At 71.6% G+C, this 40873-nt stretch carries 42 protein-coding genes, 1 tRNA gene and 1 pseudogene; 19 read left to right on the forward strand and 25 right to left on the reverse strand.

What is annotated here, in order from left to right; all coding sequences use genetic code 11:
• Positions 1–113: 113 nt before the first annotated feature.
• Both ACFWPT_RS33880 and ACFWPT_RS33885 read right to left on the reverse strand, forming a co-directional pair.
• A complete protein-coding gene (locus ACFWPT_RS33880; RefSeq protein WP_380486487.1) occupies positions 114–899 on the reverse strand; it encodes a helix-turn-helix domain-containing protein in 786 nt (261 codons plus the stop codon).
• 101 nt (positions 900–1000) lie between these two features.
• A tRNA-Leu gene (locus tag ACFWPT_RS33885) sits at positions 1001–1086 on the reverse strand.
• A gap of 92 nt (positions 1087–1178) precedes the next feature.
• On the opposite strand from ACFWPT_RS33885, the gene ACFWPT_RS33890 reads away from it, so the two are divergent.
• A complete protein-coding gene (locus ACFWPT_RS33890) occupies positions 1179–1835 on the forward strand; it encodes an ANTAR domain-containing response regulator (RefSeq protein WP_063347151.1) in 657 nt (218 codons plus the stop codon).
• A gap of 82 nt (positions 1836–1917) precedes the next feature.
• Here ACFWPT_RS33890 and ACFWPT_RS33895 read toward each other — a convergent pair whose 3' ends face one another.
• The 6 genes from ACFWPT_RS33895 to ACFWPT_RS33920 form a co-directional block, all read right to left on the reverse strand.
• Positions 1918–2634 (reverse strand): ABC transporter ATP-binding protein, encoded by a 717-nt coding sequence (locus tag ACFWPT_RS33895; protein WP_380378734.1) that lies wholly within the window; start codon positions 2632–2634, stop codon positions 1918–1920.
• Entirely contained in the window at positions 2631–3452 is an 822-nt protein-coding gene (locus ACFWPT_RS33900) for an ABC transporter ATP-binding protein (RefSeq protein WP_063351037.1), read from the reverse strand. The genes ACFWPT_RS33895 and ACFWPT_RS33900 overlap by 4 nt, the downstream gene beginning before the upstream one ends.
• 8 nt (positions 3453–3460) lie before the next feature.
• Positions 3461–5389 (reverse strand): branched-chain amino acid ABC transporter permease, encoded by a 1929-nt coding sequence (locus ACFWPT_RS33905; RefSeq protein ID WP_063351038.1) that lies wholly within the window; start codon positions 5387–5389, stop codon positions 3461–3463.
• A gap of 5 nt (positions 5390–5394) precedes the next feature.
• Positions 5395–6324, reverse strand: coding sequence for a branched-chain amino acid ABC transporter permease (locus tag ACFWPT_RS33910; protein ID WP_063347149.1), 930 nt, complete (start codon positions 6322–6324; stop codon positions 5395–5397).
• Positions 6325–6512: 188 nt separating this feature from the next.
• Positions 6513–7751 carry a branched-chain amino acid ABC transporter substrate-binding protein gene (locus tag ACFWPT_RS33915; protein ID WP_063347148.1) on the reverse strand — a complete coding sequence of 413 codons (1239 nt, stop codon included), beginning with the start codon at positions 7749–7751 and terminating at the stop codon, positions 6513–6515.
• A gap of 591 nt (positions 7752–8342) precedes the next feature.
• Entirely contained in the window at positions 8343–8807 is a 465-nt protein-coding gene (locus tag ACFWPT_RS33920; protein WP_363368771.1) for a hotdog fold thioesterase, read from the reverse strand.
• 309 nt (positions 8808–9116) lie between these two features.
• Here ACFWPT_RS33920 and polA point away from each other — a divergent pair, with 309 nt between their 5' ends.
• On the forward strand, positions 9117–11804 hold the full coding sequence (gene polA / locus ACFWPT_RS33925; RefSeq protein WP_380486534.1) for a DNA polymerase I: 2688 nt from the start codon (positions 9117–9119) through the stop codon (positions 11802–11804).
• A gap of 183 nt (positions 11805–11987) precedes the next feature.
• Positions 11988–12533, forward strand: coding sequence for a GNAT family N-acetyltransferase (locus ACFWPT_RS33930; protein WP_079136226.1), 546 nt, complete (start codon positions 11988–11990; stop codon positions 12531–12533).
• Between the two features lie 77 nt (positions 12534–12610).
• Here ACFWPT_RS33930 and ACFWPT_RS33935 read toward each other — a convergent pair whose 3' ends face one another.
• Positions 12611–13255: a TetR/AcrR family transcriptional regulator gene (locus ACFWPT_RS33935; RefSeq protein WP_380486490.1), complete on the reverse strand. Its 645-nt coding sequence runs from the start codon at positions 13253–13255 to the stop codon at positions 12611–12613.
• A gap of 70 nt (positions 13256–13325) precedes the next feature.
• On the opposite strand from ACFWPT_RS33935, the gene ACFWPT_RS33940 reads away from it, so the two are divergent.
• Complete coding sequence (locus ACFWPT_RS33940) at positions 13326–13988, forward strand: O-methyltransferase (RefSeq protein WP_380486492.1); 663 nt, start codon at positions 13326–13328, stop codon at positions 13986–13988.
• A gap of 305 nt (positions 13989–14293) precedes the next feature.
• Entirely contained in the window at positions 14294–14482 is a 189-nt protein-coding gene (locus tag ACFWPT_RS33945; protein WP_380486494.1) for a hypothetical protein, read from the forward strand.
• A 74-nt stretch (positions 14483–14556) separates the two neighbouring features.
• Here the strand turns inward: ACFWPT_RS33945 and ACFWPT_RS33950 are convergent, their stop codons facing one another.
• The gene (locus tag ACFWPT_RS33950) at positions 14557–15408 is read right to left on the reverse strand and encodes an alpha/beta fold hydrolase (RefSeq protein ID WP_380486496.1); all 852 of its coding nucleotides are present in this window, start codon (positions 15406–15408) and stop codon (positions 14557–14559) included.
• 275 nt (positions 15409–15683) lie between these two features.
• Here ACFWPT_RS33950 and ACFWPT_RS33955 point away from each other — a divergent pair, with 275 nt between their 5' ends.
• Positions 15684–16097: a GNAT family N-acetyltransferase gene (locus tag ACFWPT_RS33955; RefSeq protein ID WP_380486499.1), complete on the forward strand. Its 414-nt coding sequence runs from the start codon at positions 15684–15686 to the stop codon at positions 16095–16097.
• A gap of 75 nt (positions 16098–16172) precedes the next feature.
• On the opposite strand, the gene ACFWPT_RS33960 is transcribed toward ACFWPT_RS33955, so the two are convergent.
• From ACFWPT_RS33960 to ACFWPT_RS33985, 6 genes and pseudogenes are all read right to left on the reverse strand, one after another.
• Positions 16173–16724 carry a GNAT family N-acetyltransferase gene (locus ACFWPT_RS33960; RefSeq protein WP_380378722.1) on the reverse strand — a complete coding sequence of 184 codons (552 nt, stop codon included), beginning with the start codon at positions 16722–16724 and terminating at the stop codon, positions 16173–16175.
• On the reverse strand, positions 16724–17356 hold the full coding sequence (locus ACFWPT_RS33965; protein WP_380378721.1) for a lasso peptide biosynthesis B2 protein: 633 nt from the start codon (positions 17354–17356) through the stop codon (positions 16724–16726). Before ACFWPT_RS33965 ends, ACFWPT_RS33960 begins: the two co-directional genes overlap by 1 nt.
• Positions 17353–19053, reverse strand: coding sequence for an albusnodin/ikarugamycin family macrolactam cyclase (locus ACFWPT_RS33970; protein ID WP_380486501.1), 1701 nt, complete (start codon positions 19051–19053; stop codon positions 17353–17355). The genes ACFWPT_RS33965 and ACFWPT_RS33970 overlap by 4 nt, the downstream gene beginning before the upstream one ends.
• Before the next feature lie 71 nt (positions 19054–19124).
• Positions 19125–19256: an albusnodin family lasso peptide gene (locus ACFWPT_RS33975; protein ID WP_380378719.1), complete on the reverse strand. Its 132-nt coding sequence runs from the start codon at positions 19254–19256 to the stop codon at positions 19125–19127.
• Between the two features lie 167 nt (positions 19257–19423).
• Positions 19424–19618 (reverse strand): HAD family hydrolase, encoded by a 195-nt coding sequence (locus ACFWPT_RS33980; RefSeq protein WP_380424653.1) that lies wholly within the window; start codon positions 19616–19618, stop codon positions 19424–19426.
• 12 nt (positions 19619–19630) lie between these two features.
• Positions 19631–19897 (reverse strand): annotated as a pseudogene (locus tag ACFWPT_RS33985) (haloacid dehalogenase); the annotation flags it as partial.
• A 56-nt stretch (positions 19898–19953) separates the two neighbouring features.
• On the opposite strand from ACFWPT_RS33985, the gene ACFWPT_RS33990 reads away from it, so the two are divergent.
• The gene (locus ACFWPT_RS33990) at positions 19954–20724 is read left to right on the forward strand and encodes an XRE family transcriptional regulator (RefSeq protein WP_380378717.1); all 771 of its coding nucleotides are present in this window, start codon (positions 19954–19956) and stop codon (positions 20722–20724) included.
• The gene (locus ACFWPT_RS33995) at positions 20711–21178 is read left to right on the forward strand and encodes an NUDIX domain-containing protein (protein ID WP_363368600.1); all 468 of its coding nucleotides are present in this window, start codon (positions 20711–20713) and stop codon (positions 21176–21178) included. Before ACFWPT_RS33990 ends, ACFWPT_RS33995 begins: the two co-directional genes overlap by 14 nt.
• Here the strand turns inward: ACFWPT_RS33995 and ACFWPT_RS34000 are convergent.
• From ACFWPT_RS34000 to ACFWPT_RS34010, 3 genes are all read right to left on the reverse strand, one after another.
• Positions 21166–21729 (reverse strand): HD domain-containing protein, encoded by a 564-nt coding sequence (locus ACFWPT_RS34000; protein WP_380378715.1) that lies wholly within the window; start codon positions 21727–21729, stop codon positions 21166–21168. The two genes, ACFWPT_RS33995 and ACFWPT_RS34000, sit on opposite strands and share 13 nt — an antisense overlap.
• Positions 21730–21964: 235 nt before the next feature.
• Positions 21965–22543: a hypothetical protein gene (locus ACFWPT_RS34005; protein ID WP_380486503.1), complete on the reverse strand. Its 579-nt coding sequence runs from the start codon at positions 22541–22543 to the stop codon at positions 21965–21967.
• Positions 22544–22556: 13 nt separating this feature from the next.
• Positions 22557–23009: an ATP-binding protein gene (locus tag ACFWPT_RS34010; RefSeq protein ID WP_380486505.1), complete on the reverse strand. Its 453-nt coding sequence runs from the start codon at positions 23007–23009 to the stop codon at positions 22557–22559.
• Between the two features lie 162 nt (positions 23010–23171).
• On the opposite strand from ACFWPT_RS34010, the gene ACFWPT_RS34015 reads away from it, so the two are divergent.
• The 4 genes from ACFWPT_RS34015 (at position 23172) to ACFWPT_RS34030 (ending at position 25807) form a co-directional block, all read left to right on the forward strand.
• Positions 23172–24110, forward strand: coding sequence for a helix-turn-helix domain-containing protein (locus tag ACFWPT_RS34015; RefSeq protein ID WP_380486507.1), 939 nt, complete (start codon positions 23172–23174; stop codon positions 24108–24110).
• Entirely contained in the window at positions 24073–24204 is a 132-nt protein-coding gene (locus tag ACFWPT_RS34020; protein ID WP_380486509.1) for a DUF397 domain-containing protein, read from the forward strand. The genes ACFWPT_RS34015 and ACFWPT_RS34020 overlap by 38 nt, the downstream gene beginning before the upstream one ends.
• Before the next feature lie 19 nt (positions 24205–24223).
• The gene (locus tag ACFWPT_RS34025) at positions 24224–24418 is read left to right on the forward strand and encodes a DUF397 domain-containing protein (RefSeq protein WP_380486511.1); all 195 of its coding nucleotides are present in this window, start codon (positions 24224–24226) and stop codon (positions 24416–24418) included.
• A gap of 129 nt (positions 24419–24547) precedes the next feature.
• Positions 24548–25807, forward strand: coding sequence for a hypothetical protein (locus ACFWPT_RS34030; protein ID WP_380486513.1), 1260 nt, complete (start codon positions 24548–24550; stop codon positions 25805–25807).
• A 41-nt stretch (positions 25808–25848) separates the two neighbouring features.
• Here ACFWPT_RS34030 and hrpB read toward each other — a convergent pair whose 3' ends face one another.
• Entirely contained in the window at positions 25849–28395 is a 2547-nt protein-coding gene (gene hrpB, locus ACFWPT_RS34035; protein ID WP_380486515.1) for an ATP-dependent helicase HrpB, read from the reverse strand.
• Between the two features lie 4 nt (positions 28396–28399).
• Positions 28400–29254: a class I SAM-dependent methyltransferase gene (locus tag ACFWPT_RS34040; RefSeq protein WP_380486517.1), complete on the reverse strand. Its 855-nt coding sequence runs from the start codon at positions 29252–29254 to the stop codon at positions 28400–28402.
• A gap of 414 nt (positions 29255–29668) precedes the next feature.
• On the opposite strand from ACFWPT_RS34040, the gene rpsA reads away from it, so the two are divergent.
• Both rpsA and ACFWPT_RS34050 read left to right on the forward strand, forming a co-directional pair.
• Positions 29669–31159 (forward strand): 30S ribosomal protein S1, encoded by a 1491-nt coding sequence (gene rpsA / locus ACFWPT_RS34045; RefSeq protein WP_063347134.1) that lies wholly within the window; start codon positions 29669–29671, stop codon positions 31157–31159.
• 247 nt (positions 31160–31406) lie between these two features.
• Entirely contained in the window at positions 31407–33653 is a 2247-nt protein-coding gene (locus ACFWPT_RS34050) for an MMPL family transporter (protein ID WP_380486519.1), read from the forward strand.
• Here the strand turns inward: ACFWPT_RS34050 and ACFWPT_RS34055 are convergent.
• Positions 33633–34058: a MarR family winged helix-turn-helix transcriptional regulator gene (locus ACFWPT_RS34055; protein WP_380486521.1), complete on the reverse strand. Its 426-nt coding sequence runs from the start codon at positions 34056–34058 to the stop codon at positions 33633–33635. The two genes, ACFWPT_RS34050 and ACFWPT_RS34055, sit on opposite strands and share 21 nt — an antisense overlap.
• Before the next feature lie 62 nt (positions 34059–34120).
• Between ACFWPT_RS34055 and ACFWPT_RS34060 the strand changes: the two genes are divergently transcribed.
• Both ACFWPT_RS34060 and coaE read left to right on the forward strand, forming a co-directional pair.
• Positions 34121–34762, forward strand: a complete 642-nt coding sequence (locus ACFWPT_RS34060; RefSeq protein ID WP_380486523.1) for an MBL fold metallo-hydrolase — start codon at positions 34121–34123, stop codon at positions 34760–34762.
• Positions 34763–34832: 70 nt separating this feature from the next.
• Positions 34833–35435 carry a dephospho-CoA kinase gene (coaE, locus tag ACFWPT_RS34065; RefSeq protein ID WP_380372524.1) on the forward strand — a complete coding sequence of 201 codons (603 nt, stop codon included), beginning with the start codon at positions 34833–34835 and terminating at the stop codon, positions 35433–35435.
• 14 nt (positions 35436–35449) lie between these two features.
• Here coaE and ACFWPT_RS34070 read toward each other — a convergent pair whose 3' ends face one another.
• The gene (locus ACFWPT_RS34070) at positions 35450–36742 is read right to left on the reverse strand and encodes a sensor histidine kinase (protein ID WP_380486525.1); all 1293 of its coding nucleotides are present in this window, start codon (positions 36740–36742) and stop codon (positions 35450–35452) included.
• 101 nt (positions 36743–36843) lie between these two features.
• On the opposite strand from ACFWPT_RS34070, the gene ACFWPT_RS34075 reads away from it, so the two are divergent.
• Complete coding sequence (locus ACFWPT_RS34075; protein ID WP_380486528.1) at positions 36844–37383, forward strand: GNAT family N-acetyltransferase; 540 nt, start codon at positions 36844–36846, stop codon at positions 37381–37383.
• A 53-nt stretch (positions 37384–37436) separates the two neighbouring features.
• On the opposite strand, the gene ACFWPT_RS34080 is transcribed toward ACFWPT_RS34075, so the two are convergent.
• Together ACFWPT_RS34080 and ACFWPT_RS34085 are read right to left on the reverse strand one after the other, a co-directional pair.
• The gene (locus ACFWPT_RS34080; RefSeq protein ID WP_380337918.1) at positions 37437–38078 is read right to left on the reverse strand and encodes an HD domain-containing protein; all 642 of its coding nucleotides are present in this window, start codon (positions 38076–38078) and stop codon (positions 37437–37439) included.
• Positions 38075–38875: a hypothetical protein gene (locus ACFWPT_RS34085; RefSeq protein WP_380486530.1), complete on the reverse strand. Its 801-nt coding sequence runs from the start codon at positions 38873–38875 to the stop codon at positions 38075–38077. Before ACFWPT_RS34085 ends, ACFWPT_RS34080 begins: the two co-directional genes overlap by 4 nt.
• Before the next feature lie 79 nt (positions 38876–38954).
• On the opposite strand from ACFWPT_RS34085, the gene ACFWPT_RS34090 reads away from it, so the two are divergent.
• Entirely contained in the window at positions 38955–39842 is an 888-nt protein-coding gene (locus ACFWPT_RS34090; RefSeq protein WP_380486536.1) for a LysR family transcriptional regulator, read from the forward strand.
• A gap of 197 nt (positions 39843–40039) precedes the next feature.
• Positions 40040–40873: IS4 family transposase (locus tag ACFWPT_RS34095; protein WP_380486532.1), on the forward strand; the 834-nt coding region annotated here is incomplete at its 3' end.

Genomic DNA, 40873 nt, shown 5'->3' on the forward strand with positions numbered 1-40873 from the left:
GCCCCCCCCCGGGCCTCGCGGCCCCCCCCACCCACGGCCGCGCCCACCACGCGGGCCCCGGGTAAAACTGCCGGGCGCGGCGCGGCCCTTCGGGTGGGGCCGCGCCGCCACTGTCAGTACTTGGGGCCGATGTGGGCGTCCATGCGGGCGACGGAGTCCTTGCGGGCGACGGAGATGTTGGTGGCACCGGTCGGCCGGGCCGCGGCCTTCCACTGGACGCCGACGGCGTCGAGGGTGGCGGTGAACAGGCCGATGATGTCGGTCGAGGTGTTGGTGAAGAAGTAACGCGGGTACTCGTAGCGCTTCTTGACGCCGCCGACCGTTCGCGTCGTCCAGTTGGTGATGCGGCAGCCGTCGGAGTGGATCAGGCCGCGCAGGAACTCCCACGGATGGGCGTCGACGATCTCCTGCTGCCAGGGTTCCAGGGCTATGGTGCGTTCGTGCTTCTTGCCGGGACCGTGTTGGGGGAAGTGGCAGGTCAGGTGATTCGAGTAGAGCTTGACGTCGTGACAGCCGGTCCGTCGGACTCTGCAGGGCTTGTTCCTGGGAAAGACCAGGCGCATGGCGTTTTCGACGGAGTCGGTGATTCCCGGCCAGTGATCGTCACAGGTGATCTGAAGGCTCTGCGTCCTGCGGTACTCGTTGGGGAGCAGGATGTGGCCGTCGCCGAGGTAGAGGCCGAGCAGGTAGGAGTAGGCGCCGCGGTCCAGGTCGTCGCCGTAGCAGTGCATGCACGCGGAACGCTTGCGGCCGGGGAGCTGATGGCGTTTGGCGAGGTCTTGATGCTTCCACCAGGAGACCGTGCCAGGAGAGACCCGGAGTCGTCGGGCGACATCGGCATTGCGTACACCTCGACGGAGGAGGTGTACGGCTTGTTCGCGCACAGAGGGAGACGTCATGTGCGTCAGATTGGAACTCGACAGGCCGGACTGTGGACCCTTTGGATGTGATCCACTAGATGAGGTGAATTTCCCTAAGCCTGGGAATACGAGAAAAATTATGGTGCCGAGTGTGGGATTCGAACCCACACGCCCTTTCGAGCAATCGCTTTTGAGGCGATCGTGTCTGCCCTTCCACCAACCCGGCAAGTTCGCGCCCGTGAAGGATACCCTGTGAGCGCTGTTGGGCGCAGCTAGGTACCCTCGTGCATGCAGTACCCCGCCGGAACTAGGAGCCCCGTGAGCACCGCCGACGAGCAGGCACAGCCGCTTGAGACCGATTCGCCCCAGATCACCCGGATTGTGATCGCCGAGGATGAGGCGCTGATCCGCCTTGACCTCAAGGAGATGCTCGAAGAGGAGGGGTACACCGTCGTCGGTGAGGCCGGGGACGGGGCTACGGCGGTGAAGCTGGTGGAGGAGCTTCGGCCGGACCTCGCGATCTTCGATGTGAAGATGCCGGTGCTGGACGGGCTCTCCGCCGCCGAGCAGATCCACGAGAAGCACCTGGCGCCGGTTCTGATGCTGACGGCGTTCTCGCAGCGGGAGCTGGTGGACCGGGCGCGGGACGCCGGGGCGATGGCGTACATCGTGAAGCCGTTCAGCAAGGCGGATCTGGTGCCGGCGATCGAGATGGCGGTGTCGCGGTACACCGAGATGCGCACGCTGGAGGAGGAGATCGCGGATCTCACCCAGCGGCTGGAGACCCGGAAGCTGGTGGACCGGGCGAAGGGCGTGCTGCAGACGAAGTTCGGGCTGAACGAGCCGGCGGCGTTCCGGTGGATCCAGAAGACGTCGATGGACCGTCGGATGACGATGGCCGCGGTGGCCGAGGCGGTCATCGAGGAGGGCGCGGCCCAGGACCGCAAGAAGGCGGACGAGGACGCGTCCGAGTAGACGGATGCGAGGAGGGCCCGGCAGATCTCATCTGCCGGGCCCTTCGTGCGTGGAGGCGTGGAGGCGTGGATGCGTGGAGGCGTCAGTCCTCGCCGAGGTAGGCCTTGCGGACGGATTCGTCGTGCAGGAGGTCGGCGCCCGTCCCGGAGAGGACGATGCGGCCGGTTTCCATGACGTAGCCGCGGTCGGAGAGGGAGAGGGCGGCCTGGGCGTTCTGTTCGACGAGCAGGATGGTCGTGCCGGCGGCCTTGAGTTCGATGATGGTCGCCATGATCTTCTGCATCATCAGCGGTGACAGGCCCATGGACGGCTCGTCGAGCATGAGCAGTTTGGGCTGGGACATCAGGGCCCGTCCCATGGCGAGCATCTGCTGTTCGCCGCCGGAGAGGGTGCCGGCGGCCTGGCGGCGGCGTTCGCCGAGGATGGGGAAGAGGTCGTAGGCGCGGTCGACGTCGGCGGTGATGCCGGCGGTGTCGGTGCGCAGGAAGGCGCCGAGGAGGAGGTTCTCCTCGATGGTCATGCGGGGGAAGATGTGCCGGCCTTCGGGGGAGTGGGCGAGGCCGAGGGCGACGATCTTGTGGGCGGGGACGGTGCTGAGGTCCTGGCCGTCGAAGGCGATGCGTCCGGCGGTGGGTTTGAGGAGCCCGGAGAGGGTGCGCAGGGTGGTGGTCTTGCCGGCGCCGTTGGTGCCGATGAGGGTGGTGACCTCGCCCTGGTTGACGGTGAAGCTGATGCCCTTGACGGCTTCGATCTTGCCGTAGGCGACGCGGAGGTCCTCGACCTCGAGGAGTGCGGTCACTGGTCGGTCTCCGTAACGGTCTCCGCGACTGCGGGGGTGGTGCCTTCGAGCGGGGCGCCGAGGTAGGCGGTGATGACGCGTTCGTCGTTCTGGACGGTTTCGCGGTCGCCTTCGACGATCTTCTGGCCCTGGACGAGGACGGCGGTGCGGTCGCAGAGGTTGAAGATGAAGCGCATGTCGTGCTCGATGACGAGGATCGAGACGCCCTGGTCGCGGATGGCGAAGACGAGTTCCTCGGCGGCGCGGGTCTCCTGGGGGTTCATGCCGGCGGTGGGTTCGTCGAGCAGGAGGAGGCCGGGGTCGGAGGCGAGGGCGCGGGCGATCTCCAGCTTGCGCTGTTCGCCGTAGGGGAGGTTGCGGGCGAGGTGGTCGGCCTTGTCGGCGAGGCCGGTGAAGGCGAGGAGTTCCATGGCCTTCTCGCGGCTCTCGGCTTCGGCGCGGTGGTAGCCGGGGCCGCGGAGGATGGCGGAGAAGATGCCTTCCTTGGTGCGGGTGTGGCGGCCGACGAGGACGTTCTCCAGGACGGTCATGTTGGCGAAGAGCCGGATGTTCTGGAAGGTGCGGGCGACGCCGGCCTGGGTGACGAGGTGGGGCTTGGGCGGCAGGAGGGTGCCGCGGTAGCGGACGGCGCCCTCGGTGGGGACGTAGAGGCCGGTGAGGCAGTTGAAGAAGGTGGTCTTGCCGGCGCCGTTGGGGCCGATGAGACCGATGATCTCGCCTTCGCCGACGGTGAGGCTGACGTCGTTGACGGCGGTGAGGCCGCCGAAGCGCATGGTGACGCCGGTGACTTCGAGCAGGGGTGTGGCGGTGGTGGTCATCTGGGTGGTCACGCCCCTGCCTTGGTGAGTGCGGCGCCGTCGCCGGCGGGCTGGGCCGGGATAGCGGCCTCGTGGAACTCCAGTTGGCGGCGCCGGTTGGGGATGAGGCCTTCGGGGCGGACGCGCATCAGGATGATCAGGGCGGCGCCGAAGGCGAGCAGCTGGTAGTCGGAGAGGAATTCGAGCTTCTTGGGGATGAGGAAGAGGAGGGTGGCGCCGGCGAGGGGCCCGCTGATGGTGCCCATGCCGCCGAGGATGACGGCGGCGAGCAGGAACGCGGAGTTGGGCGGGAGGGCCTCGGCGAAGGTGTACTGGTCGGGGGTGACGGTGTAGCTGACGTGGGCCTGGACGGTGCCGGCGAGGCCGGCGAGGCAGGCGCCGAGGGCGAAGGCGAGGAGCTTGAGGCGGAAGCCGTTGATGCCCATGGCTTCGGCGGCGGTCTCGTCCTCGCGGATGGCGACCCAGGCACGGCCGATGCGGGAGTTGCCGACCCGGGCGAAGACGAGCACGACCAGGGCGGTGACGAGGAGCATCAGCAGGTAGTAGTTGGAGAAGCGGCCGAGTTCGATGCCGGCGACGGTGTGCGGCTTGCCGAGGTCGAAGCCGAGGATCTCCAGGTCGGGGATCCGGGGGATGCCGTTGGAGCCGTTGGTGACCTTGGGGCCGGTGGTGCCGTTGAGGTTGAGCATGGTGATGCGGAAGATCTCGCCGAAGCCGAGGGTGACGATGGCGAGGTAGTCGCCGCGCAGGCGCAGTGTGGGGGCGCCGATGAGGACGCCGAAGACCATGGAGACGGCGGCGCCGGTGAGCATCGCGGCCCAGAACGGGAACTGGACGTGGATGGGGGAGGCGGGGGAGCCGGAGACCAGGGCGGCGGCGTAGGCGCCGACGCCGAGGAAGGCGACGTAGCCGAGGTCGAGCAGGCCGGCGAGGCCGACGACGATGTTGAGGCCGAGGGCGACGGTGGCGAAGATCAGGATGTTGGTGGCGACGGAGGTGTACTGGTCGCTGGTCTGGGTGAAGGGGAAGCTGGCGGCGGCGGCGAAGGCGGCGCCGGTGGTGACGGGGCGGTGCTTGACGGTCAGGGCGCGCAGCCGGGCGAGCAGGCCGGACCGGGTGAGGGCGGGGACGACGAGGGCGGCGAGCAGCAGGTAGCCGATGAAGAGTTCGCCGTACTCGGTGTCGATGCCGAAGGTGATCGTGAACAGTCCGAGGCCGAAGGCCAGGACGATGGTCAGGACTTCGGCCCAGGAGGGGAGTTGGCGCGGCGCGGGCAGCGGCCGGTCGACGGTGCCCAGGCGCAGCCAGGTGTGGGCGAGGTGGCCGAGCTGGAGGAGCAGGACGACGCCGGCGGCGATGGCGAGGGCGCCCGCGAGGGCGGTCATCACGGGGGCGACGGGCTGGTCGCCGGGGATGGCGTGGGCGGCGAACCAGCCGGCGGGGGCGACGGGGACGAGCAGGAAGAGGCGCCTGTCGAGGATGCGCAGCGGGACGCGGGTGCGGCGGTCGAGGGGCAGGCCGAGGGCGCCGATGACGGTGAGGAGGCCGCCGGCGGCGAGGATCCAGCCGCCGGCTTCGAGGTTGGCGAGGCCGCCGAGTTCGGTGGCGATGGCGGCGACGGAGAAGACGCTGACGGCGAGGGCGCCGGTGGCGGCGTAGAGGACGGCGTTGTGGCTGCGGCTGGGGGCGGCCCAGCGCAGGCCGGGGGTGCCGTGGGTGGCGAGGAGCAGGAGGAGGGTGAGGAGTCCGGCGGCGAGGGCGAGCCATTGGAGGCCGGCGGGGGAGCCGGTGTAGGTGAGGTCGCCGGGGAAGTCGGAGGTCCAGGTCCAGGGGAGGGCGGCGGAGGCGGCGGTGGTGAGGGCGCCGAGGCCGGTGAGGGCGGTGGCGGCGCGGGCCGGCAGGGGGATGACCGGGGTGGTTTCGGTGGTGGTGGTCATGGTGGTCACGCCCTGTCCGCGACGCGCTCGCCGAGCAGGCCCTGGGGCCGGACGAGGAGCACGAGGATGAGGAGTACGAAGGCCCAGACGTCCTTCCAGGCGCCGCCTCCGAAGAGGTGCATGCCGGGCAGGTGCTGGATGTAGCCGGTGGCGAGGCTTTCGGCGAGGCCGAGGGCGATGCCGCCGAGCATGGCTCCGTAGATGTTGCCGATGCCGCCGAGGACGGCGGCGGTGAAGGCCTTGAGGCCGAGGATGAAGCCCATGCGGAAGTCGACCTGGCCGCTGCGCAGTCCGTAGGCGACGGCGGCGACGGCGGCGAACGCGGCGCCGATGGCGAAGGCCATGACGATGATGCGGTCGGTGTCGATGCCCATGAGCTTGGCGGTGTCGGGGTCCTGGCTGGTGGCCTGCATGGCGCGGCCGGAGCGGGTGCGGGTGACGAACCAGCCGAGGGCGAGCATGCACAGCGGGGCGGCGATGAGCAGGAAGAGGTCGCTGCGCTGGATGGTGACGGAGCCGAGGCTGAAGGGGTCGCCGGGGATCTTGGGGAAGACCCGGGCCTTCTTGGCGTCGGGGTAGAAGGAGAAGACGAGTTGCTGGAGGAAGATGGACAGCCCGATCGCGGTGATGAGGGGGGCGAGTCGGGGGGCGTTGCGCAGGGGCCGGTAGGCGAAGCGCTCGGCGGCGACGGCGGTGAGGGTGGAGACCAGGATGCCGGCGATCAGCATGAGCGGCAGGGCCAGCCACAGGGTGGTGCCGCCGGGGAGGGCGAGGTAGGCGGTCAGGGCGCCGAAGCCGCCGACCATGACGATCTCGCCGTGGGCGAAGTTGATGAGCTGGACGATGCCGTAGACCATCGTGTAGCCGATCGCGACGAGTCCGTAGAGGGCGCCGAGGATCAGGCCGTTGGCCAGCTGCTGCGGTAGGTCGTGCACCGCTGGGCCTCCGTAGTGCGTTCGGGGTGTCCGTGTGGGTGGTGGATGTGGGGGCGCGCGGGGGCACTCGTGGCGCCCCCGCGCGCTGTGCTGCTGGATGGTGGTGCGGGCCGGCTCAGCCGTTGAGGTTCAGACGCTGAAGGTTCAGTCGTCGAGGGCTTGGCCGCTGAGGTTCAGCCGTTGGAGGTTCAGCCGCTGAAGGTGCCGGTCTTCTCCACGGTCCACTTGCCGTCCTTGACGGTGTAGACGGTGAGTTGCTTGTTGGTGGTGTCGCCGAACTCGTCGAAGGAGACCTTGCCGGTGACGCCGTCGAAGGAGACCTTCTGGACGGCGTCGACGACGGCGGCGCGCGGGTTGGCGGGCAGCTTGCCGTTGTTGGCGGCGGCGACGGCCTTGACGGCCTGGATGATGGCCCAGCCGCTGTCGTAGGAGTAGCCGCCGTAGGTCTCGTAGGGGTCCTTGTAGCCGGCGGCCTTGTAGTCGGCGATGAACTTGGCGGCGGTGGGGAGTTGTTCGACGGCGCCGCCGACGGCGGTGGCGTAGTCGCCGGCGCTCTTGGGGTTGAGCTTGATGAAGTCGGCGCTCTGCATGCCGTCGCCGCCCATCAGCGGGATGTTGACGCCGGCGTCCTTGAGCTGGAGGGAGAGCGGGCCGGCGGCGGGGTACTCGCCGCCGTAGTAGACGGCTTCGGCGCCGGAGGTCTTGACCTTGGTGACGATGGCGGAGAAGTCGCGGTCGTCGGGGTTGACGTGCTCCTCGCCGACGATGTTGCCGCCCTGCTTGGTGAATTCGGCCTTGAAGGTGGCGGCGAGGCCGGCGCCGTAGGTCTTCTGGTCGTCGATGAGGAAGACCTTGGACTTCTTGGCGTCCTTGGCGAGGAACTGGGCGGCGAAGGGGCCCTGGACGGCGTCGGTGGTGGCGGTGCGGAAGTAGGTCTTGAAGGGGCGCTTCTTCTCGCCGGTGACCCACTTCTCGCCCTGGCTGAGGGCGACGCCGGTGTTGGCGGGGGAGATCTCGACGAGGTTGGCGTCGTTGAAGATCTGCTGCATCGACTGGGCGACGCTGGAGTTGAGCGGGCCGACGACGCCGAGGACGCTGTTGTCGGCGACGAGCTGGGTGGCGTTCTGCTGGCCGGGGCCGGGCTTGGCGGTGTCGTCCAGGGCCTTGACCTGGAACTTGACGCCGGGGACCTCGTTCTGTTCGTTGGCCTTCTTGACCGCGAGGTCGACGGAGTTGCGGATGCCGATGCCGATGGCGGAGAGGTCGCCGGTGAGCGGGGCGTCGATGCCGATGGTGACGGTGGTGGTGGAGCCGCTGTTGCCGCTGCCTCCGTCGGCGGACTTCTTGTCGTCGCGGGAGCCGCACGCGCTGAGGCTCAGGGCGCCGATCACGGCAATGCTCACGACAATTGCGGAACGGTGACGCACGAGGGTCCCCTTCGGTTCGGGAGGCGCCGCGCCTGAGTTGGCGGGAGCCGGGATGCGCGGAGGGCCGGGCCCAATCCGTTGGCGCGGTGACTGGCCGTGACTCTAGATGCCTCTGGGCGACTCGGGCAGTGGTGTGGCGAGGCTGTGATTCTCTTGTTATGAGCACACAGAGCAGTTGTCTCAGCATGTGGTCGTTTTGGCGCGACCGATCCGCCGATGTAGGGCGTTTAGGGGCTGTTGGGGCGATGTAAGGGCCAGAAATGGGGGTTGCAGCTGGCCTGGTCGATAGTCGGACGCCCGTGTCCGATTCACTTGTTCCGGTCATGCTCATCCGGATTTCGGACAACGAGGGCATGGCGAAGGAACTCCGGGCTGCCTGCGGGCCTCGGAGCGGGTCATTGCTCGGATTTCCTACTTGTTACGCAGCGTTACCTGTGCGGATTCCGGGCATGCTGCCGCGTCGGCCGCGCCCGGACATGCCGCCGCCCCCTTGTCCAGACCAACGCCTGCCCAGGGTGGCGGAAGGTCAAACAAGGGGGCGGCCAAGGGATTTGATGGACCGTCGGCACCGGGAAGGGTCCCGGTGCGGGGTCAGAGGTCGCGCAGCATGCAGGTCAGCCGGCAACTGGTGACCCGCTTGCCGGTGTCGTCGGTGATCGCGATCTCGTACGTGGCGGCGGTGCGGCCCTTGAACACCGCCGTCGCCACCCCGGTGACCAGTCCGGAGGTGGCCGAGCGGTGGTGGGTGGCGTTGAGGTCCACCCCGACCGCGTACCGGCCGGGGCCCGCGTGCAGCATCGCGCCGATCGAGCCCAGCGTCTCGGCCAGCGCCGCCGACGCGCCGCCGTGCAGCAGCCCGTACGGCTGCTGGTTGCCCTCCACCGGCATGGTGCCGACCACCCGGTCGCCGGAGGCCTCGACGATCCGGATGCCGAGCTTCTCGCCGAGGGCGCCGCCGGAGAAGGTCTGCGGGTCGACGCCGAGCTTGGCGAAGTGGTCCAGCACGTCCTGCGGGACCTTCAGGACGGGGGCCGCGTCGGGGGCCGCGTCGGTCATGGGGAACTCCTGCCGCTCGGGGATCGTCATCGTGCTGCCTGTGATCGTACGACCGTCCTACTCGGCGGTAGCGGCCGTGTCCGGGGCCGGGGCGCGTCAACGGGCGCCTCGGGCGCCGCGGCCCCGCCGCCCGCGCCCCGCGTCCGACCGGCACGGCGCTCGATCGGCACGGCGCCCCTTTTGTCGGTGCCGGGCCATAGGATCGGTGGCCGGTAGTGGAATCGGCAGGAACGGGACGTTGACGTGGCTACGCAGAGTACGGACAAGGGCGCGACGGGTGGCGGCGGGGCCGGCCCGCGGCCCCGGCTGATGCTGCTCGACGGGCACTCGATGGCCTACCGGGCCTTCTACGCCCTGCCCGTGGAGAACTTCAACACCTCCACCGGCCAGCCCACCAACGCGGTCTACGGCTTCGCCTCGATGCTCGCCAACACCGTCCGGGACGAGCAGCCCACCCACCTCGCCGTCGCCTTCGACCTCTCCCGGCAGACCTTCCGCTCCGTCGAGTTCCCCGACTACAAGGCCAACCGCGCCAAGACGCCGGACGAGTTCCGCAGCCAGGTCCCCCTGATCGGCGAACTGCTCGACGCGATGAACGTCCCCCGGCTGACGGCCGAGGGCTTCGAGGCCGACGACATCATCGCCACCCTGGCCACCGCCGCCGAGGCGGCCGGCTACGACGTCGACATCGTCACCGGCGACCGCGACTCCCTCCAGCTGGTCACCGACCACATCACCGTCCTCTACCCGACCAAGGGCGTCTCCGAGCTCACCCGCTACACCCCGGAGAAGGTCGCCGAGAAGTACGGCGTCACCCCGCGCCAGTACCCGGACCTCGCCGCCCTGCGCGGCGACCCGTCCGACAACCTGCCCGGCATCCCCGGCGTCGGCGAGAAGACCGCCGCCAAGTGGGTCAACCAGTTCGGCTCCTTCGACGAACTCGTCTCCCGCGCCGACGAGGTGAAGGGCAAGATCGGCGAGAAGCTGCGCGAACACCTCGACTCGGTCAAGCGCAACCGCGTCCTCACCGAGCTCGTCCGCGACGTCGAACTCCCGCTCGGCGTCGGCGACCTGGCCCGCGCACCGTTCGACAAGGCCGCCGTCGGCACGCTGATGGAGTCGCTGGAGTTCCGCAACGCCAACTTCCGCGACCGCGTCCACGGCATCGACCCGGCCGCCGGCGAGGAGGAGGCCGCGGCCGAACTCGCCCCCGGCGTCGAGGTCGACGGCGAACTGCTCACCGACCCGGGCACGCTGGCCGGCTGGCTGCGCGAGCACGCCGCCGACACCAAGGCCCCCGTCGCCCTCGCCGCCGTCTACCAGTGGGCGCTCGGCACCGGCGAGGTCACCGAAGTCGCCCTGGCCGCAGGGGAAGCCGCCGCCTGGTTCGACCCGGCGCAGCTCGCCGAGGAGGACGAGCGGGCCTTCGCCGCCTGGCTCGCCGACCCGGCCGTCCCCAAGGCCCTGCACATCGCCAAGCAGGTCATGCGGGCCTTCGCCGAGCGCGGCTGGGCCATCGAGGGCGTCGTCGCCGACACCGCCCTCGCCGCCTACCTGGAGAAGCCCGGCCGCCGCACCTTCACCCTGGAGGTGCTCGCCGAGGAGTACCTGGCCCGCTCGCTCACCCCCGCCCCCGCCACCGAGGACGGCCAACTCGCCTTCGACGCCCCGGAGGAGGACCCGGCGGCCGGCGCCCAGGCGCTCATGCTCCAGGCCCGCGCCGTCCTCGACCTCGCCGCGCTCTTCGACACCCGCCTCGCCGAGGTCGGCGCCACCGGGCTGCTGCGCGACATGGAGCTGCCGATCGCCGCCCTGCTGGCCCGGATGGAGCGCACCGGCATCGCCGCCGACCGCCCCTGGCTCACCAGCCTGGAGGCGCAGTTCGCCACCGAGATCCAGCGCGTGGTCGAGGAGGCGCACGCCGCCGCCGGGCGCGAGTTCAACCTCGGCTCGCCCAAGCAGCTCCAGGAGATCCTCTTCGGCGAGCTCGCCCTCCCCAAGACCAAGAAGATCAAGACCGGCTACACCACCGACGCCGACGCGCTCACCTGGCTCGCCACCCAGACCGACAACGAACTGCCGGTCATCCTGCTGCGCCACCGCGACCAGGCCAAGCTGCGCACCACCGTCGAGGGCCTGCTCAAGACGGTCTCGCCCAAGGGCCGCATCCACACCACCTTCAACCAGATGGTCGCCGCCACCGGCCGGCTCTCCTCGCAGGACCCGAACCTGCAGAACATCCCCGTCCGCACCGAGGAGGGCCGCGCCATCCGCCGCGCCTTCGTCGTCGGCGAGGACTACGAGTCGCTGCTCACCGCCGACTACTCGCAGATCGAACTGCGCATCATGGCCCACCTCTCCGAGGACGAGGCCCTGTTGGAGGCCTTCGCCACCGGCGAGGACCTGCACACCACCGTCGCCTCCCAGGTCTTCGAGGTCCCGGGCACCGCGGTGGACGCCGAGATGCGCCGCAAGATCAAGGCGATGTCCTACGGCCTCGCCTACGGGCTGTCCGCGTACGGGCTCTCGCAGCAGCTCGGCATCAAGCCCGGCGAGGCCCAGGGCCTGATGGACACCTACTTCGAGCGCTTCGGCGGCGTCCGCGACTACCTGCGCCGGGTCGTCGACGAGGCCCGCGCCACCGGCTACACCGAGACGCTGCTCGGGCGCCGCCGCTACCTGCCGGACCTCAACAGCGACAACCGCCAGCGCCGCGAGATGGCGGAGCGGATGGCCCTCAACGCCCCGATCCAGGGCTCGGCCGCCGACATCGTCAAGATCGCCATGCTGCGGGTGGACGAGGCGCTGCGCGCCGCCGGCCTCACCTCCCGGATGCTGCTCCAGGTGCACGACGAAATCGTGCTGGAGCTGACCCCGGGCGAGCGCGAGCAGGTCGAGGCGATCGTCCGCGAGCAGATGGCCGGCGCCTACCCGCTGCGCGCCCCGCTGGACGTCTCGGTGGGCGTCGGCGCCAACTGGGAGGCCGCCGCGCACTGATACGGCGGCGCGGTACTCGGGGGTGCGGTACTCGGGGGTGCGGTACTCGGCGGGCCCGGACACGGCTGGTGTCCGGGCCCGCCGCTACGCTCCCGCGGGCCGTCGCGCAGCGGGCGCGGCACGTAACGGAGCCGTGGGGAGCGGAGGATGGCGGAGAGCCCCTTGGTGATCCAGAATGGTTCGATGGTCACGCTTGAGACTCCGCGTCTGATCCTGCGTCGCTGGCGCGAGGAGGACGTCGCGCCCATGGCCGCCGTCAATGCCGACCCCGAGGTCATGCGGTGGATCCGTGACGGCAGCGTCCGTGACGAACAGCAGACCCGCGGCGGGATCCAGGCCTGGGAGAGCGAGTGGGAGGCGCAGGGCTTCGGCCTGTTCGCCGTGGAGATCCGGTCCACGGGCGAGCTGGCCGGGTTCACCGGCCTCTCGGTCCCCGGCTTCCTGCCGGAGGTACTGCCGGCGGTCGAGGTCGGTTGGCGGCTGGGACGTTCCCACTGGGGGCGGGGCTTGGCCACCGAGGCCGCTGCGGCCGCTGTGCGGTTCGGGTTCGAGGAGCGAGGGCTGGAGCGGATCGTCAGCATCACCCAGGTGGGCAACGATGCCTCCGAACGGATCATGACCAAACTGGGGATGCGGCTGGCCCGTGAGACCGTCAGTCCCGCCGGCGGTCGGCGAGTGCGGGTGTTCGCGTTGTCGTCGGACCAGTACGCCGCAACCACTCGGCACTGAGCGCGGCCACCTGCTCGGCGGTCCCGCCGGTGCCCGGGAGTCGGCTGCTCACCGTCTCCCCTGCGTCGGCTACTCCGCTACTCCGCTGTGTCCGCTACGCCCGCGCGGTGCAGGAACGCCTCGACGAGGCGGTCGGTGAAAGCCTCGTCCACGGGTTCCGCCGTCACCAGGACGCGGTGGTAGAGCGGTCCCACGAGTTGGTCGATCTCCGCCGCCATGTCGAGTCCGGCGGCGAGCTGGCCGCGTTCCACCGCGCGTTCCAGCGGGAGCCGGTCGCGTCGGCGCTGTTCGTCGAGGTACCCGGACCGCAGGGCGGCGGCGAACGCGGGATCGTGCTGGGCGTGCCCGATGAGGGCCTTGAAGACGGCGCCCGCGTCGGACCGGGTGAGGAACAGGGCCAGTTGGCGCAGGTGGGCGCGCAGGTCCGGGGCCAGGTCGCCGTGGTCCGGCGGGGTCAGGGCTTCGGCCGCGTCCTGGAGGAAGGCGTCCAGGAGGATGTCGGTCTTGGTCTTCCACCAGCGGTAGACGGTCTGCTTGGCGACGCCCGCCCGGGCGGCGATGCCCTCGATGGTGACGCCGGTGAAGCCCTTCTCGACCAGAAGGTCGTCGGCCGCCTCCAGTACTGCCTGCCGGGCCTGTTCGCTGCGGCCGTGCCGGTTGCCGTGGTGGCGTGCCGCCGGTTGTGACCCGGCCGCCGCGGCGGCCGTACTTCCTCGTTCCATGTCTGCCTCCTGGGGCCAGAGTAGGCCAGAACCGCTAGACGCAACGCAACGGTGCGTCTAGTCTAGGTCCATGACACCCACCAACACCCTCGAAGACCCCCGCGTCGCCACCGCCCTCGACCGAATGTTCCGGCATGCCGAGCAGGACGAGGCGACCAGCAGGCGGATCCGGGCGGCATGGCCCCAGGGCTCCGCGCCCCTCGGCCCGCAGGAGCAGGCCGACGCCAACGCCGAGGTCTACATGCCGATCTCCGCCCAGGGCGGCCGCCTCCTCTACAACCTGATCCGGGCCGTCCGCCCCGCCACCGTCGTCGAGTTCGGCACGTCCTTCGGCATCTCCACGCTCCATCTCGCCGCCGCGGTGCGCGACAACGGGACGGGCCGGGTGATCAGTACGGAACTGAGCGCCGCCAAGGCCGCGGCCGCCCGCCGGACGTTCGCCGAGACGGGACTGGACGACCTGATCACCGTCCTCGAAGGAGACGCCCGCGACACCCTCGCCGCAGTCGCCGGCTCCGCGGACTTCGTCCTCCTCGACGGCTGGAAGGACCTGTGCCTGCCCGTCCTGCGACTCCTCGAACCCCGCCTCGCGCCCGGCACCCTCGTCGTCGCCGACGACGTCGACCTGGAAGCCCTCGCCCCCTACCTCGACTACGTCCGCGACCCCCGCAACGGCTACCAGAGCGTCACGTTCCCCGTGGAGGACGGAATGGAGATCAGCTGCCGCCTCTAGACCCGTGTGGCGTCGTGATCAGGCGTGGGTATCGCCTTCTTCGTGGGGGCGGAACCCGGCAGGACACCGGTCGTGACGCGTGGGCAACTCACGAATGCCCAGCGCAAGTTCATCGGGCTGCCCCTGCCGATCGGCAGGTACGGCCCGCACCCCGAACGGTTGCGGGAGCAGAGCAGCTTCGGCCGGGCCGGTGGCGGGGGGAGCGCAGGAAGTCGGCGGGGCCGACTTCTGGTGCAGGGGGGCTGGGCGGCGGCGGTGACTGCGTCATCGTGGCCGGACGTCATCGGGGCAACAGCCGTCGCTACGTGCGGATCGTGATCAGGAGTCGGTTCCTGGTGGACTTCCGGGTCCATGCCGTCTACAGCCCGGCGCTGGTGCGTGCGTTGACGGAGGCGGGACCCGGCGAGGAGAAGGATTTCGGCGCCCGTTTCCTGTGGGACCCGGAGCAGGCGGAGAGCTGGGCGCGATCCCGGAACACGCCGAGGACGGGCTGAGACCGGGCTGAGGGCGGCCTGAGGGCGGCGAAGCCGGCGCGCCGGTGGGGCGGCGCGCCGGGAACACCTCCGGGTCAGCCCGCGAGGTGCTCCAGGAGCAGCGGCACGATTCGTTCGGCGTCGGCCTCCGGCAGCCAGTGGGTGGCGCCCTCCAGTGCGACGAACCGGTACGGGCCGCTGACGTGCTTGGCCGTCAGGTCGGCGGCGTCGCGGCCCAGGGCGCGGTCCTCGGTGCCCCAGGCGAAGAGCGTGCGGACGGTGATCTCGCCGGCCGGCACACGGAGTTCCTCGTTGATCGCCCGGTACCAGTTGAGCCCGGCCGTCAGTACGCCCGGCTCGGTCAGCCGTCGGACGTTGGACTCGGCCTGGTCCGTCGGCAGCGTGCCCTGGTAGATCGCGCGCAGCCTGGCCGCGTCGTCGGCCAGCATGGCCTGCTCGGCCACGTGCCCCGGCAGGCGGAACTCCCTGATGTACTGGGAGCGTTCGCGCTGGTCGCTGTCGTTGTTCAGGGCCTCGTAGAGCGCCTCGGGGTGCGGGGTGGAGAGCACGGTCAGGCTGTGCAGCCGCTCCGGGTGGGTGGAGGCCAGCGCCCAGGCGACGAGGCCGCCCCAGTCGTGGGCGACCAGGTGGAAGCGCGGTGCGTCCAGGGTGTCGGCGAAGCCCAGCGCGTCCGCGACCAGCAGCTCGACGGAGTAGTCCGCGATGTCCGCGGGGCGGGCGTCGGGGGAGTAGCCGCGCTGGTCCACCGCCACCGCGCGGTAGCCGGCCGCGGCCAGCGCGGTCAGCTCGGCACTCCAGCAGTCGGCGAACTCGGGGAACCCGTGCAGCAGCAGGACGAGTTCCCCGTCGGCGGGCCCGGCGGCCAGTCCGTCGAAGGTGTGCCGGCCGACGGTCAGGCGGACGGCGCTGGGCAGGGGTGAGGACATGGTCAGCTCCTGTAGATAGCACGTCAACAGGATGATCACATCACAGGATTGGGCGGGCGGACGCGGTGGGCGGTGCAGTGGGCGATGCAGTGGCCGACGCCGGTGCTCGCCCTTGGCGCGAGGGCCCAGGCACAGGAAGTCGGCGGGGCCGACTTCCTGCGTCCAGCCCGGCCCGTCGCTGTCGACGACGACGCGCACGGGGTCACCGCCTTCGAGGTCCCGGGCGGCGAGTGGAGCGGCGAACGAAGCCGTGGATGCATGGCAGGCTGCCTTGCATGGTGACCAGTGATGCGTCGTGGGCCGATGACGGGGTGTTGGCAGTGCGTCCCGAGCTGACGGATGCCGAACTCGACGAACTGTTCAGCGCGTCGTGGCCGAATCACAAGCCGACCTCCTTCGCGCCGATGCTGGCCCGCAGCCTGGCTTGGATCGCGGCGCGCCGGGGGAACCGGCTGGTCGGATTCGTCAACGTCGTCGGCGACGGCGGTGCGCACGCCTTCGTCCTGGACGCCACCGTGCACCCGGATGAGCGCGGGCAGGGGCTCGGGACCCGGCTGGTGAGGGCGGCCGCCGACGAGGCGAGGGCGCACGGTGCCCAGTGGCTGCACGTCGACTACGAACCGCACCTGGAGTCCTTCTACGGCCAGTGCGGATTCCGGCCGACCGCCGCCGGGCTCATGCGGCTCTGAGCGGGCCGCATCCCGCGTTTCCACTGCTGCCCGCGGTGCGGTACGGCAAGGTCCGTAAGCACGGCCCAGTCCCGGTCAGGCAGGTTCCCCGGTGAACAGGAAGTCGTCGGCGGTGGCATCCATCAGAAGTTCGTCGCAGGGACGGCCGAGCCAGTAGCCGGACTGCCGTAGGCGTCCGGCGGGCTGGAAGCCTGCCTTCTGGTAGGCCGCGACGCCCGCCGCGTTCGGCTCCAGTACCTTCAGCCAGACCATCCTCAGTGCGGAGTACTGGAAGGCCCAGCGAAGGGTCAGGGCGGTGGCCTCAGTGGCGAGGCCCTTGCCGCGGGCCTCGGGTGCGATGAGGATGACGAACTCGGCGGTGCGCACGGCGGGGTCGATGGAGAGCGTCGTGAGGCCGACCGGGGTGTGGTCGTCGGCCGTGATCACCTCGAACTGCGGGTAGTCGCGGTTGCGGCCCTGTCCCTCCCAGCCGCCGGCACGGACCTCCCAGGACTGGGCGACCTGGGTGCCGTAGCCGAGGATCGTGCCGGGGTCGTTCTCCCAGCGGTGGTAGTCGGGCAGGTGGTCGCGGTCGGTCATGGCCAGGCTGACACGCTCGCCGGTCAGCAGGATGTGGGGTGTGCTCATCAGGTCCTCGTTCCAGTGGGGTTGGGCACGTTGATCGGGGTGTAGCGCTTGGTGCGCTCGGGCTCTTCGACGGGCTCCTCCTGAGCGTCGCAGATCCAGGCGTGCAGGCGGATGGGATCGGCGGCGATGCCGTGCCGCCAGGCCCCGCCGCGTCGGCCGACGGCGAGCAGGAGGGACGCCGCGGTGGACTCCTCGAGACAAGCGACCCGGGCGGGGATCGCGCGTGCGGCCCACCGAACGGAGAGCACCGCCGCGCGAGCGTGCGCCGTACGAGCCCTGGGTAGTCGACGGCCTGTCTCGGCCAGCCGGGCCATCCGTCCGAACTTCGAAGAGGGGGAGCCGAGGTGGCGGACGGCGAGGGTGATCAGCAGGCAGGCTGTTGCCGAGGTCCGCCAGGCCCAGGGCGGGGTGAGCAGGTGGTCGAGCCGGGCGGTGTTCTCGTCGGTGCCCCAGGACGGGACCGACTCGGCGATGGTGACCGGGGGCGGCGCGGGGCTGTTCTGGACGGCGGTGAGCCACTTCGACAGGGCGTCGCCCGTCAGGAGGACGGTGGCACCGGTCCGGTAGTTGACGACGATCCCGGCCCTGCTGGTCAGGGCGGTGCGGGTGTCCCCACTGGGTGTCGGTGTCACGCGGCGTGCACCTCCCACCGGACCTGTGACGTGGCCGTGTCGGCGGCCCGCAGCCAGAGCTCGGTTCCCAGCAACGGCTCGATCCTTCCCCAGGGGATGTCCACGCCGAGGAGAGCTTGCCGCAGCAGGGATCGGACCGTGCCGGGGCGGATCAGGCCGAGGCCGGCGAGATGGCCGTCCACGAGGTCCAGGACGCGAGCCTCGTTGGCCCGCAGACCGTGATGGTGGTCGACGGCGAAGGTCCCCTTGGCGCCCCGATCCACAACCTGCGGGGGAAGGAGTCCGGTGACCGCGTCGGACAGCAGTGGCTTGTACCGGCGGGCGGACCAGCGTCTGGCAGGGTCGGTGGCCAGCACGGTCTCCACCACACGGGGGTCGGTGAACGGGTTGTGCATGGCGATGCCTTGCTCGGCGGCGACCTGGTTCTCGGTTGCCGCCGTCCGGGCGACGTAGCGGGCCTCGGTCAGGAGACGGGTGTCGGCGTGGCCCAAGGTGAGGACATCGCGGTAGGGCTGGGTGGCTTCGGCTGCGAGAGCCCCGGCGCGATTGGTCAGCCACGGGGGACGGCTGGCGCCGTCGGCCAGGGCTTGGGGGTTGGTCCAGGCGGCTGCGAGCGCGGGCCAGGGGCTGGTGCGGTAGAGGCGGGCCCATGTCTGGGCATCGCGGGCCATTCGTAGGAGGTGGCCGGATCGGGCGAGGTCGGCCAGGTGTACCGGTGGCTGCATGAACAGGGTGTCCCCGCCGTCTCCCGTCAGGTGGACTCTGGCTCCGTGGCCCGCCAACATGGCCATCTGGTAGGTGAGTTGAGCGATGGTGATGGCCGAGGGTGCGGGCTCGCCGGTCAGTGGCAGCGTGTCCAGGGCGCTGAACGGAAGGTGCTCGGTGCCAAGCGCCATGAACTCGTGCCGGATGGAGGGGAAGGCCCTGGCGACGGTGCGAGCGTGGTCGACGTCTCCGCCTGTGGCGGTCCCCTTCGGGTGGTAGGTGACCGCGATGACCGGGCCATGGCCGGCGGCGAGCGCCGCGAACGTGCTGGAGTCCAGACCACCGGAGAGGTCGGAGGAGACCGCCTGGCCATTGATCCGCGAGCTCACGGCACCGGCCAGATCCTCGCGCAGACGATGGACCGCCTCGTGCCAGGCCAGTACGGGCCTACGCCAGTACGGGGTGGTATCGGAAGCGACGCCCGGCCGCGCGAGCAGCCGATGCCCCGGTGGGATCTGCTCGACATCCGTCCAGGCCGAGTGGCCCGGCGTCCACCCGGCCGGGTCCACGAGGTGCGCGGCCAGCCAGGTCGTGTCGGGTCGTGCTCCTCGTAGGCGGGCGAGGGCCAGAGAGCTGGAAGCCCAGACCGTCGCGCCGCTGATACGGGTGGAGTACAGGGGGCATGCGCCGATCGGGTCGGACCAGATCAGCTGGGCACCGTGCCCGTCGTCGAGAACCAGGGTGTAGGCCCCGGACCACGCCGTCGCTGCTGTGTCCAGCGTTGAGATATCGGTCGTGTCCACCAGCCGGGCCAGTTCGGCGTCGGCCGCCCCGCAAGGACCGAACACGGCGAGGCGTCGCCCGCCGCAGCCCTTGGCCAGCCTCACCGGGGTGCCGACGGACCAGAGGAGCGGCTTCCGCCACAGCAGACGTGCACCGAGGGGGACGTGCGCTGTGCTGGGGCGTGTGAGGTGGCCGCCGAACCAGCCCATGTGATCGCCTCCGAGGTGTCGAGCCTGTGAGTGGTGCGGCGGCACCCCGACGTGGTGCCGCCGCCGTGCCGTCAGGCCGCGTCGTAGGGCGAACGCTTGCCCTCGACGCTGTTGCTGCTGCTGCCGTTCGTCAGAGCGGCCGCGTCGCCCAGGATCACGACCTCGTCGTCCTGCTCCGGGTCGAAGGTGCTGGTGTTCTCCATGCTGGCTCTCCTCGTGCTGGTTGCGGATCGCAGCGGGGCTCGCTGCGGGGGGTCGTGCAGCCTTCCGCGCGGCGACGTCCTGCGTGGCTGGTGACCTGATGGTGGCGGAGACTGTTGGGACTGCGGCACCGCGTACCGGGACGTTTTTTGGACGTCCCGGGACGTTCTCAGTGCGATGCGAACGACCGCAGGAGTCCCAGAAGACCTGAGGTGTCCGACAGGTCCGGCAGCACGGTGCTCGCGCCGGCGGCAACGAGGTCGGCCTGGCTGTCGACTCCCGTGGCCACCGCGATGATCTCGGCGTTCGAGGCGAGCGCCGCCTCCACATCGCGAGGGGTGTCCCCCACCAGGACGACCGGCACATCGACGGGCAGGCCACGGTGCCGATGAACGCGTTCACGGGCGACGGCAACCAGCTCCGGACGCCGGACCGCATCGGCCCCATAGGCCCCGACGGTCATATCCAGCAACTCGTCGAGATCGAAGGCCGTGAGCTTCACTCGCGCGTTGGCCGCAACGTTGCCGGTCAGCACCGAGGAAACCCAGTCGGGCTGGTCTGCTGCCGCTGCGAGGGCTGCCCGGACGCCCGGCAGAGCCCTGCCGCGTCGGCGCAGCTCGCCCAGCCGCTCAGCTCCCGCAGCCTCAAGGGCTGCCTGGACGTTGCGAGCCCACGCCCGCCTCGGCTTGTATGGGCTCCGTGAACGAGCGACTTCGCTCCGTACTCGCCCGGCGCGGTGTCTCCCCCGAGTCGCTTGCCGCCGCGTGCGAGGTGGACCCCAAGACCGTTGGCCGTTGGCTCAGCGGGCGCGTGCCGCACCCGCGACACCGCTTCGCGGCCGCCCAGCACTTGAGAGTCGAGGAGACCTTGCTCTGGCCCGTGCCCCGGGCCCGGACAGGTCGACCGCCGACGGTCGGCATCGAGTTGGTCGGCACCTATGCCAACCGGGCGAGCGCACCCAGGGAGATGTGGCTGTCCCTGCTGCAGGAGGCCAAGACGCAGATCGACGTACTCGTGTTCTCCGGGACGTTCTTCGCCCAGACCAACCCTCACGTCGCCGGGATGCTCGCGGAGCGGGCCGCGGCCGGTGTTCGCGTGCGCCTCTGCTTCGGAGACCCAATGGGCAAGGCCGCCGCTGTCCGGGGCCGAGAGGAGGGTATCGGCGACACCCTCGCTGCGAAGATCCGCGCCTCGCTCACCTACTACCGGAGTCTGCCTGCCAAGGCCGGCTGTGAAGTGCGCCTCCACGACACCACGCTCTACAACTCGCTGTTCCGCTACGACGGCGATCTCCTGCTCAACCCGCACGTGTGGGGCCAGCCCGCGAGCGCCAACCCCCTGCTCCACCTCAAGAGGGTCGACTCCACGGGCTGGTTCGACAACTACGCTCAGAGCTTCGAAGCCGTCTGGGGCAGCGCAAAGCCCTGGACACCCGAACCGGAGGGGAACACCCCGCATGGGCAGGACTGAGTACCTCAACGACCCCGACGCCCCCAAGGCCAACACCCTCATCCCCGCCAGCAACCTGCTCGTGGTCGACGACAGCGGTGCCATCCTGTTGCAGCGCCGCCGCGACACCGGCCAGTGGGCCCTGCCCGGCGGAGCGCAGGACATCGGGGAGACCGCCGCCCAGTGCGCGGTTCGCGAATGCCTGGAGGAGACCGGCGTCATCGCCGAGGTGACCGGCTTCCTGGGCGTCTACACCAACCCCCACCACATCGTCGCCTACACCGACGGCGAGATCCGCCAGCAGTACGAGAACGCCTACATCGGCCGCCCCGTGGGCGGTGAGCCCACGATCAACGACGAGGCCGACGGCGTCCGCTGGATCCAGCCCGCCGACCTCGACCAGTACGACATCCACCCCAGCATGCGCCAGCAGATCGGCGACTACCTCGCCGGCACCTACCCCTACCTCGGCTGAGCAGCCAGCGCCGCCTCCACTCGCGCCACCGCCGCGAAGACCTCCGGCACCGCCCGACGGGTGAACCGCCCCACCACACTGTCCGCCCCGTAGCGGCCGACGATCTCCGCCACCCGCTCCTCGACGGTCGTCCGCACCCCGTCGGGCGTCGTCGTCATGTCGCAGTACACCAGCGCGTCCACCAGGCGCTGGTCCTCCAGCAGCGGGAACTCCGCCTCCAACACGTCACGGAGCCCGCGCTCCTCCGCCTCCAGCAACGCGAACGAGTGGTTCGCCACCAACCGCGTCAGCCGGTCGTCCGCGTCATGAACGTCACGAAGGAACCTGGCACCGTCCAACGGGTGAAACCGGGTGGCTGCGAGCCGCGGCGCGTACCCGACGTCATGCAGGACCGCCGCCGAGACCAGAAGCTCGGCATCGCCTCCGAGTACGTGTGCGAGGCCAGCAGCGCGCTGAGCAACACCGAGCGAGTGCTGCCATCGGCGCCGGAGCGGCTCGGCGAGCTCCTTCTCAGCCAATGACTGTGCCCACGCAAGGAGTCCGTGCTTCATGGACGGATCATGCCCAGCGGTGAGAGTCCAAGCCTCACCACCATGGGGGACCGCTTCCTCCAGGGGCAATGTCAGTGACTTGACAGTGATTGCGAGCCGCCGACCTGCGGCGATGCTGCGGCCGGAGAACCGTGGAAGAGCGCAAAGTCAGCGGCATTGCGTCTAACGCGCCGCGTGCGGGCGGGGGTCGCGTTTCTGGTGCGCGCAGGAAGTCGGGTGGGTCGACTTCCTGTGTTCATGGGTGGGTTGTGTGGGTGGCTTGGGCTTGGGCTTGGGCGCGGTTTCGGCAGTGGGTGAGGGCGGGTTTGAGGCGGGGGTCGGGGGTGGGGGTGGTGGTGAGGAGTTCGCCGGCGGTGGTGAGGGTGGTCCAGTAGTGGGTGGGGTTGCCGGTGGTGGGGTGGGGGTGGGTGGTGGTGAGGGAGAGGTAGGCGGTGGTGAGGTTGCCGGTGGTGAACCAGCGGGTGAGGCCGTGTTGGTGGCCGGCGCGGATGTTGCCGTGGGCGGCGATGGCGGTGGTGAGGAGTTCGATGATGGCGAGGTCGCGGTTGTCGGGGGTTTTGGGGATGTCGAAGACGCCGAGGGCTTCGAGGAGCTCGCCGGTGTCGTTCTCGGTGCCGGGGCGGGGTGTGGCGAGGAGGGCGTCGTAGCAGTCGTTGAGGCGGCGTTGGGTTTCGGCGGCGGGGATGCCGAGGGCGGTGCAGACGGCGCGGGCGGATCGGAGGGGTTCGCGGGTGTGGCGGGCGAGGGTGGCGTAGGTGTCGGCGGGGGTGGAGCCGGTGTCGAACAGGTGGCGGGCGGTGAGGGGGAGTCGCATGGTGGGCACCTGTTCAGACGGTGAGGAGGGTGGCGGGCGTGGGTGCGGGGGCGATCAGCGCCCAGACGAATTTGCCGACCCCGCCGGCGCGGGGGCAGCAACCCCACTTCTCGGCCAGCTCGTTGACGAGGAGGACGCCGCGTCCGTGTTCGTCGTCGGGCGTGGGGGTGTGGAGTGAGGGGCGGCCGGTGCCGGCGTCGTGGACTTCGAGGCGGAGCCGGTGGTCGCCGGTGAGGGCGAAGCTGACTTCGATGAGGCGGTCGGTGGGGGCGTCGGCGGTGTGTTGGACGGCGTTGGCGAAGAGTTCGCCGAGGAGGAGTTCGGCGGTGTCGCGGTAGCGGTCGCCGGTGGGGAGCGCGGCGAGGTAGGCGCGGAGCAACTGCCGTGCGATGGGGGTGGATTCGGTGCGGGATTCCAGGCGGGCCGCGAACGGGCGGGGGCGGTGGGCGGTACGGATTTTGAGCATGGCGGGGCACCTCAAGGGGGCGGATGGGGGAGCGCGAGGGTAGTGCGCAATCACGCTGTGCATGCGAATGATTGCGCTCTGGTGTCAATCATCGAGGGTCCAGAGGTACGGTGATGGCCGAAATCGGGTGCCAGGGGCACGTGGTGCGTGAGGGGGACGGCTGTGGCACATCGGCGGTTCAAGCGGGAGTTGACGGCCAGTTCGGCTGAGTTGTTCGGCGAGGAGCTGCGGTTCTACCGGGAGCTGGCCAGCTACACCCAGGAAGAGCTGGGCAAGCTGCTGCACTGCAGCCGGACGAACATCACCCGGTACGAGACCGGTCAGCGCCGCATGCCGCCGGAACTGGTGGAGAAGGCCGATGAACTGCTCAACACGGGCGGTGCGTTGAGGCGGATCTGGGGGAAGGTGGACTGGAACGCTCAGGTTGAACACCCGGATTGGTTTCAGACCCATGCAGACATGGAGTCCGAGGCGCTCGGTGCCCGTGTCTACCAGTGCGGATACATGCATGGCTTGCTGCAGTGTCGGGAGTATGCGCAGGCGCTGTTTGCGGCTGGTGGTTCGACAGCGCTGATTGAGGAGCGAACGACTGCACGATTGGCTCGGCAGCAGCGGTTCCTCGTGCAGGACGGCCCCTTACTTCTGGCTGTTCTTGACGAAAGTACGATTCGGACGGTCATCGGCGGGCCCGAGGTGATGTATCGGCAGATGGAACACCTGCTGGCCATCTCAGAGCTATCGAACGTGATCATTGAGATCGCGCCGTTCGCGGACCGTAGGACCGTCATCCCCACGTCGATGGTCCTACTGGAGATGCCCGACGGGCAGAACTACGTCTACTCGGAGAGCTTGGATCGAGGGCATCCGAGCAATGATCCGGAAGTCGTCGCTGCACACCGGCGCGTCTATGATCGGCTTCGCAGTGAGGTACTCCCAGGGAGTAACTCGCTTGCGCTGATCCGTGATGCGCTGGAAGGGTACAAGGATGACGCGAAACGAGCTCGCCAGAGCCGTCTGGCGGAAGAGCAGCTACAGCGCTCCCAACGGCGGAGACTGCATCGAGGTGGCCCCCGGATTCCCCGGCCTCGTCCCCGTGCGTGACTCCAAGGACCCGCAGGGCCCGGCTCTCGTTTTCCCGGCCGCCGCCTGGGAAGCCTTCGTGATGGCCGTCCGTGAGGGCGACTTCCTAGCGTAAGACCTCCGAGGAGCTGGCGATGGTGACCTGGCGCAAGAGCAGCTACAGCGCGGATCACGGGGGTGAGTGCGTCGAGGTGGCCCTCGGATCTCTTCCGGGCGGCGTCCCCGTGCGTGACTCCAAGGACCCGCAGGGTCCGGCCCTCGTTTTTCCGGCCTCGGCTTGGACGTCTTTCCTCTCCTCCGTTCAGGCTGGTGACTTCCCGGAGCGGTGATTTGTTGACGGGGGCGCGTCGCCTGCCGCGTGCGCCTGCCGCCGCCCGGAACGCGCCTTCTGGCCAGGCGAGACGTGGATCGGTCCCTACGCTGGGTGTCGGCCCGCCAGCCTCGTCGAAGGACCGCGTATGCGCCGCTCCCGTCTCCTGTTGTCCCTGGCCCTGTCCGCCGTGACCGCCTCCGCCCTCGTCGCCGCCGATGCCGCGCCGGACGGGCAGGACGGGCCGGTCCCGTCGGTCAGCCTGCCGGTGCTCCGCGACCCGCAGGCCCAGCAGAAGCTCCACCGCATGACGGACCCGGTGCAGGACTGGGTGGAGTCCGGCGACCGGGCGGCGGACGGCTACGCCGGGACCGTGATCGACGCGTCGAACCAGCACGCCGACATCTACTGGAAGGGCGAGGCCCCGGCCGAGGTCCGGGCGCTGCTCGACGCGAACGCCGGCCCCGGCTACACCGTCGACGTTCACCAAAGCCCTTACTCCCGTGCCGAGATGCGCGCCGCGATCGACCGGTTCACCGCCGCTGTGGCGCCCGAGACATGGACGTCGATCGGCCCGCAGGAGGACGGCACCGCCATCGCGATCACGTACGTGCCGACGAAGGCGACCCGGCCGACCGGCGGCGCCACGACCGAGCAGGCGTACTCCCGGACGGCCGCCGAGATCGCCGGGATGCCGGTGACGGCCACCGTCGAGGGCATCCCGGCAGCGCTGTCCGGCAGCCGGCACTCCGACAGCGCGCCGTACTACGCGGGCGCCGAAGTCAACACGGGCAAGGCCTCGTTCTGCTCGACCGCGTTCAGCGGTTGGAAGGACGGGACGAAGGTGCTGCTGACCGCCGCACACTGCGGCAGCGGCCGGTACTACAACGGCACCAGCGGCTACATCGGCGACCTGTACGCGATCGGCGACGGTTTGGACGTCGGCATGATCGGGATCAACGGCAACGGCGCCGGCCGGTTCTACGACGGTGCCTGGTCGGACAGCGGCGGTTCGTCGCGACGCACGTACGGGGTCGGACGCAACAACGTGGGGGACCTCGTCTGCCTCAGCGGCGCCCAGTCGGGGTGGAAGTGCGACGTGGAGGTCAAGAAGGTCGATGTCGAGACGACGAACGACGAGGGGACGAAGATCAAGCCGGTGGACGTCGCGGAGTCGAAGGGTGGTGACCGTCGGGCGATCGGCGCGAAGGGTGACAGCGGCGGCCCCGCACTCGCCAACCCGTCCGGCGCGAACGGCGACATGGAGGCTCGCGGCGTGATCGTGGCCGGAAGGTCGGCGGTCGGCTGCCCGGCTGGATCGACGGCCCACTCGACGACCTGCTACGCGCAGGTGCTCTACGTGCCGATGACGCCGGTGGTGAGCCAGATGGGCTTCTCGATCTCCTGACGGCAGCACGAGCGGGGGAACCCCCCCGTCGAGGAGGAGTGTCAGTTCCGCGGGTTGAGGCGGCGGGTGGGCTCCGCCGTCGACGGGTCCTCGGGCCAGGGGTGGCGGGGGTAGCGGCCTCTCAGCTCTGCGCGGACGGCGCGGTAGCCGTTGTGCCAGAAGCTCTCCAGATCACCGGTGACGGCGGCGGGGCGCCCGGCGGGAGACAGCAGGTGGATGGTGAGGGGGACGCGGCCGGCGGCCAGGGCGGGGGCCGCCGTCCAGCCGAAGAGTTCTTGCAACTTGACTGCGAGAAAAGGGCGTTCGGTGCTGTAGTCGACTCGTATCTTCGAGCCGGACGGCACCGTGATGCGCTCGGGGGCCAGCTCGTCCAGGCGGCCCGCCTCTCCGGTGGCCCAGGGGAGCAGACGCTGCAACGCCGCCGTGGTGTTGATGCGGGCGAGGTCGGCGCGGCGACGGGCGCGGGAGAGTTCGGGCTCCAGCCATTCGTCGGCGCGTTCCAACAGTGCCTCGTCGGAGACGTCCGGCCAGGGGTCGCCCAGAGCGGTGTGCAGGAAGGCGAGGCGTTCGCGCAGGCCGGGGGAGGGCCAGGTGAGGAGGGCGGAAACGCCCTCGCGGGCCAGGCCTTCGACGATGGCGGTGCGGACGAGGGCCCGGTCGGGGCGGCTGAGCGGCTTCTCGGCGAGTTCGATCGCGCCCAGCGACTCGACCCGGCGGGAGACGACCTCGTCGCGGCGGGTGTCCCAGTGGACTTCCTCGCGGGATTCGAGCAGCGAGGCGCCGGCGAGCCGGGCGGTGTCCTCGTCCAGTGCCGCCGCGTGCAGGATGCGGGCGGAGTGGGAGCCGGCCGGGCGGTCGGCGGCTGCGATGGCGAGCCACGGGAGTGCGCCGAGGGCGGTGCCGGGCGCGAGTTCGGCCGCCGTCCCGGAGGCCATCAGGTACGGGCTGCGCTCGCCGGGGGCGGGGCGCTCTACCCGGGCGCGGGCGATGCGTTCGGGGAAGGCGAGGGCGACGACGAGGCCGGCGGCGGTCGTGTCGGGCAGTTGAGTGGCGGCCTCGGAGCCGGCGGCGCGCAGGAGGCGGCGGACTTCCTCGCGCCAGCGGCCGGCGTACGGGTCGCTGGAGGAGCGGACCGTCCGCCAGACCGCGCCGAGGTCGTCGCCGAGGGCGCGCGGCGGTTCCTCGGAGAGCAGGGCGACCACCTCGGCCGCTCGACGGGCGCCGACGGCAGGGGCGCCGTCGACGAGCGCGCGGCCCAGCCGGGGGTGCAGCCCGGTGCGGGCGAGGCGGACGCCGCGCTGGGTGGCCCGGCCGTCGGTGTCGACGGCGCCGAGGGCCTGGAGGGTCTGCCGGGCGGCGGCCATCGCCCCGGCGGGCGGGGCGTCGGGCAGGGCGAGGCCGGTGGCGTCCGGGTCGCCCCAGCAGGCGGCCTGGAGAGCGAACGTGGTGAGGTCGGCGAGGGCGATCTCGGGGGTGGGGAAGCGGGCGGCGAGGGCGTCCTCGGCCTCGTTCCAGCAGCGGTACACGGTGCCGGGGGCCTCGCGGCCCGCCCGGCCGGCGCGCTGGCGGGCGGCGGCGAGGGAGGCGCGGACGGTGACCAGGCCGGCGAGGCCCCGGGCGTGGTCGGTGCGCGGTTCGCGGGCGAGCCCGGCGTCGACGACGACGCGCACGCCGGGCACGGTGAGCGAGGACTCGGCGACGGCGGTGGCGAGCACGACGCGGCGGCCGTCCGAGGGGGTGAGGGCGGCGTCCTGGACGGCCTGCGGGGCGCGGCCGTGGAGTTGCAGGACGTCCGCCGCCACGGTGGACAGCTGCCCGGCGACACGGCTGATCTCGCCGACGCCGGGCAGGAAGCAGAGCACGTCGCCCTCCTGTTCGGCGAGCGCCCGCCGGACGGTGGCGGCGACGTGGTCGAGCAGCGCCGGGTCGACCCGGGTGCCGTGGGCGGGCCGGACGGCGCGCGGCGGCGGCGCCCACACCGTCTCGACCGGGTGGGAGATTCCGTGCGCCTCCACCACCGGCGCGCCGCCGAGGAGTTCGGCCCAGGCCGCGGTGTCGGAGGTGGCCGAGGCGCAGACCAGCCGCAGTTCGGGCCGCAGTGCCGCCCGGACGTCGAGGAGGAACGCGAGCGCGGTGTCGGCGTCCAGGTGCCGTTCGTGGCACTCGTCGAGGACGACCAGGTCGACGCCGGGCAACTCCTGGTCGCGCTGGAGCCGTTGCAGCAGCACGCCGGTGGTGACCACCTCGACCACCGTCTCCGGGCCGACGCGACGGTCTCCGCGCACGGTGTAGCCGACCCGCCCGCCGACCGCCTCGCCGAGCAGCCAGGCCATCCGCCGGGCGGCGGCCCGGACGGCGAGCCGGCGCGGTTCGGCGACCAGCACGCGGAGCGTCGGACGCCCGGGATCGAGCAGCCCGGCGAGCGCGAGCGGCACCAGGGTCGTCTTGCCGGTGCCGGGCGGGGCGGCGAGGACGGCGGTGCCGGGCCCGTCCAGCGCGTCGTGCAGGGCGGGCAGGGCGCTGCGGACGGGCAGTTCGCGCCAGGCGGGGTTCAGCGAGCCGGGGTTCGGCGAGGCGGGGTTCGGCAAGGCGTCAGCCCCGTTCGGCGACGAAGATCGCGGTGCCGGGGATCAGCCGCCCGCGCAGCGGGGACCAGCCGCCCCACTCCTGCTCCAGGCCGGCCGGCCACTCGGGCTCGACCAGGTCGGTCAACCGGAAGCCGGCGCCGACGAGTTCGCGGACCCGGTCGCCGATGGTGCGGTGGTGTTCGACGTAGCTGGCGCGCCCCTGCTCGTCCTCCTCGACGTAGGGGGTGCGGTCGAAGTAGGAGGCGGCGGCGGTGAGGCCCTCGACGCCGGGCTCGTCGGGAAAGGCCCAGCGGATCGGGTGGGTGACGGAGAACACCCAGCGGCCGCCGGGGCGCAGCACCCGGTGCACCTCGCGCATCAGGGCGGAGGTGTCGGCGCTGAACGGGACGGCGCCGTAGGCGGAGCAGGCGAGGTCGAAGGAGGCGTCGGCGAAGGGCAGGACGGCGGCGTCGGCCTGGACGACGGCGACGGGGGTGGCGCCGCGGCCGAGGTCGATCCGGCGGGAGTGCTGGAGTTGGCGGTGGGAGATGTCCAGGGCGACGGGGCGGGCGCCGCGGCCGGCCAGCCAGCGCGAGCACTGGGCGGCGCCGGCGCCGATCTCCAGCACGTCCTTGTCCGCGACCTCGCCGAGCAGGTGGGCGTCGGCCTCGTCGAGGCCTTCGGGGCACCAGGTGAAGCGGTCGTCGCCGAGGAACTCCCCGTGCTCGTCCTGGTACTCGTCGGCGTTGCGGTCCCACCAGTGCCGACTGGCCCGGCTGCTCTCCCCGGTGCCGGCCGCGCGCCGTACCGCGTCGTCGCCGTCGCCGTCAAGATCATGCAGGTCGGACTGGGGGGTGGTGGCCACGGTGATAATGCCCATCGCGTAGGGTGTGGAGTGCGGAAGCGCCGCTGCCGAGACCGGGCCCGTCAAGGACCCGATCCTGGCGGTGGCATCCGGGGAAGGGCCCCCTTCGGGCGCCACCGCAAGGTGCGCAATCGGAGGATATGGCCTGATCCATACCGGGCTCCACCGTCTTGCCGCTCTTGGCGTTGACCGTGCCTGGCCGTCCCCGTATGCTACAAGTTGCGCTGCGGGCCTGCGCGCCTCAGACGGAGCAGGTCGCGCTCGCATCTGTCGAAGACCCCACGGTCGCAAGACGGACGCCGGATTTCTCGCTGTGCGGGAATGCCGGTGCGCCGTGTTCTTGGCTGTCCGGCTTTCGGTGGGAGCGATACGGGCCCTCCGCGTGGCATTACCTACGACTTTCATGTCCGTACCGGAGCCCTTTTCCTAATGACGAGCCCCACCGACTCCTCCCTCAGCACCACCCCGCAGGTCGCGGTCAACGACATCGGCGACGCCGAGGCGTTCCTCGCCGCCATCGACGAGACCATCAAGTACTTCAACGATGGCGACATCGTCGAGGGCGTCATCGTGAAGGTCGACCGTGACGAGGTCCTCCTCGACATCGGTTACAAGACCGAGGGCGTCATCCCGTCCCGCGAGCTCTCGATCAAGCACGACGTCGACCCGCACGAGGTCGTCGCCGTCGGTGACAACATCGAGGCCCTGGTTCTCCAGAAGGAGGACAAGGAGGGTCGTCTCATCCTGTCCAAGAAGCGCGCTCAGTACGAGCGTGCCTGGGGCACGATCGAGAAGATCAAGGAAGAGGACGGCATCGTCACCGGTACCGTCATCGAGGTTGTCAAGGGTGGTCTCATCCTCGACATCGGCCTCCGTGGCTTCCTGCCGGCCTCGCTCGTCGAGATGCGCCGCGTCCGCGACCTCCAGCCCTACGTGGGCAAGGAGCTCGAGGCCAAGATCATCGAGCTGGACAAGAACCGCAACAACGTGGTCCTGTCCCGCCGTGCCTGGCTGGAGCAGACCCAGAGCGAGGTCCGCCAGACCTTCCTCACCACCCTCCAGAAGGGCCAGGTGCGCTCCGGCGTCGTCTCCTCGATCGTCAACTTCGGTGCCTTCGTGGACCTGGGTGGCGTCGACGGCCTGGTGCACGTCTCCGAGCTGTCCTGGAAGCACATCGACCACCCGTCCGAGGTTGTCGAGGTCGGCCAGGAGGTCACCGTCGAGGTTCTCGACGTTGACATGGACCGCGAGCGCGTCTCCCTGTCGCTGAAGGCGACCCAGGAGGACCCGTGGCAGCAGTTCGCCCGTACCCACCAGATCGGCCAGGTCGTTCCGGGTAAGGTCACCAAGCTGGTTCCGTTCGGTGCGTTCGTCCGCGTGGACGAGGGCATCGAGGGTCTGGTCCACATCTCCGAGCTGGCCGAGCGCCACGTGGAGATCCCGGAGCAGGTCGTCCAGGTCGGCGACGAGATCTTCGTCAAGGTCATCGACATCGACCTCGAGCGTCGCCGCATCAGCCTGTCGCTCAAGCAGGCCAACGAGGCGCTGGGTGCCAACCCGGCCGAGGTCGAGTTCGACCCGACCCTGTACGGCATGGCTGCCTCGTACGACGACCAGGGCAACTACATCTACCCGGAGGGCTTCGACCCCGAGGCGAACGACTGGCTGGCCGGCTTCGAGAAGCAGCGTGAGGAGTGGGAGCGCCAGTACGCCGAGGCGCAGTCCCGCTTCGAGCAGCACCAGGCCCAGGTCATCAAGAGCCGTGAGGCCGACGCCGAGGCCGCTGCCGAGGGTGGCGACGCTGTCGCCGCCGCTGCCGGTGGCTCCTACTCGTCCAGCAGCGACGAGGGCTCCGGCGCTCTCGCCTCGGACGAGGCCCTGGCGGCCCTGCGCGAGAAGCTGGCGGGTGGCCAGAGCTGAAGCTCTGACCCGCTGCCAGTACCTGGCGCATAGCTGAACGGTGGGCCCCACCCGGAGAAATCCGGGTGGGGCCCATTTCGTTTTCCGCCTTTGGCCGGGGCCTTTTGCTTCACGTTCTTTCGTTTTTCGCCTTCACTTATTTGTGGTTTATGTGAAGGAATTATGTGAGATGTGGCTCATTGTCCGTCTATAGGTCGAACACCGGGTTGCACCTACATTGAGGGGAGCTGCCCGAAAGGCCTCCTTCATGCGCAACGCTCCCACCGCTGCCGACGACCCCGCGGTCCCCGGGCGGCTCGCCGCCCTCGGCCGGTTCTGCTTCCGCCACCGCCGCTGGGTGCTCGGCCTCTGGGCCGTCGTCCTGGTCGTGGGCGTGCTGATCGGCGGCCGGGTCTTCGAAGGAACGGTGGCCGGCGCCTCCTCCGCCACCGCCGAAGCCGACCGGGGCAGCGCGGTGGTCGCCGCGACCGACCCGGCCCGCGGCACCGTCACCGCCGTCGTGGACGGGAAACCGGTCGACGACCCGGCCGTACGGGCCGCCGTCACCAAGGCCACCGCCGACCTCGCCGCCCTCCCCGGCGTCTCCTCCGCGCTCGACGCCTACGGCACCGGCCCGGCACCCGCCGCACTGCGCTCCGCCGACGGCACCGCGAGCCTGGTCACCGTACGGATGGCCGACACCAGCACCTCCGCCCAGACCGACGCCGTCACCCAGCGCCTCGCCGCCCTGAACGGCGAGGCCGACGCCCACGTCACCGTCGGCGGGGACCTGGTGCTCCAGGACGAGGTCAAGAAGCAGACCGAACAGGACACCCGCTTCGGCGAGATGGTGACGCTGCCGCTCACCCTGGTCGTCATGGTGCTGGTCTTCGGCGGCCTCGCCGCGGCCAGCCTGCCGGTGATCGGCGCGGTCGCCTCGGTGGGCGGCGCGCTGCTGGCCATGTTCGGTTTCAGCCGGATCATGGACATCGACACCAGCGTGCTGCCGATCGCCACCGTGCTCGGGCTCGGACTCTCGATCGACTACGCGCTGCTCATGGTGAACCGCTTCCGGGAGGAACGCGGGCACGGCGCGGGCATCGCCGCCGCCGTCGAACGCACCGCCGCGACCGCCGGGCGCACCGTCGCCTTCTCCGGCCTCACCGTCGCCGTCGCGCTCTCCGGCCTGTTCGTCTTCACCAGCCCGGTGCTCGGCGCGGTCGCCGCCGCGGGGGTGAGCGTGGTCGTGATCGCGGTCGCCGCCGCGCTGACCCTGATCCCCGCGCTGCTCGGCTTCGCCGGCTCCCGGATCAAGGCGCCCGCCGCGCCCGTCCCCGACGAGGGCTTCTTCAGCCGGACCGTCCGCCGGGTCGGCAAGCGGGCGGTGCCGGTCGCGCTCGCCTGCGTCGCCCTGCTGATGGCCGCCGGCGCACCCTTCCTGCACGCCGACATGCGCAACTCCGGCGCCGCCGTGCTGCCCGCCTCCTCGGCCGGGCGGCAGGTCGCCGACGCCGTCGACCAGCGCTTCCCGCAGGCCGCGGCCGCGCCGATCACCGTCGTCGTCGAGGGCGGCGCGCCCGTCGCCCAGGCGTACGCGGACGACGTCGTCGCCAAGCTGCCCGGGGTCGCCGGGGTGCGGGCGGTGAATCCGGTGAGCGACTCGGTGTCCACCGTCGACGTGCTCGTCCACGGCGACCCGCAGGGCCACCAGGCCAAGCAGGTCGTCCAGGAACTGCGGGACGACCGCGGCGGGCTGAAGACCTACGTCACCGGCGGCGCGGCCTCGGTCGTCGACTTCAAGGACGAGCTGATGTCGCGGGGCCCCTGGGCGCTCGGACTGGTCGCGGTCGGCACGCTGGTGCTGCTCTTCCTGATGACCGGCTCGGTGGTCATGCCGGTCAAGGCGCTGCTGATGAACCTGCTGTCGCTGGGCGCCTCGCTCGGCGCGCTCACCCTGGTGTTCCAGGACGGCTACTTCAGCGGGCTGCTCGGCTTCAGCCCCACCGGCGGGCTGGAGACCTTCATCCCGGTGCTGGTCTTCGCCTTCGCGTTCGGGCTGTCCATGGACTACGAGGTGTTCCTGCTCGCCCGGATCAAGGAACTGCGGGACAAGGGCCACAGCTGCACCCGGGCGGTGGAGCTCGGGGTCCAGCGCAGTGGCCGGATCATCACCTCGGCGGCGCTGCTGATGGTGATCGTGTTCGCCGGGTTCGCCCTCGGGGACATGCTCATGGTCAAGCAGATGGGCATCGCGCTGGCCGTCGCCGTCGCGGTGGACGCCACCCTGGTGCGCTGCCTGCTGGTGCCCGCCGCGATGAGCCTGTTCGGCGAGTTCAACTGGTGGGCGCCCGCCCCGCTGCGGCGCCTGCACCGGCGCTTCGGGCTGAGCGAGCACGTCGAACTGCCGACCGTCGGCGAGGTGGCCGTGGGCGAGGCGGCCCTCGGCGCGACGGCCGTCCCGGCCCCGCGGCCGGAGGCCAGGGACCTGGTGGGCTCAGCGCAGTCGGCGCAGTAGGTCGACGCCCGCCCTCAGGGCCAACCGCTCCTCGGGGGTGAGGCGGGCCTCGATGGCGGTGGCGATCCGCTCCTCCCGGCGGGCGCGCTGCTCCAGCAGGGCGGCGCGGCCCGCTCCGGTCGCGGTGACCAGCAGTTTCCGGCCGTCGGTGGGGTGGGGCTGCTGGGTGACGAGCCCGGCCTCGGTCAGCAGGGCGACGGTGCGGGCCATCGACTGGTGGCGGACGCGCTGGTGCTCGGCGAGTTCGGCGACGGTGCAGGCGCGTTCGTCGCGGACGAGGACGCCGAGGACGCCGGCCTGGTTCTGCGGCAGCTCGTCGCCCGGGCGCAGGGAGCGGACCAGGTCGCCGATGGCGGCGCGCAGCTCGGCGGCGAGTTCGAGGGTTTCGGGAGCCGGACTGTTCATGGGAGAAGCGTACCGGGAATCTCCACAGCAAAACTGTGCAGTCCTGCTGTATGGTCGGCCGCATGAGGATCACCAAGTTCGGACACGCCTGCGTACGCCTGGAGCACGACGGGACGACCGTCGTCGTCGACCCCGGGGCGTTCACCGACCCCGCCGCGCTGACCGGGGCCGACGCCGTCCTGATCACCCACGAGCACATGGACCACTTCGAGGAGGCCCGGCTGCGCGCCGCCCTGGAGGCCGACCCGGCCCTTCGGGTGTGGACCAACAGCGCGGTGGCCGCCCAACTGGACGGCGTGGCGCAGCGCGTCGCCGTGGTCGGCGAGGGCGACGCCTTCGAGGTCGGCGGGGTCGGGGTGAGCGTGCACGGCGAATGGCACGCGGTCATCCACCAGGACATCCCGCAGGTGAAGAACATCGGCTTCCTCTTCGACGGCCGGCTGTTCCACCCCGGCGACGCCTTCACCGTGCCGCCGCACGCGGTGGACACCCTGCTGCTGCCGCTCGCGGCGCCGTGGAGCAAGGCCGGTGAGGTCGTCGACTACGTCCGGGAGGCGGCCCCGCGCGTGGCGGTGCCGGTGCACGAGGCGACCCTCAGCCCGATCGGGCACATGATCGCCACCCGGCTGCTCGGGCCCGACGGGCCGGGCACCGGCGCGGAGCTGACCGTGCTGGGGGAGGGCGAGAGCCTGGAGCTGGGCTGACGGTGCCGGGGGGCGGGGTCGGGTGGCCGGTCCATGGCGTCGGCGGTCCGGGCGCCGGTAGCCTGACGCCATGCTGAAGATCGGACTGACGGGTGGCATCGGCGCCGGCAAGAGCGAGGTGTCCCGGCTCCTCGCCGCCCACGGCGCGGTGATCGTGGACTCCGACGTGATCGCCCGCGAGGTGGTCGCGCCCGGGACGGACGGTCTGGCGGCCGTGGCCGCCGAGTTCGGGCCGCAGGTGCTGCGCGAGGACGGCGCGCTCGACCGCCCGGCCCTCGGCGCGATCGTCTTCGCCGACCCGGCGCGGCTCCAGGCACTGAACGCGATCGTCCACCCGCTGGTGCGCGCCCGGTCCGCCGAACTGGAGGCCGCGGCCGCGCCCGACGCGGTGGTGGTGCACGACGTGCCGCTGCTCGCGGAGAACGGCCTCGCCCCGCTGTACGACCTGGTCGTGGTGGTCGACGCGGCCGACGACGTGCGGGTGGAGCGGCTGGTGCGGCTGCGCGGGATGGCCGAGGAGGAGGCCCGGGCCCGGATGGCCGCCCAGGCCTCGCGGGCGGACCGGCTGGCGATCGCCGACGTGGTGATCGACAACGGCGGGCCGCTGGAGGCGCTCGCGCCCCGGGTCGACGAGGTGTGGGCGGAGCTGGTGAAGCGCGCCGCCGCTGCCTGAGGTTCAGGCGGCGGTCAGCGGTAGGCGGGCCCGGACGGCGAAGCCGCCCTCGGTGGTGGGGCCGGCGTGCAGCGTGCCGCCGAGGTCGTCGGCGCGGGTGCGCATGCCGTCCAGGCCGTGGCCGCCGGAGGGCAGCTGGGCCCGTCCGGGTCGGCTGCCGTGGCGGGGGAGTTGACGATGTCCAGGCGCAGTCCGTCCGGGTGGACCTCGACGGTGACGGCGACCTCGGCGGCCGGGGCGTGCTTGTGGGCGTTGGTCAGGGCTTCCTGGACGATCCGGTAGGTGGCGTACTGCACGGCCGGTCCGGGGGCGGGCAGTCCTTCGGCGGGGCCGGTGAGGGTGAGGTCGACGGCGAGTCCGGCCTGGCGGGACTCCTCGACCAGGGCGGGCAGTCCGTGCAGTGAGGGGCCCTGGTCGGAGGCCGGGGTGAGGACGCCGAGCAGGCCGCGCAGTTCGGTGAGGGCCTGGAGGCCGAGGGCGCGGATCAGGCCGAGGGTCTCCCGGACGGCCGTCGGGTCGTCGGAGGCCGCGACCTGGCAGGCGCCGGCGTGCAGGGTGATGAGGGAGACGCGGTTGGAGACGACGTCGTGCATCTCCCGGGCGAGCCGGGCGCGTTCGGCGGCGGCGGCGCGCTCCTCGGCGTACCGGCGGGCCGCCTCCAGCAGTCGGTTGCGTTCGGCGAGCGCGGCGACGGCGCGGGCGCGCTGGTGGGCGGTGAGGCCGAGCGCGAGCGGGACTGCGCAGAAGACCAGCGGGTCCTCGGCCAGGTTGGCGAGGGCGGAGAGGCTGCTGACGTCCCCGAGGTCCATGGGGACGAGCAGGCGCACCCCGGCCAGCGCGGCCAGGACGGCCAGCACCCGGGTGGCGCCGCGCCGTGTGGCCAGCCCGTAGAGGGCGACGGCGAGCGGGAGTTGGCCGCCCAGCAGGGTGACGGCGGCGACGGCCGCCGGGTACCGACGGCGGACGGCGAGGGCGAGCGCGCCGGCCGCCACCAGGCCCGCGTTGACCGGCGCCGAGGTGGTCGGCCCGATGTCGGGGTCGCCCGCGGCGAGCGGGACGAGCACCAGCAGCACCAGGGCGGTCGGCCCGAGTGCGACGACCGGGCCGGGCAGGCGCAGCGGCGGGCCCGGCAGCGGCACCGCGGCGAGGGCCGAGTCCAACTGGTCGGCGGCGTCGGTCTGGTGGGTGGCGTCGGCGTGGTGGGCGGCGTGGGGCTGGTCGGTGGACGGGTGGTGCTGGTGACGGGTGGGGTCCAACCGGCCGGTGGGGCGCCGGAGTCGGGGCCGCTGCTGGGTGGGCTGGCGCATGGGGGCATGCTCGCACACCCCGTCCGGCCCGGGGTGGCGAGCGGGCCGCAGTGGCCGGGAACAGCCTGGAATTCGCCTTCCCCGGAAGGGATCATGGTCGGATGGATGATCGTTTCTCTCCCGAGCCGCCGACCGTCGTCCGGCTGCCGCAGTACACCCGCGCCGACCAGGACGAGATCCTCGGCCCCGGCGACGACCCGTACGGCGTCGCCTACACCGGACTGGCCTGGCTGCCCAAGGACATCCACTTCGGCGTCCGGGCCGCCGACGGCCGGCTCGTCGCACACACCGGGCTGCTGCCGCTCCCGCTCACCGTCGGCGGCACCGACCTGACGGCGGTCGGCGTCGGCGGCGTCGCCGTCGCCCCCGACCGGCGCGGCGCCGGCCTCGCGCAGGCCTTGGTCCGGGCCGCCCTCGGCCACGCCCGCACCCTCGGCCACCGGCACGCGCTGCTGTTCTGCCGCCCGCCGCTGGCCACGTTCTACCGGGGGCTCGGATTCCGCGAGGTCGCGGAGGAGGTGACGGTGGAGCAGCCCGAGGGGCGGCTGGCGGTGATGCCGCTGCGCACCATGTGGGCGCCGCTGGCGGAGGGCGCCGGGTGGCCGGAGGGGCCGGTGCGGTTGCGCTCGCTGCCGATGTGACGTGCCCTGTGGGAGTGGGGGCGGGGGTTGGGCGGGCGCGGGGCCGGGCGGGGTCACTCCGGCCAGGCGGAGTTCTCGATCACGGCGACGAAGTCGGTCCGCTCGAAGTCCGGGTCGAAGTGGGCGAGGACGTCCGCCTTGACGTTGCCGAAGGCGGTCTCCGGCTTGGGCGCGACGCCGTCGTGGAAGGCACGCAGGATGCCGCGCTTGAAGTCCGGGCGCGGATGGGCGGCGACCACCGCGTCCCGGTCGGCGGCGGCGAGGTCCGCGTACCCGATACCGAGCACGTCCAGCTCCACCCCGGCGGTGGTCAGCGCGATCTCCGGCTCCAGGAACTCCGGGATGCCGGGCGTGGTGTGCAGGGCGATCGCCTCCCACACCAGGCGCACCCGCCGCTCGTCCACCCCGTGCCCGCGCAGGAATGCGGCGGCGGCCTCGGCGCCGTCCACCTCGAAGCGCCGACCGGAGGCGTGGTGCTCGGGGCCCAGGCCGAGATCGTGGAACATCGCGGCCAGGTACAGCAGTTCGGGATCGAAGTCGAGCCCCCGGCGGCGGCCCTGGAGGGCGCCGAACAGGTAGACCCGGCGGGAGTGGTGGTACAGCAGCTCGGTGGTGGCGTCCCGGACCAGCTCGGTGGCCTCGGTGGCGAGGCGGCTGTCGGGGATCCGGACTCCGGCGATCTCGGTGGCGGTCATGCGGTGGCCTCCAAGGTGGTGGCGCTCGGGTCGGTGCCCGGGTCGGTGGCGGTCGGGTCGGTGGCCGTTCGGTCGGTCGAGGCCGGCGAGCCCGCCGCGTGGGCGACGGCGGCGCCGGCCAGCGCGCGGATCATGGCGTGCGCCCGGGTGCCGTCGCCGGACAGCTCCGGCTGGAACAGCGAGGCGAGGAAGAACGGGTGGCCCGGCAGTTCCAGGACGCGCACCTCGCCCGCGCCGTCCGCGCCGCTGAACCGCAGCCCGTGCGCGCGCAGCCGGTCCAGGTAGTCGGCGTTGAGGCCGTACGCGCAGTGGTAGCGCTCCAGGGTGCGGGTGGTGCCGAGGACGCGCTCGGCGAGCGTGCCGGGGGTGATCGCGACCGCTCCCTCGTGGCCGACCAGGGAGCAGGCCAGCGGCACGATCACCTGCTCGTCCCGCTCCGGGTGCTCCTCGCCGTGGACGGCCCCGCCGAGGCCGCAGACGTTGCGGGCGTACTCCAGCACCGCGTGCTGGAACCCGGCGCAGGTGCCGAGGAAGGGGATGCCGCGCTCGCGGGCGGTCCGGACGGCGGCCAGCGCGCCCGCCTCGCTGCGGTAGGGGCTGCCGGGGAGCAGCCAGACGGCGTCGAAGCCGTCCAGGGCGCCGGGCGCCCCGGCGTCCTCGGTGGGGATCCAGTAGGCGTCCAGGACGAGCTGCTCGCGCTCGGCGAGGGCGTCGAGCAGCCCGGGGATGCGGGCGTGCGAGCGGACGGCGGGGGAGCGGTCGCCGACCAGGGCGATCCGCGGGGTGAGGTAGGTCATGGGACTATCCTGACCCCGCACCCGAGATCAGCGCCAACGATGATTTCTTACCCCTCGATCAGAAGAGTTGATGACTGCCGTGGATCCGCAGCAGCTGCGCACCTTCGTCACCGTCACCCGCCTCGGCTCCTTCTCCGAGGCCGCGCGGGAACTCGGCTACACCCAGTCCGCGGTCTCCCAGCAGATCGCCGCCCTGGAAGCCGACCTCGGGACCGGCCTGCTCAGCCGCCGCCCGGTCGGCCCGACCGAGGCCGGCCTGCGGCTGCTGGAGCACGCGGCGCCCCTGCTGGTCCGACTGGAGGCGGCGCGCGCCGACGTCGCACGCCTGGCCGGCGCCCCGAGCGCCCGGCTGGTGCTCGGGGCCACCCCGCTGGCAGTCGGAGCGACCCTGGGGCGCGCACTCGGCGAGGTGCGCCGGGCCCACCCGGCGGCCGACCTCGTCGTCCGGGTCCTCGCCCAGGACGCGCTGCCCGCCCAGGTCGCCACCGGCGAGGTCGACCTCGCCCTGATCGACGGCCTCGCCGCCCCCAGCGACCCGCTGCCGCTGCCCGACGTCGGCCCGCTCACCACCGTCGCCGTCGACGAGCAGCCCGTCGCCGTCGCCCTCCCGCCCGGCCACCCCCTCGCGGGCCGCACCGGCGTCGCGCTCGCCGACCTCTCCGCCGCCCGCTGGCTCGACGCCCCCGACCTCACCCCGACCGCCGCCCGGCTGCGCGCCGCCGCCGGCGTCGACGGCTTTCGCCCCGCCACCCGCTACCGGGGCACCGACGTGCACGGGCTGCTCGCCCTGGTCGCCACCGGACACGGGCTCAGCCTCCTCCCGGCGTCCGTCCTCGCCGGGGCGCCTGGCGTCGCGTCCGTGCCGATCGCCGCCCCGCGGCTGGTGCACCGCACCGAACTGGTGCACGGCAGCCTGCCGGAGGGGCCGGCCGCGCTGCTGGCGCGGCTGCTGTCGGGCGCGCCCTGAGCCCGCTTCCCGGATCGCGCCGGGCGCCCGCGGTGTTTGTGGAGGCGCGATCACCGGCCGTTCACGTCCTGGGACTGACGGTGGTCGCATGGGTGGTGCTGTCATGGGCACAGTCGTCCGGCGAGAGGCCGGGCAAGGCCTAGGAGCAATGCCAGTGACTTTGGTGTGTCTGTCTCGTTGGTTGTGGTGTGGCGAGGGTGGGGCAGGTCAAGTCGTGTGCGGGTGAGCGGTTGTCGGATCGGATTGCGATCGGGGTGCTGACGCAGGTGTTTCCGCCGGGTCTGGTCGATGAGGTGATCGCTGAGACCGGGCGGGCCGAGCAGCGCAGTCGGTTGTTGCCGGCGCGGGTGGTCGTGTACTTCGTGCTGGCGATGTGCCTGTTCTTCGGGCAGGGCTACGAGGAGGTCGCGCGGCTGCTGGGTGAGGGACTGGGAGAGGGGCGGCGGTCGTGGCGGGTGCCGACGACCGCCGCGATCGGCCGGGCCCGGCGGCGGCTGGGGCCGGAGCCGTTGCGTCTGCTGTTCGCCCGGGTGTGCCGTCCGATGGCCGTGCCCGGGACCGCGGGTGCGTGGTACCGGCGTTGGCGTGTGGTGGCGGTGGACGGCACCACGCTGGACCTGGCGGACACCGAGGCCAACGACGCCTTCTTCGGCCGCCATGCCTCGGGACGCGGGGCGGCCGCGTTCCCGCAGGCCCGGGTCGTGGGGCTGGCCGAGTGCGGCACCCACGCGATGTTCGCCGCCGAGGTGGGCCCGCTGTCGGCCGGCGAGCAGACGCTCTCCCGGCGGCTGTTCGGCCATCTGCGCGCGGGGATGCTGCTGCTGGCGGACCGGGGCTTCTACGGCGTCGAGCTGTGGCAGCAGGCCCGGGCTACCGGCGCGGACCTCCTGTGGCGGGTACGCAAGAACGCCGGCCTGCCCGTCCTGCGGACGCTGTCGGACGGCTCCTACCTCAGCGAGGTCTTCGCCGGACACGACCGCAGGAACCGTCGCGACCCGGTGACCGTCCGCGTCGTCGAGTACACCCTCGCC

The organism is Kitasatospora sp. NPDC058478 (genome assembly GCF_042720345.1).
Taxonomy (GTDB): domain Bacteria; phylum Actinomycetota; class Actinomycetes; order Streptomycetales; family Streptomycetaceae; genus Kitasatospora.

Excerpts from the sequence above, each read along its gene's own strand:
- ACFWPT_RS33880 (WP_380486487.1), bottom strand. The coding sequence starts at position 899 with ATGACGTCTCCCTCTGTGCGCGAACAAGCCGTACACCTCCTCCGTCGA.
- ACFWPT_RS33900 (WP_063351037.1), bottom strand. The coding sequence starts at position 3,452 with ATGACCACCACCGCCACACCCCTGCTCGAAGTCACCGGCGTCACCATG.
- ACFWPT_RS33905 (WP_063351038.1), bottom strand. The coding sequence starts at position 5,389 with ATGACCACCACCACCGAAACCACCCCGGTCATCCCCCTGCCGGCCCGC.
- ACFWPT_RS33920 (WP_363368771.1), bottom strand. The coding sequence starts at position 8,807 with ATGACCGACGCGGCCCCCGACGCGGCCCCCGTCCTGAAGGTCCCGCAG.
- polA (WP_380486534.1), top strand. The coding sequence starts at position 9,117 with ATGCTGCTCGACGGGCACTCGATGGCCTACCGGGCCTTCTACGCCCTG.
- ACFWPT_RS33930 (WP_079136226.1), top strand. The coding sequence starts at position 11,988 with ATGGTCACGCTTGAGACTCCGCGTCTGATCCTGCGTCGCTGGCGCGAG.
- ACFWPT_RS33935 (WP_380486490.1), bottom strand. The coding sequence starts at position 13,255 with ATGGAACGAGGAAGTACGGCCGCCGCGGCGGCCGGGTCACAACCGGCG.
- ACFWPT_RS33940 (WP_380486492.1), top strand. The coding sequence starts at position 13,326 with ATGACACCCACCAACACCCTCGAAGACCCCCGCGTCGCCACCGCCCTC.
- ACFWPT_RS33950 (WP_380486496.1), bottom strand. The coding sequence starts at position 15,408 with ATGTCCTCACCCCTGCCCAGCGCCGTCCGCCTGACCGTCGGCCGGCAC.
- ACFWPT_RS33955 (WP_380486499.1), top strand. The coding sequence starts at position 15,684 with ATGGTGACCAGTGATGCGTCGTGGGCCGATGACGGGGTGTTGGCAGTG.
- ACFWPT_RS33960 (WP_380378722.1), bottom strand. The coding sequence starts at position 16,724 with ATGAGCACACCCCACATCCTGCTGACCGGCGAGCGTGTCAGCCTGGCC.
- ACFWPT_RS33970 (WP_380486501.1), bottom strand. The coding sequence starts at position 19,053 with ATGGGCTGGTTCGGCGGCCACCTCACACGCCCCAGCACAGCGCACGTC.
- ACFWPT_RS33975 (WP_380378719.1), bottom strand. The coding sequence starts at position 19,256 with ATGGAGAACACCAGCACCTTCGACCCGGAGCAGGACGACGAGGTCGTG.
- ACFWPT_RS33995 (WP_363368600.1), top strand. The coding sequence starts at position 20,711 with ATGGGCAGGACTGAGTACCTCAACGACCCCGACGCCCCCAAGGCCAAC.
- ACFWPT_RS34000 (WP_380378715.1), bottom strand. The coding sequence starts at position 21,729 with ATGAAGCACGGACTCCTTGCGTGGGCACAGTCATTGGCTGAGAAGGAG.
- ACFWPT_RS34005 (WP_380486503.1), bottom strand. The coding sequence starts at position 22,543 with ATGCGACTCCCCCTCACCGCCCGCCACCTGTTCGACACCGGCTCCACC.
- ACFWPT_RS34010 (WP_380486505.1), bottom strand. The coding sequence starts at position 23,009 with ATGCTCAAAATCCGTACCGCCCACCGCCCCCGCCCGTTCGCGGCCCGC.
- ACFWPT_RS34025 (WP_380486511.1), top strand. The coding sequence starts at position 24,224 with ATGGTGACCTGGCGCAAGAGCAGCTACAGCGCGGATCACGGGGGTGAG.
- ACFWPT_RS34030 (WP_380486513.1), top strand. The coding sequence starts at position 24,548 with ATGCGCCGCTCCCGTCTCCTGTTGTCCCTGGCCCTGTCCGCCGTGACC.
- ACFWPT_RS34040 (WP_380486517.1), bottom strand. The coding sequence starts at position 29,254 with ATGGGCATTATCACCGTGGCCACCACCCCCCAGTCCGACCTGCATGAT.
- rpsA (WP_063347134.1), top strand. The coding sequence starts at position 29,669 with ATGACGAGCCCCACCGACTCCTCCCTCAGCACCACCCCGCAGGTCGCG.
- ACFWPT_RS34050 (WP_380486519.1), top strand. The coding sequence starts at position 31,407 with ATGCGCAACGCTCCCACCGCTGCCGACGACCCCGCGGTCCCCGGGCGG.
- ACFWPT_RS34055 (WP_380486521.1), bottom strand. The coding sequence starts at position 34,058 with ATGAACAGTCCGGCTCCCGAAACCCTCGAACTCGCCGCCGAGCTGCGC.
- ACFWPT_RS34060 (WP_380486523.1), top strand. The coding sequence starts at position 34,121 with ATGAGGATCACCAAGTTCGGACACGCCTGCGTACGCCTGGAGCACGAC.
- coaE (WP_380372524.1), top strand. The coding sequence starts at position 34,833 with ATGCTGAAGATCGGACTGACGGGTGGCATCGGCGCCGGCAAGAGCGAG.
- ACFWPT_RS34070 (WP_380486525.1), bottom strand. The coding sequence starts at position 36,742 with ATGCGCCAGCCCACCCAGCAGCGGCCCCGACTCCGGCGCCCCACCGGC.
- ACFWPT_RS34075 (WP_380486528.1), top strand. The coding sequence starts at position 36,844 with ATGGATGATCGTTTCTCTCCCGAGCCGCCGACCGTCGTCCGGCTGCCG.
- ACFWPT_RS34080 (WP_380337918.1), bottom strand. The coding sequence starts at position 38,078 with ATGACCGCCACCGAGATCGCCGGAGTCCGGATCCCCGACAGCCGCCTC.
- ACFWPT_RS34085 (WP_380486530.1), bottom strand. The coding sequence starts at position 38,875 with ATGACCTACCTCACCCCGCGGATCGCCCTGGTCGGCGACCGCTCCCCC.